Origin of the sequence: Paenibacillus algorifonticola (assembly GCF_050481745.1) — a bacterium.
GTDB classification, from domain to species: Bacteria; Bacillota; Bacilli; order Paenibacillales; family Paenibacillaceae; genus Pristimantibacillus; species Pristimantibacillus algorifonticola_A.
The window spans coordinates 115,344-165,819 of record NZ_JBCNGR010000033.1 but is presented as its reverse complement, the minus strand read 5'-3'; the positions used below and the strand labels follow the sequence as shown (position 1 = coordinate 165,819).

Below are 50,476 nucleotides of genomic sequence, written 5' to 3'. Positions count from 1 at the left end.
GTTGCCACGACCGCTCCGCGCCCAGCCGCCTTGTGCGCCGCTAATACGGCGCACAAGCGGCTAATGCCCTCGGCGTCCAATCCCGCCGTCGGCTCATCCAGCAGCAGCCATTGCGGCTTGCATGCCAGCAGGCAAGCGACTGCGAGCCGCCGCTGCTGTCCGCCGCTGAGCGACCCTGGATCGCGGGCAAGCAGCTCGGCAGGCAAGCCTGCTGCTTGCAGCGCATCATGCAGACGCCGCTCCTTCTCCGGCGGCTCCAGCTTATACGGCTTTAGTGAATAGAGGAGCTCCTCCTTCACGGTCGCCGCAAACCATTGCGACTCCGAATGCTGGAGCGCGATGCCCGTATTCAGCACGACGCTGCGACTGAGACGTCTGCGTCTGCCCTTTTTCACCCAAAGGAAATCAGCGCCAAGCGAAATTTCGCCTTCGTTCAGCCTGCGAAGCCCTGCCATTGTTTCCAGCAGTGTGGATTTGCCTGCCCCATTGCTGCCAATGAGCAGTGTGATCGTGCCTTCTTTAAATACGAGCTTTTCTTTAATAGTCAGAAGCGTCTTGTCTCGTTCTCCCGCTGCATAGACGCTTACCCCTTCCAGTCTCCAGCTAAGATCGGTCATCGTTGCAGCGCCTCCGCAAGCCTGTCTACAGTCAAGGGCAAAGGCTTTATTACGATGCCCAGCTTCTCCAGCTCCCAAGCTGTCTGTACCGCATAGGGGGCCTCAAAACCGAGCCGCTCGCACCAGCTCCGCCCTCCTTCTTCACTCCCCGTGCTCTCCGTACCCTTTTCAATACCGTTACGCTCATAAAATGAATCCGTGGTCCCGTCAAAAACGATTCGGCCCTCTTCCATCACAACGACTCGATCACCATGTCGAAGCTCAGCCAGCTTTTGCGTAATCCATATGATCGTGCCTCCTGCGGCATGAAGCTCGCGCACTTGCTCCCCAATAGCAAGGCTTGCTTCAGGATCAAGCATTGCCGTGGCCTCATCGAGCACCAGCACAGGTGCTTTAACCGCCAGACAACCAGCAATAGCTGTCAGCTGCTTCTGCCCGCCCGACAAGGTGCCAACAGCTTGGTCCTTTCGTTCCAGCAAGCCGGTTAAGCCGAGCGACACTTCTGCCAATGCAGCTATTGCATCGCTATCAATCCCATGCTGCTCCAGCATCAGCACAACATCCTCCCAAGGTGTTGCGCCAAGCATGGAAGCCTCAGGCTGCTGCATCACAATTGGAATCGGCTTATTGTAGGCAGCAAGCTTGCCCCCCATCAAATAAGTCCCGATTTTTTCACCCACAGGAAATCCGGCAATGACCTTAGCGAGCGTGCTTTTGCCACTGCCATTGCTCCCTAGCAGCGTCAGCCAATCTCCTTCCTTCAGAGCAAGACTGACATCTCTTATAATCGGAGGCTGCTCACTCGCCGCATCAAAAACGCGCGGCTTAACCGTCAGCCCCTCAACCCGTATTAAATAATCGTTCAAAAAAATTTCACCTGCCCTCTTCCCCAAAGCGCCGCTCTGTGCTACAATCCATTTTGTTAACCATAAATAAATAATAATTGGTTAACATTATAAAAGCAATCATCATTTTAAAGGAGACGATTTCATTGATCAAAAACAGTACGAACATTCGCAGCATGGTGTACATAGCCTTGTTCGCTGCCTTATTTATTGTCATGAGCAGCCTTCAATTCAAATTTGCCGCTTCACCCGTACCGATAACCCTTCAAACGCTCGCCGTTGCCCTAGCGGGACTATTCCTCGGTGCACGCAATGGATTTTTCTCTATTTTGATTGTCGTTGTACTGGCCACGATCGGACTTCCGCTTATTAATGGAAATGGCGGCTTCGGCATGATAGCTGGACCTACCGGCGGTTTTCTCGTTGCCTTCCCCTTTTGCGCTCTGCTTGTAGGCTTCTTCACATCCAAGCTGCTTCATAGCTCTTTTGCAGCAAAAAACCGGATCGCAACTGCTATTTTGCTATTTGTCATTTTCGAGCTGTTTAGTTCTTTTTTCGCTTATGTAATCGGCATCCCTTGGCTGATGCAAGCAACAGGCCTCCCGTTTCAAAAAGCTATGATAAATGGCTGCTACCCATTTCTCCCAGGCGATGCTGCCAAGTCTGTACTTGCAGTCATTATAACGTTGGCGTTAAAGCCGTATATTTTGCGGATACAAGCATCAACTAGCAATAAAAACACCGCTCCCGCTGTTCCATTCACAACAACTCCGTAAATTCCTAAAAATGTATCATACACTTTACCTTACAATGGTTATAAAAAAAGGGGCTGCAAGCAATGGTATTCCACCATTGCACAGCCCCTTTCCTGTTTCATTCCGCTTGCCCGAATTTCACCGGTTCAACCATCAAGCAAGTTGTTAGTCGCACTCAGCAGGTGCTTCCGAAGCTCCTGCCTCCACATTGATTTTCTCCGAAACCGTATCCCGTACAATGGAAATAACGAGCTGCAGCAAATAGTTGATGTCGGACTGGCTTTGCTGGAATTCCGTTACAATCGGAATGCCATCCAGCTCATCCTGCAGCACTTCCATTTCCTGCTCGATTTTTTTGACCATCGTTTCGTTTTTGAAAGTTGTTTCAAATGCGACTAGTTCCTTCTGCTTTTTCTTTACAGTTGCAATTAATTCCTGAATTTTCGTATTGCCTTGAATTTGGCTTTCCGCACGGCGGTAGTGCTGCACTTCCTCAGAAGTATAAATCAGGTCAGCAAGCTCCTTCGCCTTCTTCATAATGTCTTCGCGAATTAGCAAATCACGCGTATCAAACTTTGGAATGCCGCATCCTTCACCATGCTCATGATGGTGATGGCCATGCTCCGTATTGCCTTGGACCGTTTGTTGCTCAGACATATATCATCTCTCCTGTTATTAGTTTCAAGTGTAAACAGCTGAAGCCATCCTTTGGTGGCAAAGCTGCTGTTTCGTTTAGAGTACAACCGCTTCGCGCAGCTCCGTTCCTGTAGGCTCTGCTTTAATATACCAGGTTTTCGCTTCTGTTACTTTCGCTTGAATGAGCTGGCCAATCCATTCCTGCGGGCCTTCCAAATGAACGAGCTTGTTCGTACGTGTACGTCCAGCTAGCACATTAGCGTTATTTTTGCTCTCACCTTCAATCAGCACCTCAATTGTCGTGCCGATCATCCGTTCATGACTCTCCAGGCTCATCTGCTTCAGCAGATCATTCAGACGCTGCAGCCGACGTTTCTTGACATCAAGTGGAACATTATCCTCCATACCGGCAGCTGGCGTGCCCTCACGTGGCGAATAGATGAAGGTATAGGCTGAGTCAAAGCCCACCTCGCGAACGAGCGAGAGCGTATCCTCGAACTGCTCATCCGTTTCGCCAGGGAAACCGACGATAATATCAGAGGTCAGCATAGCATCCGGGATAGCCGCTTTAATTTTACCTACAAGCTCTAAATACATTTCACGCGAATATTTACGGCTCATCCGTTTAAGCACTTCCGTGCTGCCCGATTGAACAGGCAGATGAATATGCTCGACCAGATTGCCCCGCTGCGCCAGAACCTCAATAAGATGATCGTCAAAATCTCTAGGGTGGCTCGTTGTAAAACGAACGCGCGGAATGTCGATTTTAGACATATCGTTCATGAGGTCGCCAAAGCGATAAGCTATATCTTCAAAATCCTTGCCGTAAGCGTTCACGTTTTGCCCAAGCAGTGTCACTTCCTTGAAGCCTTGTCTTGCCAGCTCCCTTACTTCGGCAATGACGTCCTCCGGACGGCGGCTGCGCTCCTTGCCTCTTGTATAAGGCACAATGCAGTAAGTGCAAAATTTATCGCACCCATACATAATGTTAACCCAAGCCCGCATGCCTTCACGTTTCTTCGGCATGTTTTCGATAATGTCGCCTTCTTTGGACCATACCTCGACAACCATCTCTTTGCTGAAATAGGCATTTTGCAGCAGGAACGGCAAGCGGTGAATGTTATGCGTACCAAAAATCATATCGACGAAGGAATGTTTTTGCAAAATACGTCCGACAACCGATTCCTCCTGCGACATGCAGCCGCATACGCCGAGCAGCAAGCCCGGCTTCTGCTGCTTCAGCACCTTAAGATGCCCAAGCTCCCCGAATACTTTATCCTCGGCATTTTCCCGGATCGCACATGTATTCAGCAGCACCACATCCGCTTCAGTCCGATCCTCCGTCGCCGTATAGCCCATTTCCTCGAACATGCCCTTCATTACTTCCGTGTCATGCTCATTCATTTGGCAGCCGTACGTTTGAATCAAATAAAACTTGCCTTTGCCCAGCGTCCGGAATTCCTCCGGTATGGAAAAATCATAATGAACCTCTATATCCTCTTTGCCCCGTTTTTTCTCTTCCTTGTGGTTCGGAGCAGCATTGATTTGAATATTACGTCCTTTGATTCGATAGGTGATTTTGCCGTCTTCCTCGCTAAGCACCTTCGCATCAGAGAAATCAAAATATTTCGAGTAATCCCTATCTTTATTAGCGGCTTTCAAATCCGCTGAATTCCCCTTTGTCATGCTTTAGTCACATCCTTATATCCTTGTGCTCACCCGTGTTTAAACATCAATAAGAAATTATAACACATATAAGTCCATCGAATCCATTACTGTTGCTGCTAATGCTCTATTTTTTCCAACAATTCTTGAAAACGCCTTCCTATTTGCTTTGAAAAATAAAAAAACGGACAACAGCTCATTCGCTGCTATCCGAATCAAAAAATGAGAAGAACCTGATACGGCTACTCCTCAAGCTGTATCTTGGCAAAATGATGATTAGCCTACAATTTCAGCTGTATCACCGTTTTTAATGCCAGCGGCATTCGCTTCGTCTGTATCAATATGCATGTCCAAGGCGAAATCTGGGGATACACGGGCGATCACTTCCTCAAATACGACGCCACGATCACCGCCAAAACGCACTTTCAGCTTTTGCTTATCGGCAATGCTCCATTTTTCGGCATCTCTCGTGTGGAAATGAATATGGCGCGCAGCAACGATAACGCCTTCCTCAATCGTCACTTCGCCAGCGGGCCCTTTCAGCGTAATGCCAGCCGACCCGCTAATATCACCGGACTCGCGAACAGGCGGGTTTACACCAATCGAGAAAGCGTCCGTGCGGGATACTTCAAGCTGTGTTGCCTTGCGAACAGGTCCAAGAATTCTTACTTTAGGAAAAGAAGATTTCGGTCCGATTACGGCAACCGTTTCATTTGCTGCATATTGTCCTGGCTGAGAGAGTGCTTTCGCCTCCGTCAGCTCGTAGCCTTCTCCAAATAAAATCGCGACATGCTCCTCAGATAAATGAATATGGCGTGCCGATACCCCTACAGGTACTAGTTTTTGTGTCATTGCATTTACTTCCCTTCGCTTATTGATCTGCTTTCCTTGCAACAAGGATCATGTGCCCTAACCCGCATCATGTTAGGCAATCATAACATTTATTTGTTTTATCCCACAACAACATATGTCACTATAAAGCAAAAAACCTGCTTACGCGATTGTAGGCAGGCGTTACATATGAACTTTTTTCTACATTTCTCTAACGACTTAAGGCTTCGTATAAGCGCTTATCTAGGCTCAACAATGAGCTTAATCGCTGTCCGATCCTCGCCATCAATCACAATGTCTGTAAAAGCTGGTATACAAATTAAATCCACCCCGCTGGGAGCAACAAATCCTCGCGCAATCGCAACTGCCTTAATTGCTTGATTTAGTGCACCCGCCCCGATAGCTTGTAATTCAGCGGCGCCGCGTTCACGTAAAACTCCGGCCAGCGCACCTGCAACGGAATTTGGATTGGACTTTGCTGAAACTTTTAATACATCCATAAAAATGTACCTCCTCGGGAATGATGGATGGATTCCACTACTAGCAATAGTATTCGAGAGAGGTAGAAAAATTCCTGCTTTTATTGCCGAAATTAACGAACTGTTCTGAATTGTCTAAACTTTCAACAAAAAAAAGCTGCTACATGAGCAGCCAATCTTCTTCTATAAGTCTAATTTTTTGGAATTTGGTCGTTTCGCCTGTCGCATCATCGATTTGGATTGACACGCCATGCAAATGCCACTTGCCTTCATCCACGACAAAGCGTGTAGGCATTTGGGTCATAAACCGATGCAGCACAGCATTGCGCTCCATCCCCAGCACACCGTCCTTCGGCCCCGTCATGCCAACGTCCGTCAAGTAGGCTGTGCCGCCTGGCAAAATCGTGTCGTCATTCGTCTGAACATGCGTATGCGTTCCTACAACCACAGATGCATGACCAGCCAGATGCCAGCCCATTGCAATTTTTTCTGAAGTCGCTTCCGCATGAAAATCGACCAAAATATTTTTCGTCGTTTCATGCGCTTCCTCGATTAGCTCATCCGCTTTGCGAAACGGACAATCAATCGGCGGCAAAAACGTTCTTCCCTGCAAATTTATAATTGCGAGCTGCTTGCCGTTCGCTTTAATAATCGCCATACCTTGTCCTGGCGTTCCTTCCGCGAAGTTCGCAGGCCTTACGATACGGGGCTCATCATCTATCCAGTCAAAAATATCTTTGTTATCCCAAGTATGATTGCCCATCGTAATCCCATGAACACCGCATTCAAACAGTTCATTGACAATGTTCTTTGTAATGCCCCGGCCTGCTGCTGCATTTTCGCCATTTACGATAATAATATGCGGGTTGTATTTCGATTTAAGCGCTGGAAGCACTTGCTTAACAGCTGCACGCCCTACACTTCCAACAATATCCCCAATAAATAATACGTTCATTGCTGCTCACTTCCTTTTACCTATTCAGACAGGAAAAGTGGCTGCAGGGCAGCCACTTTTCCGCGTTGCTATGCTGTTTACTTCGCGTATTCCACAGCCCGTGTCTCACGAATAACGGTGACTTTGATGTGGCCTGGATAATCAAGCTCACTTTCAATCTTTTTCGTAATGTCGCGAGCGAGTCGGAATGCTTCTGTATCGTCAATCTTCTCAGGCTGTACCATAACGCGTACTTCACGGCCAGCCTGGATGGCATACGATTTCTCAACACCATCGAATGACTCCGAAATATTCTCCAGCTTCTCCAGACGCTTGATGTACGTTTCGAGCGTCTCCCGGCGTGCACCTGGACGTGCTGCCGACAAGGCGTCAGCTGCACCAACCAGCATTGCGATAACCGAAGTGGCTTCACAATCGCCGTGGTGGGAAGCGATACTGTTAATAACAACAGGATGTTCTTTGTACTTCTTGGCTAATTCAACACCAATCTCAACGTGCGAGCCTTCAACCTCATGGTCAAGTGCTTTACCGATGTCATGCAGCAAGCCTGCACGCTTCGCGAGTGTAATATCCTCGCCCAGCTCGGCAGCCATAAGTCCAGTCAAGTAAGCAACCTCCATGGAGTGCTTGAGCACGTTTTGACCGTAGCTTGTCCGATACTTGAGTCTTCCCAAAATCTTAATCAAGTCAGGATGCAAGCCATGCACACCCACCTCAAAAGTAGCTTGCTCACCGTATTCACGGATGCGCTCGTCCACTTCCTTGCGTGATTTCTCAACCATCTCTTCAATACGAGCAGGATGGATACGTCCGTCAGCGACAAGCTTCTCAAGTGAAGTTCGGGCAATTTCACGCCGGATAGGATCGAAGCCGGACAGGATGACCGCTTCCGGTGTATCGTCGATAATGAGATCGATACCGGTCAATGTTTCCAGAGCGCGGATATTACGACCCTCGCGTCCGATAATGCGGCCTTTCATTTCCTCATTCGGTAAGGAGACGACTGATACAGTCGTTTCTGCTACGTGATCAGCCGCACAACGTTGGATAGCGAGCGATATAATATCACGTGCTTTTTTATCTGCTTCTTCTTTAGCCTGCTGCTCGATTTCCTTGATCATCTGCGCTGTCTCATGTCGTACTTCCTGTTCAACATTAGACAAAATAATCGATTTCGCACCTTCCATCGTCAAGCCGGAAATTCGCTCCAGCTCGCTAAGCTGCTGCTTATAGATGGTATCAATCTGTTCTTGGGTTTCATCGATCCGTTTCTCTTTGTTGGCAACTAATTCTTCTTTGCGTTCCAGCGCTTCTAATTTTTTATCCAACGACTCCTCTTTCTGGAGTAAACGTCTGTCCTGTCGCTGAACCTCATTACGACGTTCACGAATGTCTTTTTCAGCTTCGGTACGAAGTTTGTGGACTTCATCTTTCGCTTCCAGCACCGTTTCCTTCTTCTGGGCTTCTGCTTCTTTTTTCGCATTTTCTACGATTTGGATAGCAGCCTGCTCAGCACTGGAAATTTTGGCTTCGGCAATCGACTTTCGAATAAAATAACCAACTCCAAAGAAAATAACGCCAACAACGAGACTGATCAAGATCGTCCAAATAGGATTCATCCTCTTGTTCACCTCCTCGTTGCATTCACAAAAGCAAACGCTTGGAATGATATTTGATTTTAGTCGGTTTCCATACCGTTTTCATCTTCTAACAACTTGCCGAAAATAATCTTCTCAAATCAATTTTTGGAAGGAAAATAGATTTGATGTGGAAGGAATACAAATTCATTTTATCTTTTGGTAAAATCAATTGTCAAGCAAAAGCCCAACGTGATCTTTTTGCTTTATTGATTATGCATTCTCTTCCGCTGATTTTACTGCGGCTTTAATAATGTCTACAGGAAAGCCTCTTCGTATTAAAAAAGCTGCCAGCTTGCGTCTGCGCTCAAACGGCTCGCCTTTTATCGTTCTCCATTTTTTGGAGGCGGTAGCAATAGCTGTTCCAAGCTCCATCTCTCTGTCAATTGCCGAAGTAGCGGCAAGCGCAGCTGTTTTCGACACACCCCGCTGCAGCAATTCCTGCTGAATGTAACGCCTGCCCTTCTGGCTGCTTTTCATTCGCTGAGCGGCAAATTGCATCGCATACTGTTCATCATCCACAATATGTTCCTTTTCTAAACGCTCAATGGTGTAATTAATATGATCCTCAGCAATTAGCTTCCGTTTCAGATACTGCTCTATTTGCTTGCTTGTCCGCGGCTTAAAACCCAAATAATAAACAGCCATCGCATAAGCGCGATAACGCTCGTCCTCGCTGCCAATTTCCTCTATTTGCGCCTCTGTAATAAGTTGTCCTTTAAACAGCGTATGGCGGATCAACAGATCCTCATGCACCGATAAAATCGGCTCTTCGCCTTCCGCGAATATAAGATAGCGGCTTCGATGCTTGCTGTCTTTCTCAACCGCTCTGATTTCAATCATAGGCCCTCCAAATTACATTTTGCAACTAGTTGTAAATGCTAAATAAAACAAGTTCGCCGTCCCTAGAAAGGAACGGCGTCGTCATTATTTATCCATTTCGCTACTAATTGAGCGTATTAGTCCAATTCAGACTCATCAAAATCGTCTTCGTCCTCTTCTTCTTGACCAAGTCCTGTCGCTTGAGTAGCAGTCGCTACCAAGTTGCTGGCATCACGAATTTGCTTATCAATGACGTCGGCAATATCTTCATGGTCTTTCAAAAACTGCTTAGCATTTTCCCGACCTTGACCGAGGCGCTCGCCATTGTAAGAAAACCATGCACCGCTTTTTTGTACAATATCGAGTTCAACGCCCAAATCAACGAGCGTACCCTCTTTGGAAATGCCCTCACCGTACATAATGTCAACCTCGGCTTGCTTGAACGGCGGAGCCACTTTGTTTTTGACAACTTTAATACGTGTACGGTTACCAATCATATCATTGCCTTGCTTCAGTGTCTCAATCCGGCGGACATCAAGACGTACGCTGGAATAAAATTTCAAAGCGCGTCCACCTGGTGTTGTCTCAGGGTTACCAAACATAACGCCGACTTTCTCACGCAGTTGGTTAATAAAGATCGTAATCGTCTTCGATTTGCTGATGGCTCCGGACAGCTTGCGAAGTGCCTGAGACATTAGGCGTGCCTGCAAACCAACGTGTGAGTCGCCCATGTCGCCTTCGATCTCAGCCTTAGGTACAAGTGCTGCAACAGAGTCGATAACAACAATGTCAACCGCGCCACTACGAACGAGCGCTTCTGCGATTTCCAGACCTTGCTCCCCTGTATCCGGCTGGGAAAGCAGCAATTCATCGATATTAACGCCCAGCTTGCTTGCATATAACGGATCAAGTGCATGCTCCGCATCGATAAAGGCAGCTTGTCCACCTGCACGTTGAACTTCTGCAATCGCATGAAGCGCAACGGTCGTTTTACCAGATGATTCCGGTCCATATACTTCAATAATACGTCCTCTCGGAAAACCCCCGATTCCAAGTGCGATATCTAAAGCAAGCGAGCCGCTCGGCACGACCTCCACTTGCATATGTGTTGATTCCCCTAGTTTCATGATAGAGCCCTTGCCGAATTGTTTCTCAATTTGACGCATAGCCATATCTAACGCAGCACGACGATCAGCCAATCAACTCACATCCTTCGTTATTTATAATATAATGATAACCTTTTTCCGACCCTTTGCCAAGCACTTTTTCGAACATACATTCGTTTTTTTTGTGAAGCCGACGGAAGGCATACAACTTTTAAATATCTGTGACTAAACAAAAAAAAACCGCAGCAAAGTTATCTTCGCCACGGTTCTTCCGTAAGTTGAGTTCAGTATACGCCCGTTTCCGGCAAAAAGCAACACCTTTCGCCAAATTTTGGTCGAAGAACTCTTATATAGTTAGTTTTGAATGGCAAGCCACAAACGGTACAGCAATGTTTTTACAGCGCGAACGCGAATAATCGTTCGGCTGCCGCTTAATTGCAATGGATAAACCTTCGTCTCCTTGCCGCGCTCGGCAATAGCTATATAAACAAGCCCTACCGGCTTGCCTTCACTCTCCGCAGGTCCAGCAACACCGGTTATAGACACGCCGAAGTCGCTGTCTGCGAGCTGCTGCACACGCTCAGCCATTAGCGCAGCTGTCGAATCGCTTATGGCGCCAGGAGCCCCTTCGCCCTCTAGCTGAGCAAGAGGTATGCCAAGCAGCGCATGCTTCATTTCATTCGTATACGTTACAACCCCACCCGTGTATTCCCCACTGCTTCCAGGTACGCTCGTAATCAACTCAGCTAACAGACCGCCGCTGCAGCTCTCAGCACTAGCCAGCTTGCGTTTGCTCGCGCGAAGCAGTCTTATGACCGCCTCCTCCAGCGGAATGTCCTCTTGGGCGTATAGATGCTCTCCAATGCGTTCAATAATCTGCTCCACTGTCACATCAATCTTGCCATCAGCCTCTGCCTGTGTGGCCGCCTTCGTCGAAACGCGAATAGCTACCTCGCCTTCCTTTGCATAAGGAGCAATCGTCGGGTCAACCTGAGCCTCGATTAGATCGAGCAGTTTAGCCTCCAAGTTGGATTCCCCAATGCCTGCAAACTTCAGCAGCCGCGAATAAAGCGGCTGCTCATGCCCTAGCAGCGTCCGCAGCCATTCCTTGCCCGGCCCGTCGATCATCGGCTTCATTTCCCGTGGAGGTCCCGGCAGCAGCATATAATGCGTGCCATCCTCCGTCAAAGCGTTGCCTACCGCAAGGCCCGCCGCATTGTGCAGCGGCACGCTGCCATCGATAGACAATGCCTGTCTGCGGTTGCTTTCGACCATATGTACGCCTCTTGAGCTGAACAGCTCTTCGATTTTATCCATGGAAGGTTTGTGCAAGGACAAACCTCGGCTCAAATAAGCAGCCAGCACATCCTTTGTCAAATCATCAAGGGTGGGTCCCAAACCTCCCGTAAACACGAGCAGGTCAGCGCGTTCTCTGGCTGTCACAATCGCTTTGCGAATACGCTCGGGATTATCCCCGACTACCGTTTGAAAATAAACATCAATGCCGAGCGCGGCCAGCTCTTGGGACAAATACTGTGCATTTGTATTTACAATCTGTCCAAGCAGCAATTCTGTACCTACTGCAATAATTTCTGCTTTCATGCTATTCATCCTCCTCTAGGTAATGGCAGCGCCATAAAGGGTGCAACTTATAACTTCTTATATTTTAAGCAAAAGCATCCTTCCCGTAACAGGAAAGATGCTTTTCAAAAAACGGCTAAGCGCGTTTCATCGTTATTCAACCGGTATTAGATGTTTATTTTTCACAAAATAATCAATTCCGGAATAAAGCGTAATCGCAACTGCGACCCAGCTTGCAATCAAATCAAATGGAAATGAGATGAAGGCGAATGGGAAATTGTTAAGCAAAAGCGATATAATCATCGTAATTTGTATGGCTGTTTTCCATTTGCCCCAGTTGCTGGCCGCCATAACACTGCCCTCAAGCAGCGCAATTTGACGAAGTCCCGTAACGGCGAATTCACGGCTAATAATCAGGATGGCAATCCAGCCAGCCAGCTTATCCATCTCCACAAGGGAAATCAGAACCGCCGCAACAAGCAGCTTGTCAGCGAGAGGATCTAGAAGCTTGCCCAGATTGGTTACAATTTTGTTCTTACGGGCGATATACCCATCCAAACCATCCGTACTCGCTGCCACAATAAAAATAATCGCTGCAATAATCTGGTTATATGTAATGGAATAGTCGTCAAATACAACTGAGCCCACATTCATATTAACGAGTAGGAAAACCATAATAATCGGCACTAAAATAATTCTAACCAGCGTGATTTTATTGGCGAGATTCATACCTCTTCCTCCCCGAATAAAACAAAATCCGTCCTGCCGTTGCCCATCATTGCAATCACCTGTTCTGTCATCTGCGTCTCCCCAGATCCCTTCCGCGAAACTATCTTATCAAGTATAATACATTGTTTAATCTGGTGTCAAAATGAAGAAAAACAGGTTTAACAAAGCCCCCTTCTCCCGCCAAAAGCGAAAAAAGAGGACTTCTATACCATCACATGCAGTTAACGATAATTTGTAAATTGCAGCTCGATCGGCAAATTAGCCCCGCGCAGCAAATTCATAACAGCTTGCAAGTCGTCACGGCTTTTGCCGCTTACGCGAATTTGATCACCTTGAATCAGGCTTTTCACCTTAAGCTTAGAATCGCGAATCAAAATATTAATTTTTTTGGAATGCTCCTGATCAATGCCCTGTTTAAGCTTTACATGCTGACGTACGGTATTCGCCGAAGCCGATTGAATTTTGCCGTAATCCATATTTTTGATCGGCACGCCGCGTTTAATCATTTTCGATTGCAAAATATCAATTACACTGTTCAATCTGTACTCATCGTCAGAGACAAGAACCAACTCTTCATTTTCCAGCTTAATGCTGCTCTTGCTGCCTTTAAAATCAAAGCGTGTCTCGATTTCACGTTCCGCCTGCTGAATCGCATTGTTCAGCTCCTGCATGTCCACCTTGGACACAATATCAAATGAACTTTCTGAAGACATGTAACTCCACTCCCCTATAAAATAGCTTTTATCCGTGTTATGGCGTAGCCGAAACAGTCGCTTCCGGGCTGCCTGCATTCGCAGATGCCGCCGGATTCAACTGGATTTTTTTTGAGCCTGCACGATCCCCATCGGGAACAAGCACGCCATCAACTGAAATCGTGACCAAATCGGCACGGCCCACGTTAATATATAATGGCTGCGTCAATTCAAAGTTCAGCGTCGAGCCATCATTTGCATTTTCCGATAGCAGCGCACTGCCTTTTGAGCCGCCTTCACGAACTTCCATCCAGCTTTTCCCTCCGGCAACCTTGATTTCCAGCTTGTGCCCGGATGTTCCTGGACCTACATCATAATGGTCGACCTTGCCGACTTTCGATGAAAAGGTAACCGTCACTTCCTCCTGAATCGTCGGTGTGGGAGATGGTGTAACCGTAGGCGCAACAGCGCCCGTTGATGCTCCAGCTTCCGGCGTCGGCGTAGGTGGCGCAGATTCATCGGTAATCTTTGTCCCTTGATCGACCATATCAGACGGTTTGTCTTTTTGACTAATGACGAAAATCCATACGACCGCCACAATCAAAATCAAAAATGACCACATCATCACATTAAAGCCGAGCTTGCCAATTCGGTCAGAGCCGACAGATTGTACGCGTCTGGGCGGCCTTGTGGTAACAGGCTCCGTTAATGTTTCTGTAATGGTATTCGGTACTTCCTTCTCGTGCAGGCGCAGCACCTCTTCGGTATCAAGCCCTACAGCTTCGCAATAATTTTTCACAAAGGCCCGCAAATAGAAGCTTCCAGGCAGCACGCTATGATCGCCGCTCTCGATAGCTTCGAGGTAGCGCTTGCGAATTTTCGTCGTTTCCTGAATATCATCAAGCGTCAGCCCGCGTTCTTCACGCGCCTTGCGGAGCAGCGCTCCAAGATTAGACATGCCTGCTTCCTCCCTTCAACTTAAAAATCATCCGAGTAATTTGCAGTAAAGGATTCGTACGTAATTTCCTCATCCGGCGTATTGCGCAGCTCTATAATAATATCAAAATGGCTGTGATCGTATTGGGACTCTTTAATAAAAATATCGGGATGCTCAATGACCTTCGTTGAAGGCATAGCCATAATTTCCTGCAGCAAGGCATGATGGCGCTCATTGGAACGAATCGTGCTCACAATGCCGTCAATTATAAAAATATTATTTTCGTTCATTTCTTCTTCCGACAGCTGGCTTCTTACCGTTTGGCGGAGAAGCGTTGAAGAAACGAACGCCCACCGTTTATTTGAGCATACGCTGCCAGCGATAATGGATTCCGTTTTCCCTACGCGCGGCATGCCACGTAAACCTATTACCTGATTGCCTTCCCGTTTAAACACTTCGCCAAGAAAGTCAACGAGGATACCCAGTTCATCGCGGGTAAAACGGAATGTTTTGCGATCATCAGAATCACGTTCGATATATCTTCCATGGCGCACAGCTAAAATATCTACAATCGTTGGCGTACGCAGCTTATTCACTGTTATATTATCAACTTTTTTCAGCATTTTGCCGAGCAGCACGATTTTTTCTTCATCATCGGTTTGCAGCAGCATGCCGCGCGTCCGGTCTTCTACACCGTTAATCGTCATTATATTAACTTCCAGCATACCAAGCAAAGAAGCTATATCGCCGAGCAAGCCTGGCCTATTCTTATGTATCTTATATTCCATATACCATTGTTTTGATTCCAGCCTAATCACCATCCCAGCACATTGTTGACCGTACATATCCAGTTGTCCGTCAAAATCTTATTCTACAATTTTCGCCACAATCCTGCAACCTCACATCAAAACTATTGAAAGATAGCGGTCGGTGCTTGCGGTTATTATTCATATTCGCAGAAAAGCCTCCGTGCGGGAGGCTTTTCTGCGAATAACATGTAGCGGATTACGCCTTTTGTACCAGCTTTAACATGAGACGGGCTAGAACTTTGCGCTCGTTATCGTCGCCTGCATCCCAGAGCTCCTTCAATACCCGCTGCTCCTCATTTTTCGGATCGACCTTTTCATCGAGAAAAGAGCCGATTTCGAAGGCCAGGCTGGAGATGGCCTCATCGTCCATTCCGATTTGCTTCGCATGCTGTACCTTGTCAGCCAAAAACTGCTTCCACGTATCGAAGTTTGTAAGAACGGTTGACATTTTTCTTCGCCTCCTTGTTTTGTGAAGAATCATCAACAGTCATTATTTTGCTTCGATACGAGACAGATTATGCGGATCATTGCCATCAAAAAACAGCATTTTACCTTACGTATGCCAGCCGCCATTCGGGCTTATGACTTGACCTGTAATATAGGAGGATTCCGGCAGTGAGAGAAAATAAACGAGTGAAGCCACTTCATCCGGCTGGCCAAGGCGGCCCAGCGGAATTTCCTGCTCCAGTGCTGTTTTCTCATCCTCATTAAATCCATCCATCATTTCGGTGTTTACTGCTCCAGGAGCAACCGCATTGACAGTAACGCCCGATGGCGCCAATTCCTTAGCCAGAGCTTTCGTGAAAGCGTTCATTCCTCCCTTGGAGGTGGAATACAGCACTTCACAGGAGGCGCCCGATATTCCCCAAACGGAGGAAACATTAATAATTCGGCCAAAACGATTTTCAATCATGTGCGGCATAAAAATCTGGCTGCACAAAAACATTCCCTTCAAATTGACAGCCATCAGGTCGTCCCATTCTTCCTCCGATACGTCCATCAGCATGCCATAATGCGCAACGCCGCCATTATTAACGAGTATATCAGGCATTCGGTTATGCGCCTCAAGCTTGTCTCGCATACGCAGCAGCTGCTCCTTGGAGCGCAAATCAGCGGTAATGGTCATCGCATCTCCGCCAAGCTGCAAGCATTCCCGTGCTGTTTCATTTGCCGCCTCATGGGCGTTTAAATAATGGATAACGACATTCATGCCTTCCGCCGCGAAGCGCCGCGCAATTGCGGCGCCGATTCCACGGCTTCCCCCTGTTATAAGCACAGTCATCTCCCCCAGCGTCTTCACGCTTCAGGCTTCTCCACTATCGATACCGCCAGCTGATTAAAATCAAAATGCTCGCGCAGCCGCTCATTCGCTTGCTCGAGCGTACAGCTCTCATACAATGGCAGTACATCAAACATGTCACTGTCGCGGAAGCGGTAGCGCGTAAATTCGCCAGCGATGGATTCAGGGGAGTTCAGCATCCGCAAGTAACCGCCGATTTTTTTTCGTTTTGAGCGTTCAAAGGCGATTTCATCGAGTCCACTCTCAAGCGCTTGCTCAATAGCAGACTTAACACGAGCCAGCAGCTGCTCTGGATTTGGCGTATCTCCGCCAAGCACCGAAAACGCATAACCCGGATTTGCATTATATTCGGTTCCAAAGGAATCGGAGATGAGCTGGCTTTCATATAGCTCTTCATACAAAGCGGAGCTTGGCCCGAACAATACATCCAGCATCAGCTTGGAAGTAACTTCCTGACGCAGCAGTTCTTCGCTGGATAGCCCCGTATTTTTCTCCTTGAAGCCAAACATGCATTTCGGCAGCGATACCGGAAGCTTCGTTACTTTATGCGGCGTTTTGACCGAAGTCGGCTCATCCTCAAATAAACGACGTATTTCACCCTGAGGCTTGAAGTTTTTGGCTGTCTGATTACGCCGTACAAGCTCGAATACTTCCTTCGCATCTACGCCGCCAACGACGAACAGCAGCATATTGGATGGGTGGTAAAAGGTTTCATAGCACTGATACAGCGTTTCCTTGTCAATTTGATAAATCGACTCTACAGTGCCAGCAATATCAATATGAACCGGGTGGGTGTGATACAGCGCATCAATGAGCCCGAAATAAACGCGCCAGTCGGCATTATCCTTATACATATTGATTTCTTGTTCGATAATGCCTTTTTCCTTGTCCACATTCGTATCGGTGAAATAAGGATTTTGCACAAAATTAATGAGCGTCTCTAAGTTGGCAGGAATTTGCTCCGTCGCCGAAAATAAATAGACGGTACGGTCGAAGCTCGTAAAAGCGTTCGCTGAAGCGCCTTGGGAAGCAAACGTAGCGAAAATATCGCCCGTTGGCTCCTCGAACATTTTATGCTCCAAAAAATGGGCAATACCGTCGGGAACTTTGACCGCCTCCCCATCGCCGACTGCAAACCAATTATCTACGGAGCCATATTTCGTCGAAAATGTTGCGTAGGTTTTATGAAAGCCCTCTTTAGGCAGTACGATGACTTCAAGCCCATTTTCCAGCACTTCACGATAAAGCGTCTCCTGTACGCCCTTATACTCTAATGGTTGCACGATGGTTACGCCTCCTTCCGATCACGCAAATAATAAATCGTATCGAGCTGCACATTTTGTGCGACTCTGACAATATCAGCAGCAGTAACGGCCTGCACCTGCTCAAGCAGCTTCTCGGCACTTCTTTCCTTGCCGGACAGCACCGCATTAAAATCGTAAGCAATCATTTCATAAGCGGAATCCTGCAGCTCGCGCAAATGATTCGCGATCATCGCTTTCGTCTGACTCATTTCAAGCTCAGACAATTCCCCTTGACGCATGCTCTCAAGCTGCTCGCGAATAATTTTGACCGCTTTCTCATAGTTCTCGATTTCAATGCCTGACTGCACTGTACATATGCCTTTATGTCCATCAAGACGGGAAGCGGCATAATAAGCCAAGCTTTCCTTCTCTCGCACATTTAAAAACAGCTTGGAGTGCGGGTATCCGCCGAGCACACCATTATACATAAGAGCTGCTGCATAATCATCATCGCCATACGCGACGCCCGTACGCAGGCCCAAATTAAGCTTCCCTTGGGTCACATCCATCCGTTCAACAACCGTATGAACCTCGCGGACCTGATGAGAAACGTCTGCCTTTGGATAATTTGCCACTGCTCCGTCTGTCAGCTTGAATGCATCACGTACGTAAGCTGTCACTTCATCAAGCGTAGTATCGCCAACTACATACAAATCGAGCGCCGCTTCATCAAGCCACGTCTTATATTGCTTGTAGAGAGATTCCGGGGTTATCTCGTCAATTACAGCCAACTTGCCAAGCGGATGCAGCCTATAAGGCTCATTCGCGCACATTTCTTCAACGCAGCGCTCAGCGGCATAGCGAATTTTATCATTGACGATGGACTCCAGCCGCTTTGTGAGCGTCACTTTTTCCGCATCGACGTATTTGCGGCTGAATGCGCCATTTTCCAGCAGCGGCTCAGTCAGCACTTCGCCAAGCAGTCCTAATGACGCGGCAAGCAGCGGCGTGCCAGAAGATACGAATTGATCATTAATAACATCCATGCGGAATTGAACGATTTGAGAATCGCCACGCTTATATACATCAAAGCCGAAGCCGGCACCGTACAAATCATCGAGTCGCTCGCGAAATGCTTTCGTCTCAGGCGTCGCCGCCGTCCCTCTGCGCAGCACAAAAGGAATAAGAGCTGTCTCTGTAACCGTATCTTCTGCAAGAACGCGCCCGGCAAACAAGGAAATCGCGAATGTCTTGAAACGTTTAGTTGGCAGCACATGCAGCCGTATTCGACCAAATTGTCCTCTTTCAAAAAGTGTCACTTTCGCTAGCTCCTTCCAAACTAAATTCTTATGCCTACAAAAAGCATAACGTTCTATGCTTCAAGTCAATGTATTCCAATTTCGAGCTTCCTATACCATTCTAACCGATGGGAAAAGGAAGAAGCAACCAGAGCTGCTTTAAGGCAGAACGGTTGCTTCTGTACAGGCTCTACATGCAAAAAATATGCTTGCCTATCGTTTTTACTTGAGGCCTGGTCCATATCCACTTCGAGGTTGCCGTTTCCGGATTAAAATAATACAAACAGCCATTTGATGGATCCTGGCCATTGATGGCATCCATCACCGCACGGCTAGCTGTTTCATTTGGCGTCAGCCAAATTTGACCATCCGCTACCGCGGTAAAGGCACCCGGCTGAAAAATAACGCCCGAAATCGAATTCGGAAAGCTCGTCGAATGCAGTCGATTAAGAATAACGGCTGCAACGGCTATTTGCCCTTCGTAGGGCTCGCCTCGGGATTCGCCGTAAACGGCGTTAGCCATCAGCTTCAAATCATTGGCACTGAGGCCCAGCTTGTTGCCCTTGGAAAGCGAGCTGCCACCTCCGCCGCCTTTGCTAGGAGCAGCTGCATTCCCCGTACCAGCTTTACCGGATGAAGAATCTGCTGCTTCCGGCTTCCAGGATTTAGTTACTTCCCAAAGCTTCAGCTTTGTCGAAGCCCCAACTACACCATCGGCCTTCATTCCAAATTTCCATTGGAACCAGGTAACGGCATTTTTCGTGCTTGATCCAAACTGTCCATCCACTTTGCCGCTGAAATATCCAAGATGCTTCAGCCTGCCTTGCAGCTCGTACACATCATTGCCCGAGGAACCAATCTTGAGCGTCGCATTACTGAATGTCTCCGACGTCTTGACTTGATGCATATGACGGAGAGAGTAGGAGCCAAACAAGACGAACACGAGTACTGCTGTTATGACCATTAGTCGCTTTTTCATAGAAGGATCTGCCTTTCTCTTACAAGATAGTACGCTAATTAGCAGCGTTGCCTAAGTCTAGTATGAGAAATCAGTGCAGCTTCTATGCAAAATTTTTCGCTGCTGGCATTTTAAGAACTGATTCGTCCCGCTTCGAGCTGATCTATTGTAAGCAGTACCTCACGCGGCTTACTTCCTTCGTATGGCCCCACGATATGACGAGCTTCCATCTCATCAATAAGCCTTGCAGCCCTTGTGTAGCCAATACGCATGCGGCGTTGAAGCAAGGATACCGACGCCTGCTTTGCTTCGACGACGATCTGAACGGCCTGATCATACAGCTCGTCCATGACCTCGTCAGAGCTAGCCGTCTCCTCCTCAATTTCCGGTACAAGATCCTCTTTGTATTCCGCTTCTGCCTGTCCTCTGGCATAACCGACAAGCGCCTCTACTTCCTGATCGGAAAGGAATGCGCCCTGTACCCGCGTCGGCTTGGAGGTACCCATCGGCAAGTAAAGCATATCGCCGCGGCCGAGCAGCTTTTCCGCTCCGACCATGTCGAGTATCGTTCGCGAATCGACCTGTGAGGAAACGCCAAAAGCAATTCGCGATGGAATATTCGCTTTAATGACACCGGTAATAACGTCAACAGACGGACGCTGCGTTGCAATAATAAGGTGAATGCCTGCCGCACGGGCCATTTGCGCAAGTCTGGCAATGGCATCCTCGACATCGTTAGCCGCTACGATCATCAAATCGGCAAGCTCATCGACGATGACGACGATGTAAGGAAGAACCGCTTTCGGATTGTCTGCCATTAAAGTGTTATAGCCTTCAATATTTCGCGTTCCCGATTTGGAAAACAGCTCATAGCGTTTTTCCATCTCGACAACGATTTTCTTAAGCGCAAGCGATGCACGACGCGGATCGGTGACAACTGGCGCCAGCAAATGGGGAATACCGTTGTATACGTTTAGCTCTACCATTTTCGGATCGACCATGAGAAACTTCACTTCATCCGGGGTTGCTTTGTACAAAATACTAGTAATAATTCCGTTTATACAGACTGATTTACCGGAGCCCGTCGCTCCCGCTACAAGCAAATGGGGCATTTTCGCCAAATTGCCCACGATTGGCTTGCCCGCAATATCACGGCCGAAGGCAATCGACAGCTTGGAAGGGGAATCATAAAATTCCTTTGTTTCCATTACTTCGCGCATCGTAACGATCGATATTTCCATATTCGGCACTTCAATGCCGATGGCCGATCTGCCTGGAATAGGCGCTTCCATCCGAATATCCTTAGCTGCAAGCGCAAGCGCAATATCATCAGTCAAGCTGACAATTTTACTAACCTTCACGCCCGATGCCGGCTCAACCTCAAAACGGGTAACGGCAGGACCGATAACGGGATCAAGCACCTTCGCCTTCACGCCAAAGCTTTCAAGTGTCCGCTCCAGCTTAAGCTTCGCCTCCATGGAACTGGAGCCAATGCCGCCTCTGACCATGTGGCTTGGCTTGGACAGCAATGTAAACGGAGGCAGAACGTACGGCTTGACTACCGGCACGTTCGATGAGGCTAGCGCCGGCTTGCTTTCGGCTGCTTGTTGGTTCGCTTCATTGCTGCCAGCGATTGAGCCAGGAACAGCAGCAGCTTCCAAATGGCCTTCTGCTGATTTCTCGTCATCCAATAAGGGCTCATCGTATCCATCGTCACCTTGTTGAACAGCGTGCCCCCCAAATGCCTCATTCGCATGCTCAACTAGGTCATACTCCGCTTCTTCTGCTTCATTTCCTTCTATATGTACCAGCTCTTGCTGCTCCTGTGTTTCTTGCGGTCTCCATGGCTCTGACCATTCCTGCTCATCCGTTATACCTTGATGAGCGTACGGCTGGGCAGCTTTAGCAGCCAAATCCTCCTGCTCACTAGGCCATAAGCTAGCGCTTGTCTCTGGCAGCGGAACTGCGGCAGCTGTTGATGAAGCAACGGTGCTAGGCGCTGTTTGGGCAGCAAATTCATCCTGCTCATTGTCCCAATCCTGATCCCAATCTTCCGACCAATGCGGTACAGCCGCGCCCTCTTCGCCACGACCAGACTCACCGTGAAGCGGATCATCCTCCAGCTCCCATTCGTCATGACCGGATGCGGCCTTCGTCTTATCGGATTGTCGCCAGGAGAAAAACAATGACTTTTTATTTTTGACTGGACGGGGTGCAAAATCTTCTTCATCATCGTCAATCGTATTGTCCGAAGTAAGCACAGTGCTTGCAGACGATACTACACTTGCATTTCTAGATGATTGCGCTGCAGCCCGCTCAGCGGAATAATCCGACCATTTGGCTGCGAGCAGCTTGAGCATGCGGACAAAGCGGGTACGAAGCGTCTTGAACAGCTCCACATACGACTTCCCCGTAATGAGCATAATGGAAATTGCGATCATGACAAGCATGAGCAACTGAGCTCCAATTTTCCCAAATAAGGTGAAAAGTACGGAATATTGCAGCGCTCCAACGTAACCACCGCTAATAGCCTTGTCTTTAAGCGGGCGCAAATCCTGCGGGTTGGAAGCAAGCAGCTCTCCCCTTAAGTCGCTGTCCAACTGATTCAAAATCACTTTGCCAGACAGCAGTGTCGTATCCCCAAGCTTGCGGTCGATTTCCGCAATGGAGCTCCACAGTGTAAAGGCAAGCACGAGCACAAGCATGCCTGTTTTCCGATTGGACCAGCCTTTCGGCCACATCCGTTTGACCATCACGACCAGCCCCACATATATGCCAATCAGTGCAATCACAAAGTAAAATTTACCCAGAAAGAGGCCGAACAGTTTGGACAATGAACGTCCTACCGTCGCCTCTCCCGATAAAGCAATAATCGATACCGTAATGAGTAAAATACCGTAAACCTCATATTTCAAATTTGCTGCGAGCGATTTCTTGCCCCTTCTTTTCTTAGCCAACGTTCGTCACCCCCGGTAAAACATTATACCATAGGTGGACAAATGTTCCTATTCGTTCGATAGTCCCTTAAACAGCAGCATCCATTATCAATATTTGACAACAGCTCCTGGCGAAAGCTGCGGATTTAAGTAATCGTCCAGCCCGCAATGAATGAGCCGAATGACTTTGCCCATCCCTGGCGCAATCGGCTCTACCTGCATATATACGCCATCCACCCAAACTTCGCGGCCTTGATTGATTTCCTCCTCCGCCTGCCAGCCCGCGAGCACTTCTTCCAGCGGAACAATCGTATATAGAACAGACATTAATTAAACACCCCCGGCATTCCCGCCTGCCTGCGTTCCTCTACTAGCCGCTTAAGCTCCCGCAGCGCATCGCCAAGACCGCCTACCGCATCAATCAAGCCATGGCGCACCGCATCCCCGCCAATGACTGTTGTTCCGATATCACGTGTCAGCTCTCCTGTTTTGAACATCAACTCCTTGAAAGTCGCTTCCGACACCTTGGAGTGCATCGTAACGAAGCGAACGACGCGCTCCTGCATTTTATCCAAATATTCGAACGTTTGCGGAACGCCAATCACGGTGCCATTCAAGCGAATCGGATGTATGGTCATCGTTGCTGTCGCAGCAATGAAGGATAGGTTGCCCGCTACTGCTATCGGAACGCCGATCGAATGTCCGCCACCGAGTACGAGCGTTACTGTCGGCTTTGACAAAGAAGAAATCATTTCTGCAATAGCAAGCCCCGCTTCCACATCACCGCCAACTGTGTTGAGAACGATCAGCACACCTTCGATTTTTTGATTTTGCTCGGCTGCAACCAGTTGTGGAATCAAATGCTCATATTTTGTCGTTTTATTTTGCGGCGGCAGCACCATGTGCCCTTCAATCTGTCCAATAATCGTCATACAAAAAATGTTGGACTCGGCCTGCGGAATGCTCACCTGACCCAGCTGCTGCAAAGCATCAAGCGCCCCAGCCGCCTTTTTCTTCTCTTCATCATATGGCTCAGGCTGCTCTCCTGTTAAACTCATTGAATATGGCCACATCGGCGAATTCCCCCTCTTGAACAAGGCTAATACCGTTTTGGCTGAACCTACGGCTCGTCATAGTATGGGAATGTCGCGTTTATTTATGCCCCTCCTCCTGCAAATATTCACTGTATGGTCGAATGCTTACCGCACTCGTCTTAAAGTCCGGCATTTTGCAAAAAGGGTCTAGCTGCGGACTTGTCGCCCGGTTTACATTTTGCACGCCGCCCCAATGCATCGGAATAAATACCGTGTCCTCACGAATGCTGTCCGTCACTTTGCAGCGTAATATAACAACTCCGCGCTTCGACTGCACGACTACCAGTGAAAAATCCTCAATACGGTATTTCCTAGCGGTATGAGGGTGAATCTCCAAATGATTTTCCACATTTCTCGCTTCCAGCGTAGGACTGCGGTGTGTTTGCACTCCTGTCAAGTAATGGGACAGCTGCCGTCCATTCGTCATAAGCAGCGGATACTCATGGTCTGCCTTTTCTGCTGGGGAATCGCTCGTAACGGTTTGAAAAGCAGCTAACCCATCCTCATGGGCAAACGACTTCTCGAACAGCCGTTTCGTACCCGGATGATCCAGCGATGGGCAAGGCCAATAAATGCCCTCCTCCTTGCGCAGCCGATCATACGTAATGCCATAATAATCAGCCAGCCCCCCCTTGCTCGCCAAACGCAGCTCATTAAAGATTTGCTCGGAATTTTCAAAGGCAAAATACTCGCCGCGGCCAAGCTTCTTTGCCAGCTCGCATAGTACTTCCCAGTCATGACGGGCTTCTCCAGGCGCAAGACGACCCGCTTCCCTCAGCAAAACGCGGCCTTCCAAATTGGTCATCGTTCCGGTATTTTCCAAATAAGCGGATATCGGCAGCACAACATCAGCAAGCATCGCCGTTTCGGACAGAAACATATCGGTTACGACGGTAAAATCAAGCTTGGCGAGCCCTTCCTCTACAAGCGTCGCATTCGGGTTCGATACGATTGGATTCGAGCCCATGACAAGCAAAGCTTTAATTTCCTCGCGATGCACCATTTCCATCATTTCATAAGCGGATACACCTTTGCCAGGGAGCTCCTCCGGGCGAATGCCCCAGACGCTTGCCACATAAGCACGATCATGCTCATTTTCGATCAGTCGATAGCCGGGAAGCTGATCAGCCTTTTGACCATGCTCTCGTCCACCCTGACCATTGGCTTGACCGGTGACTGCTCCATAGCCGCAGCCCTCACGGCCGATTTTACCCGTTGCCAGTACCATATTGAGAAAATTCCGCACCGCCAAATGCCCATCGGCATGCTGCTCGACGCCACGCGCGGTAAAAACCATTCCCGTCTTCGCCTCACCAAATGCGAGCGCAGCGAGGCGAATGAGGGCCTCAGGCACTCCCGTGCTTTCAGCTATATCAGCTAAATTTAGCGCCCTTACATGCTGCTCCAGCTCCGCAAATCCCTTCGTACGGCTGCGAATAAAGCCCCGATCAATGAGACCCTCATCAAAAATGACTTTAAGCATGCCATTCACAAGCGCAGCATCCATGCCTGGCTTCACATGCAAATGAATGTCCGCAAGCTCGGCCGTTCCCGTCATTCGCGGGTCAATGACAATTAAGGTCGCCCCGTTTTCCTTCGCCTTCGTAAAATAAGGCATAAGCGTCGGCTGGCATTCCGCTATATTCGTTCCGGCAAGGATCAGGCATTCCGACCGTTCAATTTCCATCAATTGATTCGTTAGTCCGCGATCAATTCCGAACGTTTTGCTTCCAGCAGAAGCGGCGGCCGACATGCAGAAGCGCCCATTATAATCAATATAGCGGGTACGCAAACCAACACGAGCGAATTTACCCAGTAAATAGGACGTTTCATTCGTCAATGAGCCGCCGCCATATAAAGCGACCGAATCCGCACCATGCTCGACCTGCAAAGCTTGAAAGCGGCTGGAAACCAAATCCAGCGCCTCTTCCCATGTCGCCTGCACAAGCTTCCCTTCCCGTCTAATGAGTGGATGCATGAGCCGCTCGCGATGAAGCGCATGCTGATGCGCATTCATCCCTTTCACACATAGCCGTCCTTCCGATGCGGCATTCGGGATTGCTGTCACCTTATAAGAAAATCGACCGGCCGCTGAGCGCTCCTCTTCGACGCGCATTTTGCATTGCACGCTGCAAAAAGGGCACTGTGTATCCATGACTGCTGTTACTTGGGGCTTCTGCTCAACCATTTTTAATTCTGCCATTATTTTTCCTCCCTACTCAAACGGTGCATGTCTCTCGGCTAAGTTCCAATCGCCAGTTGTCCAGCAGTTCTTCGCGAAAATCAGGGTCTAACAGCTTCTCTCTTATCGCAATAAGTCCTGCCCGCTCCAGCCATTTCCATACGGTTTCTCCATAAAAGGCGGATTGACGGTACATCTGCATGCAGGCAATCGCCGTTTCTACTGCCCCCTGCTCAGACCCCTCTATTATAAGCAGCTGCGCTTGCTTGACCGGACTTTCCATATGCCCGCCAATATAAAGTTCCCAGCCTGCTGGCGAAGCTGAAATACCAACATCATGGACCAGCACACCGGCAGGATATAAGGCCCCGGCAGATACAGAAGCTTTGAGCATGCTTGGCGATGCCAGGCTTCCGAGTGCTTTCTCCAGCTCCGCGGCTATATAGCTCGGTCCGCCGCCTTCGAAACGATCAGCATGCGATATCCGGCATTGGGATGATGCTTCCCCCTGCATCGATGCAGCTACAAGAACAGACTGCAGCGTGGGGTAATGAATCTGCGCCTGCCCTAGGACATCGCCCGCGTCGCTTGTTACAGTCAGCCGCAAATAGTAGCCCATCGCTGCCTGACAAATGAAGCAGCCTTCAGGCTTTCTCCACTCAAGAGCCCTTCTTGCTGAAGCGGCATCACTGAACGTATCGCCTAGCATGGCTTCTTTAAGTCCTGCCGGATCAAGCTCCGTACAGCTGCAAATTGGCGCTGCTTTGACTGCTCCCCCAACTCCCGATAAGGCATAGGCAACGAGCGCCTCCACCATTGGACGGCATCCGCCGCAGGAGCCGGAAGCTTTCGTCTTGTCGCGCACCTGATCAGCCGTCTCAAGTCCATCAGATTGTATCGCAGCTACGATAGCCGACTTGCTTACCCCATTACAAGCACAAACCGTTTCACCGCCTAGCATTGCAGCTGCAACAGCATCTGCTCCCCCTGATTTGGAGCCTGAATCACTTTCCTTAAGCACGCCTATTCCAGCACGGCGCTTCAAATACCCAAGCAGCTTGCTGCCCTCGGAGCTGTCTCCGAACAGTACAGCACCAGCTACAATACCGCCTTGCATCGTTACTTTTTTATAAGTGCCTTTCATCGCATCATAATGCTGCAGCGCGGTTTCAGCTTCTTCATCACGGATAACGCCCGCGGAAAACACCTCCACGCCTGATACCTTTAATTGTGCATATGGAATGGAGCCGTGATAGCCATCGGTTTCTAGCTTGCACAGATGACGTGCCAGCACCTTTGCCTGTTCATAAAGCGGAGCAACTAGCCCATACACGGTCTCCTGATGTTCGGCGCACTCCCCTACCGCATATATGCCAGTAATATTCGTTTCCATATAATCGTTAACGATGATTGCACGGTTCGTCCGAATGCCGCTATCCGCTAAAACGGCCAAATTCGGGCTAATTCCAATCGCTACAACGATGAGGTCCGCAGCAAGCGTCGTTCCATCCGAGAACAGCAGGCCACTTGCCCTGCGGACACCTGTTATTTTTTCCGTCCGCTTGTTAAGCCAAAAACGCATGCCCTGCTTCATCAGTTCTTCCTTAAGCAGGTTTGCTGACATCCGGTCCAGCTGGCGATTCATTAAATAGGCTGCGTTGTGAACAACATCAACCTCCATGCCGAGATTGAGCAGTCCTCTAGCCGCTTCGAGCCCGAGCAGCCCGCCGCCAATAACGGCAGCACGCTTAAAGCGCCGGGAAGCCTCCATCATCGCCTGACAGTCCTCCATATTGCGGAAAGCCGTTACGCCAGGCTTCTGAATACCTGGCAGCGCAGGCATAAACGCTGATGAGCCGGTTGCAATAATCAGGCGGTCATAGGCAATCTTTTTCCCTGATGCCGTACGCACCCATTTCCCCTCCGCATTTATGCGCTCAACCATCTCGCCGGTTAACAGGTTAATGCCACGCTCACTGTACCAATTCCAATCGTTCAATGTAATATCAGATAGCGCTGTATTCCCTTGCAGCACTTTGGAGAGGAGAACACGATTATAATTGGGATGCGGCTCTGCTCCTATAATCGTAATGTCATAAGCCTCAGGCGCCAGCTCGTAAATTTCCTCTACGCATTTAACTCCAGCCATCCCGTTGCCGATAACAACAAGTTTTTGTTTTATCAAAGCCGTTACCCTCCGTTCTATCGTAAAGTGGCCAAAATGGTATTTGCTCGTTAAGTCAAACTAAGAAATGCAGCATGCCTTCCTGCCTTAAGACCTTCACCCGGAATCGCCGCCAGTGCATTTGCACCCGCAAAAGCAGCAATATTGCCCGATTTATCGTTCGGCAGCGGCTTAACCCGCCATTCTCCCGCCTCCATCCATACAAAAGCACGGATATAACGGGGATAGGGCGAAGGCTTATCCACATTGTCCATTAATACGGCTTGTTTCCACTCCGCCATGCTTTCATTAAGCCCTCTCAAATGCTGTACGATAGGCTTCACTAACAGGATAAGCCCTGTGTAGCACGCTGCAGGGTTGCCAGACAAACTAATCAACAGCTTACCTTGATGAAAAAATGCCGACGAATGCGGCCCAGGGCGCATCATCACTTTAGTGAACAATGGCTCAAAACCGAGGCGATCTGCCGCACGCGCTACACAATCATAATCCCCTACCGAAATGCCTCCCGTTGTAATAACCAAATCCGCCTGCGCCGCAGCTTGCTTAATCGCCGTAGCAATCACTTCCGCATCATCCTTGATTGGCAAAGAACGAATCACCAAGGCACCCTGTTCTAATAAAAATGCTTCCACAGCGAATCCATTGGCATCGTAGATCCGATTCGGCTGCAAGGGTTGACCGGGAAGCAGCAGCTCATCTCCAACGGGAATGATGGCGACAATGGGCCTTGCGACTACAGTGACCCGTTCCTGCCCATACGAGGCAAGAATGGCGATTTCCTTCGAACCAAGTCTGGTGCCTTTTTTAATGACGAGGCTGCTTTCGGCAAGATCTTCGCCTGCTTCGGCAATATTTTTTCCCGGCTGTACGGGCTGATTAATTTGAATTTGCGACATTCCCCACGCCGCGGCGTCCAACTGCTGTCCTTGCAGGCTCGGCGACTGAATTTCCTCCTGCCTAATAACAGCATCGAAACAGGCAGGCACAGGAGCTCCTGTAAAAATACGTACTGCCATCAATTGCTCATTAATGAAAGGACGCTTGCCAGAGCCCGTATGCCAAGCTATTTCTCCCGCCCCCGCCTGCACCTCGCCAGTTACGATAAGGCGAATCGGATTGCCAGGTGAAGCCGTCTGAGTAAAAGCAGCATGGAGCGCATAACCGTCCATCGCTGCCCGACGAAAAGGCGGCATAGGAAAAGGGGAGTAAAAATCCTCGGCAAGCACTCGTTGAGCTGCTTTCTGCAGAAGCACTTGCTCCACCTTACCCGGCAGTGTACGCTCGATTAGACAGTGAACCGCTTCGTCAACGCTTAAACCTTTTTTTATATCAACACGATCTACACGGGCAACCGTCATTTTCACTTCCTCCTTCATATAGCTGAAAATAAGCACAAAAGCCCGTTCCCTGTCAGCAGGGAGCGGGCTTCATTGCCAGTGGGCGGCGGCACACCATTGTGCGGCCTTTATATGGATTATTATGAGCATAAAAGAATTCGACAGAAGTGTCAATATATATGACGCGAATTACACATTTAAAGCATATGAATGTTTTATGTAATATTTATTGACATGTGATGGTCGATATTTTATAATTCAGCTTGAGTTCACAATGAGGTGAGCAATTATCGTCCGCACAGAGTCGTGCTGGCGTTCGGCAATGAGGCCGCAATCCGTCCGAGCTTTAGCTTGGGGCAGACTGCGGCCTTTTTTTTATATGTACAGCTGGAATTGCGGTGCGACATGCACCCCGGGAATGCGAAAACCGCCATCACCCACGCTGACTGAGCACGACAAAACCAAGCATAGAGGAGATAGAGACATGGTAGATAAAAAAGCGTTTTGGAAAAGTGGACATAAACCATCCTTGTTCAGTTCTTTCTTGTATTTCGATATCAGCTTTATGATTTGGATTTTGATGGGACCGCTCATCGTTGTTATCGCCAGCGATTTTCCAATGGATGCTGCTCAGAAAGCCAAACTGGTCGCTCTACCTATTTTAGGCGGCTCGATATTGCGGCTTGTGCTTGGTTTTATGACCGACCATATTGGACCGAAGAAAACCGGACAAATCGGTATGCTCGTTACAATGATTCCTCTCATTTGGGGCTGGAAATTTGTTGATTCCTTAACAGAGCTGCATTTCGTTGCTCTATTGCTTGGAGTAGCTGGAGCATCTTTCGCAGCAGCACTGCCGCTTGCAAGCAGATGGTATCCCCCGCAATATCAAGGTCTAGCCATGGGGATCGCTGGAGCAGGCAACAGTGGTACCGTACTGACGACGCTTTTCGCTAATCGGCTGGCACAGCATTTCGGCGGCTGGGAAGCGGTATTCGGACTTGCCCTTATTCCCATCGCAATCGTATTTGTCATCTTCACGATTTTTGCTAAGGAAAGCCCAAACCAGCCCGCTCCGAAAAAGCTGTCCGAATACGGACAAGTGCTGAAGCAAAAGGATGCCTGGCTGTTCTGTCTTTTATACGGCGTTACGTTCGGCGGCTTCGTCGGCATGTCCAACTATTTGACTATTTTCTTCAACACACAATATGGGCTTTCCGCGATTCAGGCGGCAGACTTTACAACCATTTGCGTTATTGCCGGAAGCTTCTTCCGTCCAGTAGGCGGCTGGCTCTCCGATAAGCTTGGGGGCATTCGCGTCCTGATGGCGCTGTATGTCGGAGCAGGTGTTATGCTAGCTTCCATCTCCCTGCTGCCTCCACTCTACGTGGTCAGCACCTTGCTGTTCCTTGGCATGATGTGTCTCGGCGCAGGCAATGGCGCTGTATTCCAGCTCGTCCCACAGCGCTTCGGCAAGGAGATCGGCATTATGACCGGGATTGTCGGCGCAGCGGGCGGTGTTGGCGGATACTTCCTGCCCCTTATTCTCGGCAGCCTTTATCAATCGACAGGCTCCTACACACCGGGCTTCCTCATTCTCAGCGCCATCGCCCTGCTCAGCATGCTCATGCTCGCGTTCATTCAAAAGGAATGGAAGCGCACTTGGGTCGGCAGCGGCGGCAAAGCCAAAATTGAAGGCGGCCAAGCAATGGGCAGCTAAATTTTACAGCGTTAGAAGAACAGCACGAAAAAAACGGAGTGAGCAACGGTCCGGTTATCCGGGCGTTCCTCACTCCGTTTTATTTTTTGATCAACTACACTTCCATAATGATCGGCAAAATCATTGGCCGACGGCGTGTTTTCTCATAGAGGAAACGACCGAGCGCGTCCTTCACATTCGTTTTCAGCGAAGCCCACTCATTCACTTTATCGTTCATTAGCTTGAGAAGCGTTGCGGACACAATTTTGTTCGCCTCGTCCAGCAGCCCTTCGGATTCACGCACATAGACGAAGCCGCGCGATATAATATCCGGCCCAGATACAATGGTGCCCTCCTGTTTCCTCAGCGTCACCACGACAACGAGAATACCGTCCTGTGACAACAGCTTGCGATCCCGCAGCACAATATTTCCGACATCGCCAACGCCAAGACCATCAATCAGCACATTGCCTGCTGGAACCTTCGAGCCTTTGCGCGCCTTGCCGCCCTGTACCTCTACCGTGTCGCCATTTTCCATAACGAAAATATTGGATTTCTCAATGCCAACCGCCTCGGCCAGCAAAGCATGCTGCCGCAGCATCCGATATTCGCCATGAATAGGGATAAAATATTTGGGTTTAATCAAATTGAGCATCAGCTTCAGCTCTTCCTGGCTGCCGTGACCGGACACATGGACTCCGGATACCGAGCCAGGGCCATAAATGACGTTCGCTCCAAGACGGAACAACTCGTCCACTGTCCGCCCTACATACCGCTCATTGCCCGGAATTGGCGTTGCTGCAATAATGACCGTATCTCCCGGCAAAATATCGACTTTACGATGCGTCGAGCGCGCCATGCGTGTCAAAGCTGACATTGGCTCTCCTTGGCTGCCCGTACATAAAATAACGACGCGATCCGCGGCCAGCTTATTCACAGCTTCCGGTTCAACAATCATGCCATCTGGTATGTTCAAATAACCTAACTCACCAGCAATTCCGACCACATTGACCATGCTGCGTCCTACTACAGCAATATAGCGATCCGTAGCAATAGCTGCATTGATGACCTGTTGAATACGGTGTACGTTGGAGGCAAACGTTGCAACTACGACACGCTGCGGTGATTTGCGGAATATATCTTTGAGCTCTTCGCCTACATTTTTCTCCGAAGGCGTATAGCCCGGACGCTCCGCATTGGTACTGTCGGACAGCAGCGCAAGCACGCCCTTCTGCCCAATTTCCGCCATGCGCTTAATGTCAGCATATTGCCCGTTGACTGGCGTATGGTCAAACTTAAAGTCTCCCGTGTGTACGACAACACCTTCGGGCGTCTCCAAGCATACGCCTACGGAATCAGGAATGCTGTGGTTCGTTTTGAAAAAGGATACATTCATGCTGCCCAGCTCTATCTCCGAATCCGCATTAATGAGTATTCGCTTCGTTTCACCCAGCAGCCCTGCTTCCTTCAGCTTGCCTTCAATGAGTCCCAGCGTCAGCTTCGTTGCATATACCGGAACGTTGAGGCTGCGGAGCATATAGGAAAGTCCGCCGATATGGTCCTCATGCCCATGCGTAATGACAATGCCGCGCACCTTCTCTCGATTTTCCTTCAAATACGAAATGTCCGGAATAACAATATCTATGCCGAGCATATCCTCCTCCGGAAATTTAAGCCCCGCATCTACAATCACAATATCATTGTCATATTGAATGACGTACATGTTTTTCCCAATTTCACCAATACCGCCCAATGCAAAAATCAACAGCTTATCCTGCACATTCCTTTTGGACAATGACTATCCCTCCTTTTTCCAACCTGATGAGGTCATGTTTTTTTCCTGTTAAACAAGAAGGAAGCTGCTCCATTCTTCGCTTAATTTGCAAATCATTTCCGCACCCGATCACTTGAACTCATTATACATGATGAAAAAGATCGAATACAAGGCTGAGGGGCCGGGTGCGTGGAAAAGAATGGGTTGAGGATGGGGCGCTGCGTGAAAGGTTTGGGGTTCCATCGCCGTTCCCCTGTGATTTCTCCGAACTGTAAAAGCTTTTGCGGTAGAAATCACAGGGCAAAAGCGAACGCCCGCGCTTCTCACTCCCAAACCTTTCACTCCGCTCGTTCCTCTTTACCCTTTGCTTTTAAAACCGCATTCAATCCCCTGCACCTTCGGTAGCAGGGAAGGGCGATATTGCGCCTCCACTGTGGCCCAATTTATCAGCAAGAGCAACTACAATAGCCACTACAAAAGCAACTACAATAGCCATAGATAGTACTGCACGGCTCTCCACTGGCCGCATTCGCAAAATGAGAAGTGCAAAGGCATAGCCTGAATTTTGGGGTCATGAAAACAATTTAGGTGAATAAAAAAAGCCGGTGCCTGGGCACCAGCTTCGTGATTTGATAAGAGCTTGAACTAAAATGCAGTTGAAGAATCGACGAGGTTTTGCAAAAATTCAGCTTCCGAATCGGTAACGCCTACCAAAGGAAGTCTAACTCCGCCAACCGGGAAGCCGCTCAGTCCCATTACATGCTTCAGAGCAACCGGGTTCGGTACCGGGTTCGGACATTCGAATAAGCCCTTGAATACTGGGAAGCATTCAGCGTTTAGCTTGGCCGCCAAAGCAACGTCCCCACTCACATAAGCCTCGATAAGCTGCTTCATTTTTTTGCCGATAACATGGCTAGCTACACTGATAATGCCATAACCGCCTACTGCTAAAGTCGGGAGCGTTGCCGCATCGTCGCCACTGTAAACTTTAAAGCCCTCTGGAGCGCCTGCTACAAGCTGGATCATCTGTTCCGATGACGCACAATCTTTTGTGGCTACAATGTTGCTAATCGCCGCTAGGCGCAGCGTCGTTTCAACCGAAATATTCACGACTGTACGGCCCGGAACGTTGTACAATACAACCGGAAGCTTCGTCGAATCTGCAATCGCTTTAAAATGCTGATAAAGGCCTTCCTGGCTCGGCTTGTTGTAATAAGGCGCTACGAGCAGCACACCGTCAACTCCACACGCCTCTGCCACCTTTGTCAAATGGATGGAATGTGCCGTATTATTGCTGCCTGTGCCTGCAATAATTTTAGCCCGCCTTGCAGCGCGCTCTACCGAAAAACGAAATAGCGCTTCTTTCTCCTCATCCGTAAGCGTAGGAGATTCCCCCGTCGTTCCAGATACAACAAGACTATCGCTAAGCTGCTCTTCAATTAAGTAATCGATTAATCGCCCAGTCGCATCCCAATCAATTTCGCCAGCGGCATCGAATGGGGTGACCATCGCCGTAACTAACCTTCCATATTCCATTTTGATTCCTCCTAAAAGTTTTGCGGAGCAAAACTTACTTCGTAAGCATAATCTTCAAGTTTTGCGGAGCAAAACTTACTTCTTCTACTCCGAATTTGGCAAAGCAAAGCTTCTTCGAAAGCCGGGGCTCAAAGCTTTGCTTCGCAAAACGGGTCTATTGCAGCTGATCCTGCTATAAATGAAGCTCGAACTTGGCATGAAGCGCGCGCAGCGCGGATGCCATGTCCGCATCCTTGACCAATACCCAGATGGTCGTATTGGAGTCCGCTGCCTGCATAATGGAAACACCCTGCAGCGTAAGAGCCTCTACAATACGGGCCATAATGCCTGGAACACCGTTCATGCCACCGCCAATGACTGATACCTTTGCACAGCCGCTAATCGCGGTCGGTGCATAACCGCAGTCCGTCAGGACGGCTACAGCCTTCGCTGCATCGTAGTCAAATACGGTATAGATGACTCCGCTTGGCGTCACATTTATAAAATCTACGCTAATATGATGACGGGCCATCGTTTGAAAAACTTGCAGCTGGACGTCAGCCTTGCCTTCTACCGTCTGCACCGAAATTTGAGTAATGCCCGCTACGTGCGCAATGCCTGTCACATGTCGGTCACTTACCATTCCAGCAGCATGAAGTGGGCTATCCGTTACCAACGTTCCTTCATCAAGCGAAAAGGTCGAACGCACACGGATCGGTATTCCGGCTTGCTGGGCAATTTCAACAGCACGCGGATGAATGACTTTAGCCCCTTGACGAGCCATATTGCAAATTTCTGCATAGCTGACGACAAGAAGCGGTTTTGCATCATTCACTATTCGCGGATCAGCTGTCAGAATACCATTGACATCGGTATAAATATCTACCCGCTCTGCACGCAGTGAAGCGCCAAGTGCAGTCGCCGATGTATCGCTACCGCCGCGGCCGAGCGTAGTCAGCTCTCCATCTTCAGTGCCACCTTGAAAACCGGTAACGATAACAACTTTATTTTCACCAAGATTCTTTAGAAGCTGCTCCGGACGCAAGTCGGTTATTCTCGCTTGGCCGAAATGCCCGTCCGTAATAATGCCTGCTTGATAGCCGCTTAAAATGGTAGCGGGAATGCCCTTTGAACAAAGCAAGCTGCATAAGACCGCGGCAGAAATCATCTCACCACAGCCCAGCAGCATATCCCGCTCACGCAGCGGAAGCGTCTCACCATTGCTTCGTACTAAACCAAGCAGCGTATCCGTAGCATATGGGTCGCCCAGGCGACCCATAGCCGAAACGACAACGACGAGCTGAAAACCATTTTCGCGTTCACGCTTAATATGCTCCAAACAATGATTTCTGGCAAAATCGGATGATACTGAGGTTCCTCCAAACTTCATAACGAGAGTTCGCATAAGCCTCTTCCCCCATCACCGAAAGGCAAGATGCTGCCAGCTATCAAGTCCTTACACCGTTTATTCGTTAAGCCTGTGCGATGTGCTCGGCGATTTGAACCGCATTCCATGCGGCCCCTTTAAGCAGGTTATCCGATACGATCCATAGGTTAAGCCCATTTTCATGGCCAAGATCGCGTCTCAAACGTCCGACAAATACTTCCGGCTTGCCGGCTGCTTCCGTTGCGAGCGGGTAAAGCTGATTCGCCGGATCATCAACCAGCACGACACCCGGGGCGTCAGACAACAGCTGCTTGACATCTTCCAGATCGTAGTTATTTTTCAGCTCAACAAAAACCGATTCCGAATGGCCGTAAACGACTGGAATACGAACGCAAGTAGCCGTAACCTCAATGGTTTGGTCATCCAAAATTTTCTTCGTTTCATTGACCATCTTCATCTCTTCTAGCGTGTAGCCGTTTTCTTGGAACTTGTCGATTTGCGGAATCGCATTAAAGGCGATTTGATGCTTCACAGGCAGAGAGCCTACTGGCAAAATAGCCGGATTCACCGCTTCGCCGTCAAGGGATGCACGCGTCTGGCGCAGCATTTCCTCAATAGCTTTCGCACCTGCTCCTGATACCGCTTGATAAGTCGATACGATTATGCGATTAATGCCGTATTTGTCTTGAAGCGGCTTAAGCGCAGCTACCATCTGAATCGTCGAACAATTCGGATTCGCAATAATACCTTTATGCTCGCTCACCTTGTCAATATTCACTTCAGGCACAACAAGCGGCGTATTTGGATCCATACGGTAAGCGTTCGTATTGTCAATACATACCGTTCCATATTCAACTGCATGCGGCGCGAGCGCCTTCGTAACGTCTCCACCAGCGCTAAATAATGCTATATCAATGCCCTTAAAGCTTTCCGGCTTCGCTTCCTCCACCGTCACTTCCTGGCCTTTGAATGTGATTTTCGTACCAGCAGACCTCGCTGAAGACAGAAGCTTCAGTTCCTTAATAGGGAAGTTTCTCTTATCGAGCAAGTTTAGTATTTGTTCCCCTACTGCGCCTGTTGCGCCAACTACTGCAACGTTAAACAATTTTTGATTTGACATTTGCCGTAATGCTCCCCTCGGGTCTTATAAAAGCTCAGAATAAAAAACTTAATAATTAAAACGCTCAATAATGAGCGGTTGTAACTGTTTGCCTTGCAGCGCCGCCTCGCATGTTTCCAGTGCCAGGTCCATTCTTGCTACGAGCGAATTGGGCTTCTGAACCGGATTATCTTGGCCGAACGGCACAAAATAAATATTTTTCGTTACAATCAGCTTCGCAATATTCGCCAAATTAAGGCCCAGACCATCATTCGTAGAAATGGCAATGACGATTGGCCTTCCATTGCGCATTTGCGATTTGGATGCCATAAGCACCGCGCTGTCAGTCTGCGCATTAGCCAGCCTGCTTGTTGTATTGCCCGTGCATGGTGCAATGAGCAGCACATCAATAAGCTTCGATGGGCCAAGCGGCTCCGCTTGCACAATCGTCGAAATAATTTCATTGCCAGTTATCGCTTTGAGCTGTGTCTGCCACTGCTCCGACGTTCCGAACCTCGTATCCGTCGTCATAATCGTCTGCGATACTATGGGTACTACGTTCGCGCCTGCGTCTACAAACCGCTGGATTTGCGGCATAACCTCGGCAAACGTGCAGTGAGACCCTGACAATGCATACCCTACTGTAAGCCCGGACCAATTCATTCCCCATTCCCCCGATTTATCAAGTCGTCCATAATCAATTGTGTTAAACAATCGGCTATGATTCGTCCAGCAGTTCTGGGTGCGACGATACCGGGGAGTCCGGGCGCGAGCATCGCCTTAATGGCCCGTTTCTCAGCAAAGCGGAAATCAGTTCCGCCAGGCTTCGAAGCCAGATCAATAATGACGCTTCGCGAAGGAAGATTTGCTATAATTTGCGCTGTGACTATCATAGTCGGAATTGTGTTAAAAAGCAAGTCAATATTGCCCGTATATTGCCGCAAATTGCTGGTGTAGAAAGGCTCGAAGCCCATTTCGAGCGCTCTTGCAAAATGCTCTCCCCGGCGTACCCCAACAAGCACATTCGCCCCTAAGCCTTTTAACGTCCGTGCCAATGTAAACCCCGTTCTTCCGAATCCGAGCACCATGCAGGTGGAGCCATGAATCGTAATATCGGTATGTTGAATCGCCATCATTACCGCACCTTCAGCTGTCGGAATGGAATTGTAAATCGCGACATCGTCGCGCTCAAACAACTCTACCAATTCCAGCTGATGCCCCTTGCAGAGGTCGCTCAAATATGGTTTTGCCATACCGGCATATACTTTGCAGTGCTTAGGCAAGCGAGCCATATGGCGCTCTTCCAGCCTGATCTCGCTATCGCTGAATACAGCACTAATGACGCCTTGGTCATCGGTTCCGACAGCAGGCAGTACTAATGCGTCTACCCCATCAAACAACCGTTCATCATATTCAGCCTGAACGGCTCCATCTGGCGTCGACTGCAGACCGTCAAACCCCGATATGACTACGGTCGCATCCAGCTCCGTCAGTTTGCGGATCACCTCGAGCTGCCTGGCGTCGCCGCCGATCAGCAGCACCTGAACGCCTGTTAGCATCGGCTTCACTCCTCTCTCGCGCATGTAGATATAGACTATCTTATGCCTGGGCCCAGAATGGGTGAAAAAAAAGACCAGAGCAGCTGCTCCAGTCTTAATCATTAAACGCCAGTATGTCCGAACCCGCCGCTGCCACGCAGCGTATCCGGCAATTCATCTGCCTCTTCAATAGTAATAATCGGCACTTTCTGGAACACCATTTGGGCGATGCGCTCGCCGCGTGCAATTGTGAACGGCTCCTGCCCCAAATTAACGAGAAGCACCTTCACTTCTCCGCGGTAATCAGCGTCGATCGTTCCTGGGGAGTTCAAGCATGTAATGCCATGCTTGTAGGCCAGTCCGCTGCGTGGACGAATTTGCGCCTCCAGCTCGGCAGGCATTGCCATCGCAAAGCCTGTAGGAATAAGCTTGCGCTCACCTGGAGCAAGCTCAACAGGCTCTGATACAGCGGCCTGCAGGTCGAAGCCAGCAGCCCATTCGGACATTTTGCAAGGAAGCTTGATGTCTTCGTTGCCCTCTACTCTTTTAAACAATACGCGATACAAAACGATCCCTCCCAAGTTTAGATGCAGCCCTTTCGCTTGAACCTACCATTGCCACCGCAAAAGGTGCCGCGAGCAAACGCTCCGTTACGCTTCTCACATCGTCCATCGTCACGGAATCAATACGCCCTAGCAGCTCATCGAGCGTGTAATGCCGGCCAAGCATCAGCTCATTTTTCCCAAGACGGGTCATTCGGCTGCTTGTGCTTTCCAGACTAAGAATCAGGCTGCCCTTCAGCTGCTCTTTGCCACGATGAAGCTCAGCATCCTCAAGCCCCTTGGAAGCAAGCTCCTCTAGCTGCTCCATCGTCAAATCAAGCACTTCCTTCGTTTGCTTCGGCGCAGTACCCGCATACAGGGTAAACAAGCCGCTGTCCGCATAAGAAGAGTGGTAAGAATAAACCGAATAGGCGAGGCCGCGCTTTTCGCGAATTTCTTGGAACAGGCGCGAGCTCATGCCGCCGCCAAGCGCATTATTGAGCAGCACCATCGCATACAGCTTCTCATCAGAAATCGAACAGCCTTGAAAGGACAGGCAAAGATGGTTTTGCTCGGTTTTCTTTTTATAGAAAATATAATCGCCGCGGAAATCCGGTGCTTCCACCAGCTGCGATGTACCTTTGCGATCAAACTTGCCAAAATACTGCTCCAGCAGCTCCAGCAGCTTGCCCTCTTCCACATTGCCGGCGACACTGACGACGGTATTGTCAATCGTGTAATAATCATTCATATACACGCGCAGTGTATCAGGCGTCATTTCGGCAAGACGCTCCTCCAGGCCCAGAATTGAATAAGCGAGGGGGTGATCGCCATAGGCAGCACGCGAAGCTTCATCATGAACCTTGTCATCTGGCGTATCCTCATACATCGAAATTTCTTCTAAAATAACGTTCCGCTCTTTCGCCAAATCCGCCTCGTCCAGCTTGGAATTGAAAAACATGTCCGAAAGCGCATCTACAGCGAGCGGCAAATGCTCATCCAGCACCTTGGCATAATAGCAGGTATACTCTTTGGAGGTAAATGCGTTGACATTGCCCCCAATACCATCGAACAGGTCGGCAATGTCTTTCGCCGTGCGTTGATCTGTCCCCTTGAAAAGCATATGCTCGATAAAATGGGAGATCCCGTTATTTTCAGGCGTCTCATTGCGGGAGCCTGTTTTGACCCAAATGCCAAATGAAACCGAACGGCAGGTTGGGATATATTCAACTACGACTCTTAAACCGTTGCTAAGCGTATATTTTTTCACGAAGGGTCCTCCTGTAAGCATGAATGTTAACACTATATCAAAATTATGGTTGCGGCTCAACAGCAGCAGGTATTCGCGCCTCCGAAAGCGTCTCGCTAACGGGGCCAAGCGTATAGCCCTGGCGTTTGATTTCACGAATCATTCCGGTTAAAGCATCGCGCGAGGACGCTGTTGGATGCATCAAAATAAGTGCGCCTGGCTCCAGCCGCGACGAAATGCGCCGAATGATCCAGTCTGCCCCCGGCTTGGTCCAATCAACCGTATCAATTGTCCATAACACCGTGCGAAGCCTCTGCTCCGCCGCCACCTGTACCGTCATTTGGTTAAAATCGCCCGAAGGCGGGGCAAACCACTTATTCGTCACGCCAAGCGTCGATTTAAGCAAATCCTCCGTACGGGAAATTTGCAAATAAGCATCATTTCGGCTGAGCTCACTCATCTTCGGATGCGTATACGCATGATTGGACATTTCATGCCCTTCCGCTTGAATTTGCTTGGCGATTTCCGGATATTTTTTCAGCCACGAGCCATCTAGAAAAAAAGTTGCCTTTACCTCTTCCTTGTTCAAGGTTTTAAGGATCGGCGTTATGTATTCATTGCCCCACGCAACATTGATCATTAGCGACACCATTTTTTTGTTTGGATTGCCTTTGTATATTGGAAGCGGACCTAAATCCGCAAGCTTAATACGTGGAGAAGTCTCCTTGTACACATATAAAATCGGCGAAAGGGCGCCCGATGCAATCGTCTTCTCCACCGTGGCCTCGACATCCACCTCAAGCCCATTGTAGCCGGGAATAGCCTTCCATACACGGTCAATCCGGGCATCGATAGGCTTAATGGAGCGACTCTCGGACTCCGCTAAGACAGAAGCGCGCAGCTTTGCTTTATTTTCATCCAAAATTGAATCTTGAAGCTGCGTCATCATGCCTTTTTCCTGCTTAATTGCGCTGATATAGCCCGCCGTACCTCCTCCATTCGCGAGAATGAACACCACCATAATCAGCATACAGCCTATGGCTACCCCTATTTTTCTCAGCATCTTCATTCACCCCGTTCCTCATTGCTCCATATGTATGAATATTGGGACGAGATTATGTTAAGGAAAATGGATGCCTTCTATAGGCAGGCGATTTTTGACGACAAAATAAAAAGAGACAGATGGAATCTGGCTCTTTGCTTCGAGTATAAAAAAACAAGTATAAACGGCGTTGCCGTTTTTTTGCGGCAACAGTCCGTTTGGCGTAGAATAGACGCGTAAATATAAGAGGAAATCTCTGCATTCTTATATTTCAAGCGTAAACGGCTGTCGCCGTTCTGACGGCAAAGCTACCGTTTTTGAAGGTGAAATATAAGCCCATTATAAGTGTGAAACTTATAATTTCTTATATTTTGAGAAAGCACCTTGCGGTGCCCCTATCATGTAACGCTGCAGCCGTTATTGTGCTGGTACAGTTGGCGTCAATACAGCTTTACGGGACAAGTTAATACGGCCCTGCTGATCAATTTCCGTTACTTTAACTGTAATTTGGTCGCCGATTGCAATGACATCTTCCACTTTAGCGACACGTTCGTTCGCCAGCTGGGAAATATGCACAAGACCATCTTTGTTCGGTAAAATTTCAACGAATGCGCCGAACTTCTCGATCCGTTTTACCGTACCTAAATAAATTTCGCCAATTACAACTTCCTTCACGATACCTTCGATAATCGCTTTGGCTTTTTGGTTCATCTCTTCGTTCGAAGAAGCAATGTAAACCATGCCATCCTGCTCGATATCGATTTTCACGCCAGTTTCCTCGATAATCTTGTTGATGATTTTACCGCCAGAGCCGATAACATCACGGATTTTGTCCGGATTAATGCGAAGCGTGAGAATTTTAGGTGCATATTGGGAAAGGTTAGGACGAGCTTCCGAAATAATCGCTGTCATTTTACCTAGAATATGCATGCGTCCTTCGCGTGCTTGCTCAAGCGCCTGCTCCAATATCGAACGATCGATACCGTCAATTTTGATATCCATTTGAATGGCAGTTACACCTTCTGCTGTACCCGCTACTTTAAAGTCCATATCGCCGAGATGATCTTCCATCCCTTGAATGTCGGACAAAATGGAGAAATGGTCGCCATCTTTAATCAGACCCATTGCAATACCTGCAACCGGAGCTTTAATCGGAACGCCTGCATCCAGCATAGCAAGTGTGCTTGCACATATACTAGCCTGCGAAGTCGATCCATTCGATTCGAGCACCTCGGATACAAGACGAATCGTATACGGGAAGTCAGCCTCAGATGGAATAACTTTCGACAAAGCGCGCTCGCCGAGTGCACCATGTCCAATTTCCCGACGGCCTGGAGGACGAAGCGGTCTTGCTTCACCTACGCTGAATGGCGGGAAATTATAGTGATGCATAAAACGTTTCGTTTCTTCCGGGCTGATGCCGTCAAGAATTTGCACATCGCCAAGCGGTCCAAGCGTACAAATGCTGAGTGCTTGTGTTTGTCCACGTGTGAATAGTCCAGATCCGTGTGTACGCGGCAAGATCGCCACATCACATTCGATTGGACGAATTTCTTCTGGCGCACGACCATCAGGACGGATTTTTTCATGTGTAATCAGGCGGCGAACCTCTTCTTTAACGATATCATAAAGCACTTCTTTGACATCGCCAAGCAGTTCAGGCATCTCCGCATATGCTTCTTCAAAATGCGCAACCGTGTCCGCATTAACGGCATCAATGGCATCTTGACGCTCATGCTTCTCGGGAATGCGAATCGCTTCAACCAAACGAGCAGATGCAAATGCACGAACTGCGGCATTTACTTCTTCGTTGACTGCATGAAGCGTTACTTCCATTTTTTCCTTGCCGGCAATGGCCTGCAGTTGCTCGATTGTAGCGACGATTTTCTTGATTTCATCATGCCCGAACATAATCGCTTCCAGCATTACATCCTCAGGAACTTCATTTGCTTCTGCTTCCACCATCATAATGGCATCTTTCGTGCCAGCTACTACAACGAAAATATCGCTTTTCTGCTCTTGCTCAACGGTTGGAATGATCACAAACTCACCATCAACACGACCTACGCTCACGCCGCCGATTGGCCCGTTGAATGGCACATCAGAAATGGCCAGCGCTGCGGAAGTACCAATCATTGCAGCCATTTCAGGCGAGCAATCTTGATCCACGCTCATGACGATATTCGCGATTTGAATATCATTACGGAACCCTTCAGGGAACAACGGACGAATCGGACGGTCCGTCAGACGGCTGGACAAAATCGCTTTCTCACTTGGACGTCCTTCACGTTTAATAAATCCACCAGGGATTTTACCAACTGCATAAAGACGTTCTTCATAGTTCACTGTAAGCGGGAAAAAATCTAAATCCTTCGGACCTTTGGAAGCGGTCACTGTACAGAGTACAACGGTGTCGCCATAACGTACAGTAACAGCAGCATTCGCTTGCTTCGCAAGTCTGCCTGTTTCCAATACAAGCTTCCGTCCACCCAAAATCATTTCAACTTGTTGCAAACGTATCCCTCCTGTATTTCAAAAATTAATTTAAACGATTGACAAACATAACCTTCGCCAGCAGGACCTCTATATCCTGCTTAACCTTCGCATATTACAAAAAGCAACCCGATTTTGCCAAGTCCGTAATGCCGGACAGCAAAACAACCAGGTTGCTTCTCTTGAAACATGTTTTAGCGGCGAAGGCCGAGTTTTTCGATCAATGCGCTATAACGGCTAACATCTTTGTTTTTAAGGTATCTCAACAGCTTACGACGTTGACCTACCATCTTGAGCAAACCACGACGGGAGTGGTGGTCTTTCTTGTGCTCCCGGAAATGTTGCGTCAAGTTAACGATGTTTTCCGTTAGGATAGCTACTTGAACCTCCGGTGAACCCGTATCGCTCGCATGCGTTTTGTGCGTATCAATCAATTCTTGTTTACGCTCTTGTGTAATTGCCATCCTAAAGTCACCTCCTTGAACTTATATTCAATAATCGCCATTAGCCCAGGCGCCGTCGGTGAGAGCGGACATCCAAGCTAAGGTTCCAATTGCAGCTGCATATTCTGACAAAAAGTAGAATCGCAACGTGTTTCAGTATATCACAAGCCTATAGCAAAAGTAAATGCCAACCGGCATTTATTCGACGCCAAACTGTCGCTTCGCCTGCTCGGCATCCGCATGGATTTGGCGAATAAGCTCATCTACACCGCTAAAGCGCTGCTCGGGACGAATAAAAGAATGAAATTGCAGTTTAATGGGCTCGTCGTAAATAACTTGATGAAAGTCGAATAGATGGGCTTCCAACACCGGACGAATATCTTCCTTATTAAAAGTAGGTTTCATCCCGTGATTTAATACGCCATAATACGACTTGCCCAGTACGACCGCTGAAATGCCGAAAACGCCGAGGCGCGGCATAACATAAGGCAAGGAAACATCCACATTAGCTGTCGGGAAGCCAATGCTGCTACCTCTGCCATCGCCATGCACCACTGTCCCTGCTAGCTCATAGGGACGCCCAAGCAGCTTCGTCGCAAGCTCAATATCACCGTCGCTAAGCGCCTGCCTAATGTAAGTACTGCTTACCTTCAAGCCATTATCGTACAACGGCTCAACGATTTCGACCTCAATGTCCGGCTCGCATAACGCCTTCATTGTGGCAGCATTTCCTTGGCCCTTGTAGCCAAAATTGAAATCAAAACCAACTACAATTTGGGCTGCACCTAAAGGGCGAAGCACTTCATCAACAAACTGCTCTGGCATAATCGCTGCAAAATCATGGTCAAATTTGACGACTAGCACCAAATCAACACCTAATTCAGCAAATAGCGATTGTTTGACTGCAAGTGGCGTCAAACAATTGTAATATTGATCACCACGGCCCAGAACTTCCTTTGGATGCGGGTTAAACGTCATAACCGCAGACAATCCTCCGTTGCTCTTGGCAGCGGCAACGACTTGCTCAATGACATTGCGGTGTCCGCGATGTACACCGTCAAAATGTCCAATTGCAATAGAAAGCGATTTGTTTCGCAGCTGTTCCGGCAGCTCAATTGCCGGATATTCCAATGAAATCATTTCCAACGCTGATGCACCTGCAATTCCTATATGACTTTCCGATAACCGAGTATGGGCTCAGTTACGAGAACACCTTGATAGGCTTCAACACTGATAAAGCATGATCGGCCTCGAAAATACCAATAAACAAACCATTTTCATCAAAAAGACGTACCGGCTGCTCCGTTTCAAGCTTTTCAGCAAGCAAGCGAAGCGGAAGCTTTTGTCCTTTCAGAGCAAGCGAGGCCGAATGAGCATCGACCGTAACGCGAGGCAAATGCTGGATACCCAGCTCAGCAGGCAAAATAAACGGCCCGATTCCCTCCGTGCCAAGAGCTTCAATCTGCTCTAGGCTTACGCATTGCTCCTTCGTAAAACCACCGGACATCGTCCGGGTGAGCTCCGCCATCGCCGCTGGAACACCCAGCGCCTGGCCGATATCTACACATAAAGTGCGGATATACGTTCCTTTCGAACAAACAACCGAAAACGAAAAACGCGGAAACCCTAAATCAAGCTCCAGATTAAGCAGTTCAATTTGATGAATCGTTACTTTCCGTGACTTGCGTTCTACCGTCTTGCCTTCACGTGCCAGCTCATATAAACGTTTTCCATCTACCTTTACAGCAGAGAACATCGGCGGAACTTGTTCGATAACGCCCACGAAGCTGCGCAGCACGCGAATAATATCTTCACGCGTTACCTGCACACCTGTTTGCTCCTGCGTAACCGAGCCTGTCAAATCCTCTGTATCCGTTGCAATGCCAAGCTGGATAACGGCTTCATATGCCTTGGGACGCTCCTGCACGTATTCAACTACACGAGTAGCCCTGCCGAGACATAGCGGCAGAACACCTGTCACCATCGGGTCCAGCGTCCCCGTGTGGCCGATACGCTTCATCTTCAGCAGTCTCCGCACCTTGGCTACGACGTCATGCGAGGTCCAGCCAGCGGGCTTCCATACTGCGATAATACCGTCCATCTGTTAGCTCAACGCCTTTCTGACCGCATCGACCAATTGGGCGATTGCTTCTTGAAGCGGTGCATCAATTCGGCAGCCAGCAGCGCGTACATGTCCACCGCCGCCAAAGGATTGGGCAATCGCGGCCACATCGGCCGTTCCTGCTGATCTTAAGCTGGCTTTCACTCCGCCATCTTCTGTTTCTTTAAACATAATGCCGACTTCCACGCCGTCAATGTTCAGAGCATAATTGACGATGCCTTCCATATCCTCCGAAACAGCACCTGTCTCAGCAAAATCATCCTTATTGACATAAAGCCAACCAATTTGCTGATTATCGCTAAAAGTAAGCCTGCTAAGACAACGCTGCAGAAGCTTCAGCTTTGGCATCGTCATCTTTTCGAGCAGCAGATCGGCTAATTTGTGACCCGGTACACCAATCGACAGCATGCGGGAAGCAATATTCATCACATGAGGTGTCGTATTTGAGTAGCGAAAACCGCCAGTATCTGTAATCAAACCTGTATATATAGCCGTCGCGCATTCCAAATCAATCGAAATGCCCGCACTTTCAATTAAATCATATAAAATTTCAACCGTAGCTGCTGCATTCGGACGAATCAATTGAACCGTACCAAAGCCGTCATTAGTTGGATGATGATCGATGTTAAGCAGTTCTACGCCTGCAGCAAACAAACTTTCCACTTTGCCCATCCGGCGATAATCCGCACAATCGACTGCAATAACGCGAGCAAACGATTCTGATAGCTGTACTTCACCATAATTAATAATCGTATCGAATGAGCGCAAATGAGCAAGTCTTGAAGGCAGCTCACTTTCGTTAATCAGCTTGGATTTTTTCCCAAGCTTCTCCAGCAGCCAGCCGACGACGACCGTCGAGCTAATGGCATCGCCATCTGGTTGAACGTGGGAGACGACCAAAAAGTCGTCCCCATCACGCATAAAAGCAAGTGCATCATCCAACTGCTGCAAATAGGTCGCAGCAGCCGTCATGATCCTTTGTTCTCCCCATTAATTTCCTCGAGGATTCCTTCAATACGGCTTCCATACTCAATGCTGCTGTCGAATTTAAAGATCAGCACTGGCGTATGACGCAAACGCATCCGCTTGCCTAGCTCAGAACGGATAAAGCCTGTTGCTCGGCCGATTGCTTTAAGCGTTTCTTCCTTTTGCTCTTCGCTGCCCAGCACGCTCAAATATACTTTGGCTTGGGACAAATCATTACTCGTTTCAACGCCAGTCACTGTAATAAAACCGACGCGTGGATCTTTAATTTCTGTCTGGATAATTTGGCTAAGCTCTTTTTTAATCTGCTCGCCTACCCGACCTACACGAATTTTAGCCATGCTTTATTCACCTCTCTACTGACTCCATTACGAAGGCTTCAATAATATCCCCTTCTTTGAAGTCGCTAAACCGTTCAAGCGTAATTCCGCACTCGTAGCCTTGAGCAACTTCCTTAACATCATCCTTGAAGCGTTTGAGCGTATCGATTTTCCCTTCGAAAACAACGATGCCGCCGCGAACGATCCGCGCTTCAGAAGAACGAGTGATCTTGCCGGAAGTAATCATGGAACCAGCGATTGCCCCAACTTTGCTTACTTTAAATACGTTGCGGACTTCAGCATGACCGATAATTACTTCTTTGAAGATTGGATCAAGCATTCCTTTCATCGCTTGTTCAATCTCTTCGATTACGTTATAAATAACGCGGTGCATACGAACATCAACTTTCTCCTGCTGTGCAGCCAGATCAGCCTGCGGCTCAGGACGAACGTTAAAGCCGACAACGATTGCATTCGAAGCAGAAGCCAGGTTGATATCCGATTCGGTAATCGCGCCTACACCGCTATGAATGATTTTGACACGTACGCCTTCGATGTCAATTTTCGCGAGCGAGCCTTTAAGCGCCTCTGCCGAACCTTGAACGTCTGATTTAATAATAACGTTGAGATCCTTGATCTCCCCATCTTTAATATGCTTATACAAATCGTCAAGCGTTACGCGGGAGTTCGCGCCCAGCTCGGATTGACGATGCTTAATCGCACGGCGATCAGCGATTGCTCTCGCTTTACGCTCGTCTTCAAACACCATGAACGGATCGCCAGCAAGTGGAACCTCTGTCAAACCAGTAATTTCGACTGGTGTGGATGGTCCAGCTTCTTTTAAGCGGCGGCCCTTGTCATTAACCATTGCCCGAATACGACCGAAGCAGTTACCTGCAACGAAGGCATCTCCGATTTTGAGCGTACCATGCTGTACGAGTACACGAGCAACCGGACCTTTACCTTTATCCAGTTCAGCCTCAATGACCGTACCGCGTGCACGCTTGTCAGGGTTAGCTTTGAAATCATTTACTTCCGCTACAAGCAAAATCATATCGAGCAGTTCTTCCAGACCAATACGCTGTTTCGCTGAAACGTTAACGAAGATGGTATCTCCGCCCCACTCTTCCGGAACCAGCTCATACTCGGTCAAAGCTTGCTTGATTTTATCTGCATCAGCATCTGGCTTATCGATTTTGTTAACCGCAACGATAATTGGAACGCCCGCTGCCTTCGCATGGTTGACTGCCTCTACCGTTTGCGGCATAACGCCGTCATCGGCTGCAACCACGATAATTGTAATATCCGTTACCTGCGCACCACGGGCACGCATGAGCGTAAACGCTTCGTGACCAGGTGTATCGAGGAACGTAATCTTTTTATGGTTAGCTTCGATTTGGTAAGCACCGATATGCTGGGTAATACCGCCAGCTTCTCCGCCTGTTACGTTCGTTTTGCGAATCGCATCGAGCAAAGTTGTTTTACCATGGTCAACGTGTCCCATGATCGTTACAACCGGAGGACGAGGCAACAGATCAGCTTCCTCATCCGTTTCTTCTACCGTTTCGAACGTATCCTCTTCAACCGGAATTTTCACCTCTACTTCTACGCCATATTCACCGGCAAGCAGAAGGATTGCATCCATATCGATCTCTTGGTTAATGGTAGCCATTACGCCAAGAACGATCAGCTTCTTAATAACTTCGGAAGCATCTTTATGAAGCAGCTTAGCCAATTCGCCTACGGTCAACGTACCGCGTACGATGATTTTCTTAGGCGTATTGTCGATTTTCTCACGGAATACTTGCGGCTGATTGCGCTGGTTGCGTCCTCTGCCACCGCGATTATTGTTATTGTTGCGGCCAAAACCGCCTGGTCTGCCATCTTCAAACCGTTTTTGCCCTTGGTTTGCGCCCGGTTTTCTTGCGCCTGGCTTATTATTCGCATTGCCGTTTGTGCTTCTCGAAGCATCGCCTGACGGACGGGACGGACCTGTTCCAGATGGGCGATTAGCTCCTTGTGAAGCTGGTGGACGCGATGGGCCGCCACTGCTTGGACGGTTGCCTTGGCCTGATCCTTGGCTAGGACGGCTGTTTTGCGATTGGCCACCTTGACTTGGACGGCTATTTTGCGTTTGGCCGCCTTGGCTAGGACGGCTGCTGCTTTGCGATTGGCCAGAACCTTGCGCTGGACGGCTGCCGCTAGGTGCTGCGGACCTGTTGTTGCTGCTTGGGGACGATTGGGACGGACGTTGCTGTTGGTTGTTTTGCGTTGTCGTTTTAATAGAATTCATAGGCTCCTGTCTATCTTGCGTAATTTTTTTATTGTTTAATCCGGAAGCTTCGAGCTCCGGTTTAATGGCTTCTTGCTGTGATACTGGCTGTTGCTTCGGCTGAGCAGGCTTAGATGGCGCTTGCGAAGTGGAAGATACGGTTGCTCCGCTTGACTCTTTCGCCCGCTTCGCTGCTGCGTTAGCTTTAATATCGCGGAAAAAGCCTTCCACTTTATTAACCATTTCGTTTTCCATCACACTCATATGGTTGTTAACGGGCATATCCAGCCGTTTAAGAATCGTTATAATTTCTTTACTGCTCATGCTGAGGGATTTCGCATATTCATATACACGCAGCTTATCT

The 50,476-nt window shown here is 48.8% G+C and carries 44 protein-coding genes; 2 read left to right on the top strand and 42 right to left on the bottom strand.

Annotated features, from left to right (window positions below; all coding sequences use genetic code 11):
* Together ABEW34_RS24460 and ABEW34_RS24455 are read right to left on the bottom strand one after the other, a co-directional pair.
* On the bottom strand, nt 1–617 hold a 617-nt coding region (locus ABEW34_RS24460), incomplete at its 3' end, for an ABC transporter ATP-binding protein (RefSeq protein WP_430162187.1).
* Nucleotides 614–1,483: an ATP-binding cassette domain-containing protein gene (locus ABEW34_RS24455; protein ID WP_430162185.1), complete on the bottom strand. Its 870-nt coding sequence runs from the start codon at nt 1,481–1,483 to the stop codon at nt 614–616. The genes ABEW34_RS24455 and ABEW34_RS24460, both read right to left, overlap by 4 nt.
* A gap of 125 nt (nt 1,484–1,608) precedes the next feature.
* Between ABEW34_RS24455 and ABEW34_RS24450 the strand changes: the two genes are divergently transcribed.
* Nucleotides 1,609–2,238, top strand: coding sequence for a biotin transporter BioY (locus ABEW34_RS24450; RefSeq protein WP_430162183.1), 630 nt, complete (start codon nt 1,609–1,611; stop codon nt 2,236–2,238).
* A gap of 144 nt (nt 2,239–2,382) precedes the next feature.
* Here the strand turns inward: ABEW34_RS24450 and ABEW34_RS24445 are convergent, their stop codons facing one another.
* From ABEW34_RS24445 to ABEW34_RS24330, 24 genes are all read right to left on the bottom strand, one after another.
* A complete protein-coding gene (locus ABEW34_RS24445; protein ID WP_430162181.1) occupies nt 2,383–2,874 on the bottom strand; it encodes a RicAFT regulatory complex protein RicA family protein in 492 nt (163 codons plus the stop codon).
* Nucleotides 2,875–2,949: 75 nt separating this feature from the next.
* Entirely contained in the window at nt 2,950–4,539 is a 1,590-nt protein-coding gene (miaB, locus tag ABEW34_RS24440; RefSeq protein WP_056038068.1) for a tRNA (N6-isopentenyl adenosine(37)-C2)-methylthiotransferase MiaB, read from the bottom strand.
* Between the two features lie 255 nt (nt 4,540–4,794).
* Nucleotides 4,795–5,370 carry a phosphate propanoyltransferase gene (locus ABEW34_RS24435; RefSeq protein ID WP_430162179.1) on the bottom strand — a complete coding sequence of 192 codons (576 nt, stop codon included), beginning with the start codon at nt 5,368–5,370 and terminating at the stop codon, nt 4,795–4,797.
* Between the two features lie 218 nt (nt 5,371–5,588).
* Nucleotides 5,589–5,849: a stage V sporulation protein S gene (locus tag ABEW34_RS24430; RefSeq protein ID WP_025335291.1), complete on the bottom strand. Its 261-nt coding sequence runs from the start codon at nt 5,847–5,849 to the stop codon at nt 5,589–5,591.
* A 139-nt stretch (nt 5,850–5,988) separates the two neighbouring features.
* A complete protein-coding gene (locus tag ABEW34_RS24425; protein WP_430162177.1) occupies nt 5,989–6,783 on the bottom strand; it encodes a TIGR00282 family metallophosphoesterase in 795 nt (264 codons plus the stop codon).
* Nucleotides 6,784–6,860: 77 nt separating this feature from the next.
* Nucleotides 6,861–8,402, bottom strand: coding sequence for a ribonuclease Y (rny, locus tag ABEW34_RS24420; protein ID WP_046230788.1), 1,542 nt, complete (start codon nt 8,400–8,402; stop codon nt 6,861–6,863).
* Between the two features lie 231 nt (nt 8,403–8,633).
* Nucleotides 8,634–9,263, bottom strand: coding sequence for a RecX family transcriptional regulator (locus ABEW34_RS24415; protein ID WP_430162175.1), 630 nt, complete (start codon nt 9,261–9,263; stop codon nt 8,634–8,636).
* A 116-nt stretch (nt 9,264–9,379) separates the two neighbouring features.
* The gene (gene recA, locus ABEW34_RS24410) at nt 9,380–10,441 is read right to left on the bottom strand and encodes a recombinase RecA (RefSeq protein ID WP_056038078.1); all 1,062 of its coding nucleotides are present in this window, start codon (nt 10,439–10,441) and stop codon (nt 9,380–9,382) included.
* 261 nt (nt 10,442–10,702) lie between these two features.
* Complete coding sequence (locus ABEW34_RS24405) at nt 10,703–11,950, bottom strand: competence/damage-inducible protein A (RefSeq protein ID WP_430162172.1); 1,248 nt, start codon at nt 11,948–11,950, stop codon at nt 10,703–10,705.
* 132 nt (nt 11,951–12,082) lie between these two features.
* Nucleotides 12,083–12,658, bottom strand: coding sequence for a CDP-diacylglycerol--glycerol-3-phosphate 3-phosphatidyltransferase (pgsA, locus tag ABEW34_RS24400; RefSeq protein WP_056038085.1), 576 nt, complete (start codon nt 12,656–12,658; stop codon nt 12,083–12,085).
* 221 nt (nt 12,659–12,879) lie between these two features.
* Nucleotides 12,880–13,371 (bottom strand): YajQ family cyclic di-GMP-binding protein, encoded by a 492-nt coding sequence (locus ABEW34_RS24395; protein ID WP_046230783.1) that lies wholly within the window; start codon nt 13,369–13,371, stop codon nt 12,880–12,882.
* 37 nt (nt 13,372–13,408) lie between these two features.
* Complete coding sequence (locus ABEW34_RS24390; protein WP_430162170.1) at nt 13,409–14,308, bottom strand: helix-turn-helix domain-containing protein; 900 nt, start codon at nt 14,306–14,308, stop codon at nt 13,409–13,411.
* A 20-nt stretch (nt 14,309–14,328) separates the two neighbouring features.
* Complete coding sequence (locus ABEW34_RS24385) at nt 14,329–15,096, bottom strand: DUF3388 domain-containing protein (protein ID WP_046230848.1); 768 nt, start codon at nt 15,094–15,096, stop codon at nt 14,329–14,331.
* 196 nt (nt 15,097–15,292) lie between these two features.
* A complete protein-coding gene (locus ABEW34_RS24380; RefSeq protein WP_430162168.1) occupies nt 15,293–15,544 on the bottom strand; it encodes a DUF3243 domain-containing protein in 252 nt (83 codons plus the stop codon).
* Between the two features lie 105 nt (nt 15,545–15,649).
* On the bottom strand, nt 15,650–16,378 hold the full coding sequence (gene ymfI, locus ABEW34_RS24375; RefSeq protein ID WP_430162198.1) for an elongation factor P 5-aminopentanone reductase: 729 nt from the start codon (nt 16,376–16,378) through the stop codon (nt 15,650–15,652).
* A 14-nt stretch (nt 16,379–16,392) separates the two neighbouring features.
* Nucleotides 16,393–17,679 carry an EF-P 5-aminopentanol modification-associated protein YfmH gene (yfmH, locus tag ABEW34_RS24370; protein WP_430162166.1) on the bottom strand — a complete coding sequence of 429 codons (1,287 nt, stop codon included), beginning with the start codon at nt 17,677–17,679 and terminating at the stop codon, nt 16,393–16,395.
* 5 nt (nt 17,680–17,684) lie between these two features.
* Complete coding sequence (gene yfmF, locus ABEW34_RS24365; protein WP_430162164.1) at nt 17,685–18,959, bottom strand: EF-P 5-aminopentanol modification-associated protein YfmF; 1,275 nt, start codon at nt 18,957–18,959, stop codon at nt 17,685–17,687.
* A 169-nt stretch (nt 18,960–19,128) separates the two neighbouring features.
* Complete coding sequence (gene sleB / locus ABEW34_RS24360) at nt 19,129–19,917, bottom strand: spore cortex-lytic enzyme (RefSeq protein ID WP_430162162.1); 789 nt, start codon at nt 19,915–19,917, stop codon at nt 19,129–19,131.
* Between the two features lie 110 nt (nt 19,918–20,027).
* Nucleotides 20,028–22,853, bottom strand: a complete 2,826-nt coding sequence (locus ABEW34_RS24355; RefSeq protein WP_430162160.1) for a DNA translocase FtsK 4TM domain-containing protein — start codon at nt 22,851–22,853, stop codon at nt 20,028–20,030.
* A gap of 87 nt (nt 22,854–22,940) precedes the next feature.
* A complete protein-coding gene (locus ABEW34_RS24350) occupies nt 22,941–23,159 on the bottom strand; it encodes a YlzJ-like family protein (RefSeq protein ID WP_099520635.1) in 219 nt (72 codons plus the stop codon).
* A complete protein-coding gene (locus ABEW34_RS24345) occupies nt 23,159–23,905 on the bottom strand; it encodes a ClpP family protease (protein ID WP_430162158.1) in 747 nt (248 codons plus the stop codon). Before ABEW34_RS24345 ends, ABEW34_RS24350 begins: the two co-directional genes overlap by 1 nt.
* A gap of 79 nt (nt 23,906–23,984) precedes the next feature.
* On the bottom strand, nt 23,985–26,129 hold the full coding sequence (gene nasC / locus ABEW34_RS24340; protein ID WP_430162156.1) for an assimilatory nitrate reductase catalytic subunit NasC: 2,145 nt from the start codon (nt 26,127–26,129) through the stop codon (nt 23,985–23,987).
* 16 nt (nt 26,130–26,145) lie between these two features.
* Nucleotides 26,146–28,293 (bottom strand): FAD-dependent oxidoreductase, encoded by a 2,148-nt coding sequence (locus ABEW34_RS24335; RefSeq protein WP_430162154.1) that lies wholly within the window; start codon nt 28,291–28,293, stop codon nt 26,146–26,148.
* Nucleotides 28,294–28,343: 50 nt separating this feature from the next.
* Nucleotides 28,344–29,654, bottom strand: coding sequence for a molybdopterin molybdotransferase MoeA (locus ABEW34_RS24330; RefSeq protein WP_430162152.1), 1,311 nt, complete (start codon nt 29,652–29,654; stop codon nt 28,344–28,346).
* 463 nt (nt 29,655–30,117) lie between these two features.
* Here ABEW34_RS24330 and ABEW34_RS24325 point away from each other — a divergent pair, with 463 nt between their 5' ends.
* The gene (locus ABEW34_RS24325; protein WP_046230771.1) at nt 30,118–31,353 is read left to right on the top strand and encodes a nitrate/nitrite transporter; all 1,236 of its coding nucleotides are present in this window, start codon (nt 30,118–30,120) and stop codon (nt 31,351–31,353) included.
* Between the two features lie 94 nt (nt 31,354–31,447).
* On the opposite strand, the gene ABEW34_RS24320 is transcribed toward ABEW34_RS24325, so the two are convergent.
* From ABEW34_RS24320 to infB, 16 genes are all read right to left on the bottom strand, one after another.
* Nucleotides 31,448–33,127, bottom strand: a complete 1,680-nt coding sequence (locus ABEW34_RS24320; protein WP_430162149.1) for a ribonuclease J — start codon at nt 33,125–33,127, stop codon at nt 31,448–31,450.
* A gap of 624 nt (nt 33,128–33,751) precedes the next feature.
* Nucleotides 33,752–34,642 (bottom strand): 4-hydroxy-tetrahydrodipicolinate synthase, encoded by an 891-nt coding sequence (gene dapA / locus ABEW34_RS24315; protein ID WP_430162147.1) that lies wholly within the window; start codon nt 34,640–34,642, stop codon nt 33,752–33,754.
* Between the two features lie 172 nt (nt 34,643–34,814).
* A complete protein-coding gene (gene dapG / locus ABEW34_RS24310) occupies nt 34,815–36,026 on the bottom strand; it encodes an aspartate kinase (RefSeq protein WP_430162145.1) in 1,212 nt (403 codons plus the stop codon).
* A 67-nt stretch (nt 36,027–36,093) separates the two neighbouring features.
* Nucleotides 36,094–37,128: an aspartate-semialdehyde dehydrogenase gene (locus ABEW34_RS24305; RefSeq protein ID WP_046230766.1), complete on the bottom strand. Its 1,035-nt coding sequence runs from the start codon at nt 37,126–37,128 to the stop codon at nt 36,094–36,096.
* Between the two features lie 48 nt (nt 37,129–37,176).
* Nucleotides 37,177–37,770, bottom strand: coding sequence for a dipicolinate synthase subunit B (locus ABEW34_RS24300; RefSeq protein WP_046230765.1), 594 nt, complete (start codon nt 37,768–37,770; stop codon nt 37,177–37,179).
* Nucleotides 37,767–38,666 carry a dipicolinate synthase subunit DpsA gene (dpsA, locus tag ABEW34_RS24295; RefSeq protein WP_430162142.1) on the bottom strand — a complete coding sequence of 300 codons (900 nt, stop codon included), beginning with the start codon at nt 38,664–38,666 and terminating at the stop codon, nt 37,767–37,769. Before dpsA ends, ABEW34_RS24300 begins: the two co-directional genes overlap by 4 nt.
* 101 nt (nt 38,667–38,767) lie before the next feature.
* Nucleotides 38,768–39,211: a dUTP diphosphatase gene (gene dut, locus ABEW34_RS24290; protein ID WP_430162140.1), complete on the bottom strand. Its 444-nt coding sequence runs from the start codon at nt 39,209–39,211 to the stop codon at nt 38,768–38,770.
* Nucleotides 39,192–40,457, bottom strand: coding sequence for a M16 family metallopeptidase (locus ABEW34_RS24285; protein WP_430162138.1), 1,266 nt, complete (start codon nt 40,455–40,457; stop codon nt 39,192–39,194). Before ABEW34_RS24285 ends, dut begins: the two co-directional genes overlap by 20 nt.
* A gap of 43 nt (nt 40,458–40,500) precedes the next feature.
* Nucleotides 40,501–41,505, bottom strand: a complete 1,005-nt coding sequence (locus tag ABEW34_RS24280) for a polysaccharide deacetylase family protein (RefSeq protein ID WP_430162136.1) — start codon at nt 41,503–41,505, stop codon at nt 40,501–40,503.
* Nucleotides 41,506–41,895: 390 nt separating this feature from the next.
* Nucleotides 41,896–43,977, bottom strand: coding sequence for a polyribonucleotide nucleotidyltransferase (pnp, locus tag ABEW34_RS24275; protein ID WP_430162196.1), 2,082 nt, complete (start codon nt 43,975–43,977; stop codon nt 41,896–41,898).
* A 188-nt stretch (nt 43,978–44,165) separates the two neighbouring features.
* Complete coding sequence (rpsO, locus tag ABEW34_RS24270) at nt 44,166–44,435, bottom strand: 30S ribosomal protein S15 (protein ID WP_046230760.1); 270 nt, start codon at nt 44,433–44,435, stop codon at nt 44,166–44,168.
* A 177-nt stretch (nt 44,436–44,612) separates the two neighbouring features.
* Nucleotides 44,613–45,554, bottom strand: coding sequence for a bifunctional riboflavin kinase/FAD synthetase (locus ABEW34_RS24265; RefSeq protein ID WP_430162195.1), 942 nt, complete (start codon nt 45,552–45,554; stop codon nt 44,613–44,615).
* Nucleotides 45,555–45,615: 61 nt separating this feature from the next.
* Entirely contained in the window at nt 45,616–46,515 is a 900-nt protein-coding gene (truB, locus tag ABEW34_RS24260) for a tRNA pseudouridine(55) synthase TruB (RefSeq protein WP_430162134.1), read from the bottom strand.
* Between the two features lie 3 nt (nt 46,516–46,518).
* A complete protein-coding gene (locus ABEW34_RS24255; RefSeq protein WP_430162132.1) occupies nt 46,519–47,508 on the bottom strand; it encodes a DHH family phosphoesterase in 990 nt (329 codons plus the stop codon).
* Nucleotides 47,505–47,861 (bottom strand): 30S ribosome-binding factor RbfA, encoded by a 357-nt coding sequence (rbfA, locus tag ABEW34_RS24250; protein WP_046230756.1) that lies wholly within the window; start codon nt 47,859–47,861, stop codon nt 47,505–47,507. The genes ABEW34_RS24255 and rbfA overlap by 4 nt, the downstream gene beginning before the upstream one ends.
* A gap of 7 nt (nt 47,862–47,868) precedes the next feature.
* Complete coding sequence (infB, locus tag ABEW34_RS24245) at nt 47,869–50,436, bottom strand: translation initiation factor IF-2 (protein WP_430162193.1); 2,568 nt, start codon at nt 50,434–50,436, stop codon at nt 47,869–47,871.
* Between the last annotated feature and the right edge of the window lie 40 nt (nt 50,437–50,476).

Bases quoted from the DNA above. Each gene is read 5' to 3' on its own strand.
- ABEW34_RS24445 (WP_430162181.1), bottom strand. From the start codon at position 2,874: ATGTCTGAGCAACAAACGGTCCAAGGCAATACGGAGCATGGCCATCAC.
- miaB (WP_056038068.1), bottom strand. From the start codon at position 4,539: ATGACAAAGGGGAATTCAGCGGATTTGAAAGCCGCTAATAAAGATAGG.
- ABEW34_RS24435 (WP_430162179.1), bottom strand. From the start codon at position 5,370: ATGACACAAAAACTAGTACCTGTAGGGGTATCGGCACGCCATATTCAT.
- ABEW34_RS24430 (WP_025335291.1), bottom strand. From the start codon at position 5,849: ATGGATGTATTAAAAGTTTCAGCAAAGTCCAATCCAAATTCCGTTGCA.
- ABEW34_RS24425 (WP_430162177.1), bottom strand. From the start codon at position 6,783: ATGAACGTATTATTTATTGGGGATATTGTTGGAAGTGTAGGGCGTGCA.
- rny (WP_046230788.1), bottom strand. From the start codon at position 8,402: ATGAATCCTATTTGGACGATCTTGATCAGTCTCGTTGTTGGCGTTATT.
- ABEW34_RS24415 (WP_430162175.1), bottom strand. From the start codon at position 9,263: ATGATTGAAATCAGAGCGGTTGAGAAAGACAGCAAGCATCGAAGCCGC.
- ABEW34_RS24405 (WP_430162172.1), bottom strand. From the start codon at position 11,950: ATGAAAGCAGAAATTATTGCAGTAGGTACAGAATTGCTGCTTGGACAG.
- pgsA (WP_056038085.1), bottom strand. From the start codon at position 12,658: ATGAATCTCGCCAATAAAATCACGCTGGTTAGAATTATTTTAGTGCCG.
- ABEW34_RS24395 (WP_046230783.1), bottom strand. From the start codon at position 13,371: ATGTCTTCAGAAAGTTCATTTGATATTGTGTCCAAGGTGGACATGCAG.
- ABEW34_RS24390 (WP_430162170.1), bottom strand. From the start codon at position 14,308: ATGTCTAATCTTGGAGCGCTGCTCCGCAAGGCGCGTGAAGAACGCGGG.
- ABEW34_RS24380 (WP_430162168.1), bottom strand. From the start codon at position 15,544: ATGTCAACCGTTCTTACAAACTTCGATACGTGGAAGCAGTTTTTGGCT.
- ymfI (WP_430162198.1), bottom strand. From the start codon at position 16,378: ATGACTGTGCTTATAACAGGGGGAAGCCGTGGAATCGGCGCCGCAATT.
- sleB (WP_430162162.1), bottom strand. From the start codon at position 19,917: ATGAAAAAGCGACTAATGGTCATAACAGCAGTACTCGTGTTCGTCTTG.
- ABEW34_RS24350 (WP_099520635.1), bottom strand. From the start codon at position 23,159: ATGTCTGTTCTATATACGATTGTTCCGCTGGAAGAAGTGCTCGCGGGC.
- ABEW34_RS24345 (WP_430162158.1), bottom strand. From the start codon at position 23,905: ATGTGGCCATATTCAATGAGTTTAACAGGAGAGCAGCCTGAGCCATAT.
- nasC (WP_430162156.1), bottom strand. From the start codon at position 26,129: ATGGCAGAATTAAAAATGGTTGAGCAGAAGCCCCAAGTAACAGCAGTC.
- ABEW34_RS24330 (WP_430162152.1), bottom strand. From the start codon at position 29,654: ATGACGGTTGCCCGTGTAGATCGTGTTGATATAAAAAAAGGTTTAAGC.
- ABEW34_RS24325 (WP_046230771.1), top strand. From the start codon at position 30,118: ATGGTAGATAAAAAAGCGTTTTGGAAAAGTGGACATAAACCATCCTTG.
- dapA (WP_430162147.1), bottom strand. From the start codon at position 34,642: ATGGAATATGGAAGGTTAGTTACGGCGATGGTCACCCCATTCGATGCC.
- dapG (WP_430162145.1), bottom strand. From the start codon at position 36,026: ATGCGAACTCTCGTTATGAAGTTTGGAGGAACCTCAGTATCATCCGAT.
- ABEW34_RS24305 (WP_046230766.1), bottom strand. From the start codon at position 37,128: ATGTCAAATCAAAAATTGTTTAACGTTGCAGTAGTTGGCGCAACAGGC.
- ABEW34_RS24300 (WP_046230765.1), bottom strand. From the start codon at position 37,770: ATGAATTGGTCCGGGCTTACAGTAGGGTATGCATTGTCAGGGTCTCAC.
- dpsA (WP_430162142.1), bottom strand. From the start codon at position 38,666: ATGCTAACAGGCGTTCAGGTGCTGCTGATCGGCGGCGACGCCAGGCAG.
- ABEW34_RS24280 (WP_430162136.1), bottom strand. From the start codon at position 41,505: ATGAAGATGCTGAGAAAAATAGGGGTAGCCATAGGCTGTATGCTGATT.
- pnp (WP_430162196.1), bottom strand. From the start codon at position 43,977: ATGATTTTGGGTGGACGGAAGCTTGTATTGGAAACAGGCAGACTTGCG.
- rpsO (WP_046230760.1), bottom strand. From the start codon at position 44,435: ATGGCAATTACACAAGAGCGTAAACAAGAATTGATTGATACGCACAAA.
- ABEW34_RS24265 (WP_430162195.1), bottom strand. From the start codon at position 45,554: ATGATTTCATTGGAATATCCGGCAATTGAGCTGCCGGAACAGCTGCGA.
- truB (WP_430162134.1), bottom strand. From the start codon at position 46,515: ATGGACGGTATTATCGCAGTATGGAAGCCCGCTGGCTGGACCTCGCAT.
- ABEW34_RS24255 (WP_430162132.1), bottom strand. From the start codon at position 47,508: ATGACGGCTGCTGCGACCTATTTGCAGCAGTTGGATGATGCACTTGCT.
- rbfA (WP_046230756.1), bottom strand. From the start codon at position 47,861: ATGGCTAAAATTCGTGTAGGTCGGGTAGGCGAGCAGATTAAAAAAGAG.
- infB (WP_430162193.1), bottom strand. From the start codon at position 50,436: ATGAGCAGTAAAGAAATTATAACGATTCTTAAACGGCTGGATATGCCC.